Origin of the sequence: Streptomyces sp. NBC_00536 (assembly GCF_036346295.1) — a bacterium.
In the GTDB taxonomy this organism is placed as follows: Bacteria; Actinomycetota; Actinomycetes; order Streptomycetales; family Streptomycetaceae; genus Streptomyces.
In genome coordinates this window covers 4,801,100-4,857,879 of the sequence record NZ_CP107819.1, presented here as the reverse complement: position 1 = coordinate 4,857,879, position 56,780 = coordinate 4,801,100, and the positions used below count along the sequence as shown (strand labels likewise).

Annotated in this window: 50 protein-coding genes and 4 tRNA genes (1 of these 54 cut by a window edge); 19 read left to right on the top strand and 35 right to left on the bottom strand. The window is 69.7% G+C overall.

The window, feature by feature from the left end:
- Positions 1-301 precede the first annotated feature (301 nt).
- A complete protein-coding gene (locus tag OHS33_RS21480; RefSeq protein WP_330332028.1) occupies positions 302-1,546 on the bottom strand; it encodes a hypothetical protein in 1,245 nt (414 codons plus the stop codon).
- A gap of 155 nt (positions 1,547-1,701) precedes the next feature.
- Between OHS33_RS21480 and OHS33_RS21475 the strand changes: the two genes are divergently transcribed.
- From OHS33_RS21475 to OHS33_RS21455, 5 genes are all read left to right on the top strand, one after another.
- On the top strand, positions 1,702-2,325 hold the full coding sequence (locus OHS33_RS21475; RefSeq protein ID WP_330332027.1) for a hypothetical protein: 624 nt from the start codon (positions 1,702-1,704) through the stop codon (positions 2,323-2,325).
- Complete coding sequence (locus OHS33_RS21470) at positions 2,325-6,890, top strand: putative T7SS-secreted protein (RefSeq protein ID WP_330332026.1); 4,566 nt, start codon at positions 2,325-2,327, stop codon at positions 6,888-6,890. Before OHS33_RS21475 ends, OHS33_RS21470 begins: the two co-directional genes overlap by 1 nt.
- Complete coding sequence (locus tag OHS33_RS21465; protein ID WP_330332025.1) at positions 6,890-7,300, top strand: contact-dependent growth inhibition system immunity protein; 411 nt, start codon at positions 6,890-6,892, stop codon at positions 7,298-7,300. Before OHS33_RS21470 ends, OHS33_RS21465 begins: the two co-directional genes overlap by 1 nt.
- 151 nt (positions 7,301-7,451) lie before the next feature.
- Positions 7,452-8,063 carry a hypothetical protein gene (locus OHS33_RS21460; RefSeq protein ID WP_330332024.1) on the top strand — a complete coding sequence of 204 codons (612 nt, stop codon included), beginning with the start codon at positions 7,452-7,454 and terminating at the stop codon, positions 8,061-8,063.
- Between the two features lie 14 nt (positions 8,064-8,077).
- Positions 8,078-8,452 carry a hypothetical protein gene (locus OHS33_RS21455; protein ID WP_330332023.1) on the top strand — a complete coding sequence of 125 codons (375 nt, stop codon included), beginning with the start codon at positions 8,078-8,080 and terminating at the stop codon, positions 8,450-8,452.
- 35 nt (positions 8,453-8,487) lie between these two features.
- On the opposite strand, the gene OHS33_RS21450 is transcribed toward OHS33_RS21455, so the two are convergent.
- Genes OHS33_RS21450 through OHS33_RS21440 form a run of 3 tightly spaced genes read right to left on the bottom strand, consistent with a single transcriptional unit; the run spans position 8,488 to position 9,208 of the window.
- Entirely contained in the window at positions 8,488-8,823 is a 336-nt protein-coding gene (locus tag OHS33_RS21450; protein WP_330332022.1) for a hypothetical protein, read from the bottom strand.
- Positions 8,820-8,981 (bottom strand): hypothetical protein, encoded by a 162-nt coding sequence (locus tag OHS33_RS21445; protein ID WP_330332021.1) that lies wholly within the window; start codon positions 8,979-8,981, stop codon positions 8,820-8,822. The genes OHS33_RS21450 and OHS33_RS21445 overlap by 4 nt, the downstream gene beginning before the upstream one ends.
- Positions 8,978-9,208: a hypothetical protein gene (locus OHS33_RS21440; RefSeq protein ID WP_330332020.1), complete on the bottom strand. Its 231-nt coding sequence runs from the start codon at positions 9,206-9,208 to the stop codon at positions 8,978-8,980. Before OHS33_RS21440 ends, OHS33_RS21445 begins: the two co-directional genes overlap by 4 nt.
- 194 nt (positions 9,209-9,402) lie before the next feature.
- On the opposite strand from OHS33_RS21440, the gene OHS33_RS21435 reads away from it, so the two are divergent.
- The 4 genes from OHS33_RS21435 to OHS33_RS21420 all read left to right on the top strand — a co-directional run bounded on the left by OHS33_RS21435 (position 9,403) and on the right by OHS33_RS21420 (position 12,408).
- A complete protein-coding gene (locus OHS33_RS21435) occupies positions 9,403-9,660 on the top strand; it encodes a hypothetical protein (protein ID WP_330332019.1) in 258 nt (85 codons plus the stop codon).
- Positions 9,635-10,153: a DUF6879 family protein gene (locus OHS33_RS21430; RefSeq protein WP_330332018.1), complete on the top strand. Its 519-nt coding sequence runs from the start codon at positions 9,635-9,637 to the stop codon at positions 10,151-10,153. The genes OHS33_RS21435 and OHS33_RS21430 overlap by 26 nt, the downstream gene beginning before the upstream one ends.
- Positions 10,154-10,172: 19 nt before the next feature.
- The gene (locus OHS33_RS21425; protein WP_330332017.1) at positions 10,173-11,027 is read left to right on the top strand and encodes a helix-turn-helix domain-containing protein; all 855 of its coding nucleotides are present in this window, start codon (positions 10,173-10,175) and stop codon (positions 11,025-11,027) included.
- 487 nt (positions 11,028-11,514) lie between these two features.
- Positions 11,515-12,408, top strand: coding sequence for a helix-turn-helix domain-containing protein (locus OHS33_RS21420; RefSeq protein WP_330332016.1), 894 nt, complete (start codon positions 11,515-11,517; stop codon positions 12,406-12,408).
- A 297-nt stretch (positions 12,409-12,705) separates the two neighbouring features.
- Here the strand turns inward: OHS33_RS21420 and tuf are convergent, their stop codons facing one another.
- From tuf to rpsL, 4 genes are all read right to left on the bottom strand, one after another.
- Positions 12,706-13,899, bottom strand: a complete 1,194-nt coding sequence (gene tuf, locus OHS33_RS21415; protein ID WP_330332015.1) for an elongation factor Tu — start codon at positions 13,897-13,899, stop codon at positions 12,706-12,708.
- A 148-nt stretch (positions 13,900-14,047) separates the two neighbouring features.
- Positions 14,048-16,177, bottom strand: a complete 2,130-nt coding sequence (gene fusA, locus OHS33_RS21410; protein WP_330332014.1) for an elongation factor G — start codon at positions 16,175-16,177, stop codon at positions 14,048-14,050.
- 39 nt (positions 16,178-16,216) lie between these two features.
- Positions 16,217-16,687, bottom strand: a complete 471-nt coding sequence (gene rpsG / locus OHS33_RS21405) for a 30S ribosomal protein S7 (protein ID WP_330332013.1) — start codon at positions 16,685-16,687, stop codon at positions 16,217-16,219.
- Positions 16,688-16,689: 2 nt separating this feature from the next.
- Complete coding sequence (rpsL, locus tag OHS33_RS21400) at positions 16,690-17,061, bottom strand: 30S ribosomal protein S12 (RefSeq protein WP_007265893.1); 372 nt, start codon at positions 17,059-17,061, stop codon at positions 16,690-16,692.
- 380 nt (positions 17,062-17,441) lie between these two features.
- Between rpsL and OHS33_RS21395 the strand changes: the two genes are divergently transcribed.
- Positions 17,442-19,925, top strand: a complete 2,484-nt coding sequence (locus OHS33_RS21395; protein WP_330332012.1) for a YfhO family protein — start codon at positions 17,442-17,444, stop codon at positions 19,923-19,925.
- A gap of 83 nt (positions 19,926-20,008) precedes the next feature.
- Here the strand turns inward: OHS33_RS21395 and OHS33_RS21390 are convergent, their stop codons facing one another.
- The 9 genes from OHS33_RS21390 to OHS33_RS21350 form a co-directional block, all read right to left on the bottom strand.
- On the bottom strand, positions 20,009-23,908 hold the full coding sequence (locus OHS33_RS21390) for a DNA-directed RNA polymerase subunit beta' (protein WP_330332011.1): 3,900 nt from the start codon (positions 23,906-23,908) through the stop codon (positions 20,009-20,011).
- 97 nt (positions 23,909-24,005) lie between these two features.
- A complete protein-coding gene (gene rpoB, locus OHS33_RS21385) occupies positions 24,006-27,488 on the bottom strand; it encodes a DNA-directed RNA polymerase subunit beta (RefSeq protein ID WP_330332010.1) in 3,483 nt (1,160 codons plus the stop codon).
- Positions 27,489-28,040: 552 nt separating this feature from the next.
- The gene (gene rplL / locus OHS33_RS21380) at positions 28,041-28,421 is read right to left on the bottom strand and encodes a 50S ribosomal protein L7/L12 (protein ID WP_330332009.1); all 381 of its coding nucleotides are present in this window, start codon (positions 28,419-28,421) and stop codon (positions 28,041-28,043) included.
- Positions 28,422-28,530: 109 nt separating this feature from the next.
- A complete protein-coding gene (gene rplJ / locus OHS33_RS21375) occupies positions 28,531-29,061 on the bottom strand; it encodes a 50S ribosomal protein L10 (protein ID WP_330332008.1) in 531 nt (176 codons plus the stop codon).
- Between the two features lie 406 nt (positions 29,062-29,467).
- The gene (gene rplA, locus OHS33_RS21370; protein WP_330332007.1) at positions 29,468-30,196 is read right to left on the bottom strand and encodes a 50S ribosomal protein L1; all 729 of its coding nucleotides are present in this window, start codon (positions 30,194-30,196) and stop codon (positions 29,468-29,470) included.
- Between the two features lie 110 nt (positions 30,197-30,306).
- Positions 30,307-30,741 carry a 50S ribosomal protein L11 gene (gene rplK / locus OHS33_RS21365; RefSeq protein WP_283452383.1) on the bottom strand — a complete coding sequence of 145 codons (435 nt, stop codon included), beginning with the start codon at positions 30,739-30,741 and terminating at the stop codon, positions 30,307-30,309.
- Positions 30,742-30,948: 207 nt separating this feature from the next.
- A complete protein-coding gene (gene nusG, locus OHS33_RS21360; RefSeq protein ID WP_330332006.1) occupies positions 30,949-31,938 on the bottom strand; it encodes a transcription termination/antitermination protein NusG in 990 nt (329 codons plus the stop codon).
- Positions 31,939-32,022: 84 nt separating this feature from the next.
- Positions 32,023-32,304, bottom strand: coding sequence for a preprotein translocase subunit SecE (secE, locus tag OHS33_RS21355; RefSeq protein ID WP_330332005.1), 282 nt, complete (start codon positions 32,302-32,304; stop codon positions 32,023-32,025).
- A gap of 106 nt (positions 32,305-32,410) precedes the next feature.
- Positions 32,411-32,483 (bottom strand) — tRNA-Trp (locus tag OHS33_RS21350).
- A 192-nt stretch (positions 32,484-32,675) separates the two neighbouring features.
- Here OHS33_RS21350 and OHS33_RS21345 point away from each other — a divergent pair.
- Entirely contained in the window at positions 32,676-33,902 is a 1,227-nt protein-coding gene (locus OHS33_RS21345; protein WP_330332004.1) for a pyridoxal phosphate-dependent aminotransferase, read from the top strand.
- 304 nt (positions 33,903-34,206) lie between these two features.
- Positions 34,207-35,226 (top strand): adenosine deaminase, encoded by a 1,020-nt coding sequence (locus OHS33_RS21340; RefSeq protein WP_330332003.1) that lies wholly within the window; start codon positions 34,207-34,209, stop codon positions 35,224-35,226.
- Between the two features lie 9 nt (positions 35,227-35,235).
- Here OHS33_RS21340 and OHS33_RS21335 read toward each other — a convergent pair whose 3' ends face one another.
- From OHS33_RS21335 to OHS33_RS21295, 9 genes are all read right to left on the bottom strand, one after another.
- Entirely contained in the window at positions 35,236-35,652 is a 417-nt protein-coding gene (locus tag OHS33_RS21335; RefSeq protein WP_330332002.1) for a hypothetical protein, read from the bottom strand.
- A 16-nt stretch (positions 35,653-35,668) separates the two neighbouring features.
- Positions 35,669-36,724 carry a UDP-N-acetylmuramate dehydrogenase gene (locus OHS33_RS21330; RefSeq protein ID WP_330332001.1) on the bottom strand — a complete coding sequence of 352 codons (1,056 nt, stop codon included), beginning with the start codon at positions 36,722-36,724 and terminating at the stop codon, positions 35,669-35,671.
- A gap of 89 nt (positions 36,725-36,813) precedes the next feature.
- The gene (locus tag OHS33_RS21325; protein ID WP_330335141.1) at positions 36,814-38,286 is read right to left on the bottom strand and encodes a DHA2 family efflux MFS transporter permease subunit; all 1,473 of its coding nucleotides are present in this window, start codon (positions 38,284-38,286) and stop codon (positions 36,814-36,816) included.
- A 119-nt stretch (positions 38,287-38,405) separates the two neighbouring features.
- Entirely contained in the window at positions 38,406-39,011 is a 606-nt protein-coding gene (locus tag OHS33_RS21320) for a TetR/AcrR family transcriptional regulator (protein ID WP_330332000.1), read from the bottom strand.
- A 1,174-nt stretch (positions 39,012-40,185) separates the two neighbouring features.
- Positions 40,186-40,614 (bottom strand): MaoC family dehydratase, encoded by a 429-nt coding sequence (locus tag OHS33_RS21315; RefSeq protein ID WP_330331999.1) that lies wholly within the window; start codon positions 40,612-40,614, stop codon positions 40,186-40,188.
- A gap of 1 nt (position 40,615) precedes the next feature.
- Positions 40,616-41,092, bottom strand: coding sequence for a MaoC family dehydratase N-terminal domain-containing protein (locus tag OHS33_RS21310; RefSeq protein WP_330331998.1), 477 nt, complete (start codon positions 41,090-41,092; stop codon positions 40,616-40,618).
- Positions 41,093-41,235: 143 nt separating this feature from the next.
- The gene (rpmG, locus tag OHS33_RS21305) at positions 41,236-41,400 is read right to left on the bottom strand and encodes a 50S ribosomal protein L33 (RefSeq protein WP_006604855.1); all 165 of its coding nucleotides are present in this window, start codon (positions 41,398-41,400) and stop codon (positions 41,236-41,238) included.
- An 88-nt stretch (positions 41,401-41,488) separates the two neighbouring features.
- Positions 41,489-41,561 (bottom strand) — tRNA-Met (locus OHS33_RS21300).
- 52 nt (positions 41,562-41,613) lie between these two features.
- Positions 41,614-41,686 (bottom strand) — tRNA-Thr (locus OHS33_RS21295).
- Positions 41,687-41,968: 282 nt separating this feature from the next.
- Here OHS33_RS21295 and OHS33_RS21290 point away from each other — a divergent pair.
- Together OHS33_RS21290 and OHS33_RS21285 are read left to right on the top strand one after the other, a co-directional pair.
- Positions 41,969-43,258: an amidohydrolase family protein gene (locus tag OHS33_RS21290; protein ID WP_330331997.1), complete on the top strand. Its 1,290-nt coding sequence runs from the start codon at positions 41,969-41,971 to the stop codon at positions 43,256-43,258.
- 54 nt (positions 43,259-43,312) lie between these two features.
- Entirely contained in the window at positions 43,313-43,969 is a 657-nt protein-coding gene (locus tag OHS33_RS21285) for an SDR family oxidoreductase (RefSeq protein WP_330331996.1), read from the top strand.
- 41 nt (positions 43,970-44,010) lie between these two features.
- Here OHS33_RS21285 and OHS33_RS21280 read toward each other — a convergent pair whose 3' ends face one another.
- On the bottom strand, positions 44,011-44,448 hold the full coding sequence (locus tag OHS33_RS21280; RefSeq protein ID WP_330331995.1) for a DUF3574 domain-containing protein: 438 nt from the start codon (positions 44,446-44,448) through the stop codon (positions 44,011-44,013).
- A gap of 187 nt (positions 44,449-44,635) precedes the next feature.
- Between OHS33_RS21280 and OHS33_RS21275 the strand changes: the two genes are divergently transcribed.
- On the top strand, positions 44,636-44,860 hold the full coding sequence (locus tag OHS33_RS21275) for a hypothetical protein (RefSeq protein ID WP_330331994.1): 225 nt from the start codon (positions 44,636-44,638) through the stop codon (positions 44,858-44,860).
- An 84-nt stretch (positions 44,861-44,944) separates the two neighbouring features.
- On the opposite strand, the gene OHS33_RS21270 is transcribed toward OHS33_RS21275, so the two are convergent.
- A tRNA-Tyr gene (locus OHS33_RS21270) sits at positions 44,945-45,026 on the bottom strand.
- A 235-nt stretch (positions 45,027-45,261) separates the two neighbouring features.
- Between OHS33_RS21270 and OHS33_RS21265 the strand changes: the two genes are divergently transcribed.
- Positions 45,262-45,750 carry a YajQ family cyclic di-GMP-binding protein gene (locus OHS33_RS21265; protein ID WP_330331993.1) on the top strand — a complete coding sequence of 163 codons (489 nt, stop codon included), beginning with the start codon at positions 45,262-45,264 and terminating at the stop codon, positions 45,748-45,750.
- Between the two features lie 154 nt (positions 45,751-45,904).
- Here the strand turns inward: OHS33_RS21265 and OHS33_RS21260 are convergent, their stop codons facing one another.
- Complete coding sequence (locus OHS33_RS21260) at positions 45,905-47,173, bottom strand: helix-turn-helix domain-containing protein (protein WP_330331992.1); 1,269 nt, start codon at positions 47,171-47,173, stop codon at positions 45,905-45,907.
- A 184-nt stretch (positions 47,174-47,357) separates the two neighbouring features.
- On the opposite strand from OHS33_RS21260, the gene OHS33_RS21255 reads away from it, so the two are divergent.
- The 3 genes from OHS33_RS21255 (at position 47,358) to OHS33_RS21245 (ending at position 50,767) form a co-directional block, all read left to right on the top strand.
- On the top strand, positions 47,358-47,681 hold the full coding sequence (locus OHS33_RS21255; RefSeq protein WP_330331991.1) for a hypothetical protein: 324 nt from the start codon (positions 47,358-47,360) through the stop codon (positions 47,679-47,681).
- 262 nt (positions 47,682-47,943) lie between these two features.
- Positions 47,944-49,392 (top strand): SulP family inorganic anion transporter, encoded by a 1,449-nt coding sequence (locus OHS33_RS21250; protein WP_330331990.1) that lies wholly within the window; start codon positions 47,944-47,946, stop codon positions 49,390-49,392.
- 13 nt (positions 49,393-49,405) lie between these two features.
- The gene (locus tag OHS33_RS21245) at positions 49,406-50,767 is read left to right on the top strand and encodes an APC family permease (protein ID WP_330335140.1); all 1,362 of its coding nucleotides are present in this window, start codon (positions 49,406-49,408) and stop codon (positions 50,765-50,767) included.
- A gap of 29 nt (positions 50,768-50,796) precedes the next feature.
- Here the strand turns inward: OHS33_RS21245 and OHS33_RS21240 are convergent, their stop codons facing one another.
- From OHS33_RS21240 to OHS33_RS21215, 6 genes are all read right to left on the bottom strand, one after another.
- On the bottom strand, positions 50,797-51,768 hold the full coding sequence (locus OHS33_RS21240; protein WP_443065331.1) for a glycosyltransferase family 2 protein: 972 nt from the start codon (positions 51,766-51,768) through the stop codon (positions 50,797-50,799).
- Between the two features lie 187 nt (positions 51,769-51,955).
- Complete coding sequence (locus OHS33_RS21235) at positions 51,956-52,348, bottom strand: YccF domain-containing protein (RefSeq protein WP_330331988.1); 393 nt, start codon at positions 52,346-52,348, stop codon at positions 51,956-51,958.
- Positions 52,345-53,208, bottom strand: a complete 864-nt coding sequence (htpX, locus tag OHS33_RS21230; protein ID WP_330331987.1) for a zinc metalloprotease HtpX — start codon at positions 53,206-53,208, stop codon at positions 52,345-52,347. Before htpX ends, OHS33_RS21235 begins: the two co-directional genes overlap by 4 nt.
- 272 nt (positions 53,209-53,480) lie before the next feature.
- Positions 53,481-55,091, bottom strand: a complete 1,611-nt coding sequence (locus OHS33_RS21225) for an NADH-quinone oxidoreductase subunit N (RefSeq protein ID WP_330331986.1) — start codon at positions 55,089-55,091, stop codon at positions 53,481-53,483.
- Positions 55,088-56,653 (bottom strand): complex I subunit 4 family protein, encoded by a 1,566-nt coding sequence (locus tag OHS33_RS21220; protein WP_330335139.1) that lies wholly within the window; start codon positions 56,651-56,653, stop codon positions 55,088-55,090. Before OHS33_RS21220 ends, OHS33_RS21225 begins: the two co-directional genes overlap by 4 nt.
- Before the next feature lie 38 nt (positions 56,654-56,691).
- Positions 56,692-56,780 carry the 3' portion of an NADH-quinone oxidoreductase subunit 5 family protein gene (locus OHS33_RS21215; protein WP_330331985.1) on the bottom strand. The gene runs 1,912 nt beyond the window's last position, so only the last 89 of its 2,001 coding nucleotides appear in the window; its start codon lies off the right edge, out of view — the gene reads right to left on this strand; it ends in the stop codon at positions 56,692-56,694.

Sequence of the window (56,780 nt, the reverse complement as noted above, 5' to 3'; positions counted from 1 at the left end):
GAGAAACACCCACCGAGTGCCTGGCTGGCTCCGTGCTGACACTTCCCAGAAGATTCCCGTACGTCCGCCCCCAGTGCTGCCCCGAGGGGCAGGTAAGGGCGACGAGTACTGTGGGACTCGCTTCCGGTCCTCCCGGCGGGAGGCGCGCAGCATCGGCACTCAGCCGAGCAACTTGAGTAGTCTGCCATACGAGGCACGTACCTGGCCAATCGGGCGGAAGAGAATACCCCGCCACGCTGAGTGGTCAAACTGCACCACGCACCTCGCCCGGCGGGGCCCCTCGCGCTGGTCATCCCGCTGGTCAGGAGCGGGACACCGTCCCGCAGTCCTGCGGCAGGTCCGCGACGTCCCTGCTCCGGTCGTACGGGTCGGTGACCGGCCCCGACGGACTCGGCCCCGGCCGCTGGTCACTGGCGAACCGCGGGTGCAGGTACCCGGTGCCGTCCCGGGAGCAGTCGTCGTTGCCCGCGGTTTCCAGCCAGGCTCCGACGTGGAGCGTCCCCTTGGTCGCCTCCCATCGCTTCGGGTCGAGGTAGGCCGTCGTCACCGAGCGCCGGACCACCGTCCGCGCCACCTCGTCCGAGCCGCCCTTCGCCCGGACCACCGGGTATACGAAGGTGTAGTCGGCATGCACGAGCACCTCGCCTTCCCGGCCGCCCTCGAAGGTCATCCGGCCCCGCGTCTTGACCACTCCGCCGTGGAACCGGACCTCCGCCGGGTCGAACCGGCTGAACAGGAAGAGCGGGTTGTCGTCCTTGGACGGCTTGGCCAGGGCCCGCTCCATGAGGCCCCGGGCATCGTCCTGGAGCGGGTCCAGCAGTGCGAGCGCGGCGTCGGGCCGTCCCCCGCCCAGGACCGCCGGGTCCAGGTTCGAGGCGACCAGCAGGTCCCGGGTGCGGCCCAGCACGGCCGCGACGTCCTCCTGGGACACCCCGTTGACCGCGGTGGCGGCCGGGAGCTCGATGCCCGCGGCGCCATCGGCCCACTGGAGGGCCGGGGAGCCGCGGAAGGGCTCCTTCAGGGTCGGCTGGTCCGGGTCCAGTACCGCCGGGGGCGCGGTCGGGCGCGCGGTCTCCGCGGGCAGCGGAGGCGCGCTTCTGGCGGCGCTCCGCCGGTCCCCCGCCCTCTCCCCCTCCCCCGTGAGCTTGTCGATCAGCAGCTCCGGCCGTACGACGATCAGCGCGAGCCCCGCGACGAGGGCGATGCCCAGGGCGGCCTTGAGCCGCCGCTTGCCCTTGCCGCGCCCTTCCATCTCCTGCCAGGCGGGCCCGGTCCGCCAGCCCTCCGGCTGGTCGCGCCGGGGCCCGGATCCTCTGGACCCGCGCCCCCAGCGCCCCCGCGCGGCCGCGGCCCGCTGCTCGTCCTCGCGCCGCAGCCGCTCGGTCACCATCCGCGCCCGCGCGGACGGCTCCTTGGGCACGTCGGCCTTGCCCTGCCCGGCCTGCCCGGCCTGCCCGGCCTGCCCGGCCTGCTGGACGAACCGCGCCCATTCCTCGTCGGAGACGCGGGAGCCGTCGCCGCCGTCGCCGTCGTTCTTCGCAGCCATGTTCTTCCCCACCCCTGAGACGTTCGCGCGGAGCCTTTCATAGCCGCTGAGCAGGCAAAACACCGGGCCCCGAACGGGTGGCCGAATCCACACCAGCAAAGATCAAGCAGCCGTCCCCGCCTCCTACCCTGCTGCCGAGACCATGGGGGTGGGACGTGAGCGGTGACTCCGGCAAAGACCTGGCGGTGGACCCGAAGGCCGTCGAGGAGGTCGTGGGCGGCCTGAAGGCGACAACGGCCGAACTGGGCGAGATCGGCGGCCTCATGGCGTCCTCGGCGGGCGCTTCCTTCGGAGCGGGCTTCAGCGCCCTGGCCCTGACGGGCATGGAGGCGGGCCACCCCGCGGTCGCCTCGGTCTTCGAGGACTTCTGCGGGCGCTGGGAGTGGGGCGTACGGGCACTCGTCCAGGGCGTCGGCGGGCTGGCCCGGGATCTCGGCCTGTCGGCGGGCGCGCTGTGGGAGGAGGACCAGTACCTCCAGGGAGCCTTCAAGGTGGGCACGAACTCCCTCTACGGCAACCCCCACGCGAGTGAGGACGAGATCGAGGGCAGGTCCTGGGACGAGATCGTCCACGGCGACCCCTACAAGCCGGACTTCAGCCCGGAGGCCGACCGCCGCGCCGCCGAGGACTTCGAGCGGACCTGGGCCGAGGCCGGCCGGAAGGTCAGCACGGAGGGCTTCGGCGGGGCCGTGGTCGACCGCGTCACCGAGGTGGCCGGGGTGGACCCGGCCCTCATCGACCGGGCCCAGGCCGAAGCGGCCCGGGGTGACCAGGGCTGATGGGCCTCAAGGACTACCTGCCGGACTGGATGGACGGCGCCGCCGAGACCGTGGGCGAGGGCGTCGAGTGGGTCGGCGACAGGACCGCGGACACCCTGGAGGCGGCGGGCTGGCAGAAGGGCGCGAACGCCGTCCGTGAAACGGTGGACTCCGCCGCGAACTGGCTCGGCGCCGATGTCGCCGAGGTCCAGCTCGGCCAGAGCGACGACCCGACGAAGCTGGTCCACGGCAGCGCCGCCAAGCTCCGCTCCACCGCCGCCCACCTGAGTGACCTCCAGGCGGCCTGCGACCGTACCGGCGGCGGGCTGAAGCGCCTGGATTCCGCCGCGCTGAAGGGCGAGAGCGCCGATGCGTTCCGCGCCGCCCTCACCCGGCGCACCCCACCGTGGTTCAAGGCCGCGGACGCCTTCGCGAAGGCGTCGGGCGCGCTGACGCACTTCGCGGACACGGTGGAGTGGGCCCAGGGCCAGGCCCGGGAGGCGATCGCCGAGTACAAGAGCGCGGTCAAGACCTCCGAGACGGCGCGCTCCGCCTACAACCACCAGGTCGACTCCTACAACGCCGCGCTGGACGCCCGCGCGGACCCGCTCCCGGCCCGCCCCACGGGCTTCACCGATCCGGGCGCGGCGGGCGTCAGGGCGGCGCACGACAAGCTGGCCGAGGCGCGCCGCCAGCGCGACGACGCCTCCCGCACGGCGGTCACGGCCCTGGAGGCGGCGCGCGACGCGGCCCCGCCGATGCCGTCGTTCAAGGAACAGCAGATCAGCGCCATGGCGCTCACCACCCTCAATGCGGGGCACGTCGGCGGCGGCGTCATCAAGGGCACGGCGGGCCTGGTCACCTTCGTGCGCGGCCTGGACCCGCACGACCCGTACAACGCCACGCACCCGGCCGAATACCGGATGCGGCTGAACCAGATGGCCGCCGGGCTGCTCGTGTCGGCGAACGACCCCGTCGCCACCGGCAGGACCATGGTCGACGGTTTCCTGAAGGACCCGGGCGAGGGGATCGGCAAGCTCATCCCGGAGATCATCGCCACGAAGGGCATGGGCCGGGTCAGCGAGGCCCTGCGCGCGGGCCGCCTGGCCGAGGACCTGCGCCCGGGCGCGAAGGGAGGAGCGCAGGGGCACGGGCCCTCCGCCCGCGAGCCCTCCGCCCGCGATGAGCTGCGCGGCGCCGAGCACGACAAGGCCCGTGACCAGGCCTGCAAGACGTGCGAGGGCGACCCGGTCGATGTGGCGACGGGCCGCATGGTCCTGCCGCAGACCGACCTGGTCCTGCCCGGCTCACCACCGCTGATATTCAGCCGAACTTTCGAATCGTCGTACCGCTCGGGCCGCTGGTTCGGCCCCACCTGGGCATCCACGGTCGATCAGCGCCTGGAGATCGACGCCGAGGGCGTCGTCCTGGTCCGCGCGGACGGCAGCCTCCTCGCCTATCCGCACCCGGCTCCCGGAGTGCCCGTACTCCCCTCGCTCGGCCAGCGCTGGCCGCTGACCCGCGACCCCGACGGCGGGTACACGGTCACCGACCCGGAGAGCGGCGAGGTCCGCCACTTCTCCCCTGAGGGGCTGCTGACGCAGCAGGACGACCGCTCGGGCGCGTGGATCTCGTACACCTACGACGAGGAGACGGGCGCGCCCCTGCGGATCTCGCACAGCGGCGGCTACGAGGTGACCCTGACCTCGGCCGACGGCCGGATAACCGGCCTGAGCGCGGCCGGCACCACCGTCCTCCGCTACAGCTACACCGACGGCCACCTCACCGAGGTCACCAACTCCAGCGGCCGCCCGCTGCGCTTCGGCTACGACGAGCTGGGCCGGATCACCTCCTGGACCGACACCAACGACCGCCGCTTCGACTACGCGTACGACGACCGTCACCGCTGCGTCGCCCAGTCCGGCACCAATGGCCACCTCAACCTCCGCTTCGCCTACGCGGACGGCCTCACCACCCTCACGAACTCCCTGGGCCACCGCACGGTGTACGAGATCAACGACCGTGCCCAGATCATGTCGACGACCGACCCCACGGGCGCGACCACCCGCTTCACCCACGACCGCCACCACCGCCTCCTGTCCCGCACGGACCCCCTGGGCCACACCACCCGCTTCGAGTGGAGCGAGGAGGGCCACCTCGTCTCCGTCGCCCGCCCGGACGGCCGCGCGACGCGGGCGGAGTACGACGCCCAGGGCCTCCCGGTGCGGGTCCTGAACCCGGACGGCACGACGGTCCGCCAGACGTACGACGCCCAGGGCCGCCGCACCTCGGTCACCGGCCCGTCGGGCGCCACGACCCGCTTCACCCACGACACGCGGGGCCACCTGGCGAGCGTCACGGACGCGCTGGGCGCGGTGACGACGGTGCGCTCGAACCCCGCAGGCCTGGTCGTGTCGACCACGGACCCCCTGGGCGCGACCACGACGTACGAGCGCGACGCCTTCGGCCGCCCGACCGCGGTGACGGACCCACTGAACCGCACCACCCACCTCACGTGGAGCGTGGAAGGCCGCCTCCTGCACCGCACGTACGCGGACGGCACGACGGAATCCTGGACGTACGACGGCGAGGGCAACTGCCTCACCCACACGGACGCGTTGGGCGGGGTAACGGTCTCCGAGTACGGGGACTTCGACCTGCTGGTGGCCCGGACCGCCCCGGACGGCGCGCGCCACGCCTTCACGCACGACACGGAACTGCGCCTGACGGAAGTCACCAACCCCCAGCACCTGACCTGGAGTTACTCCTACGACTCAGCCGGTCGCCTCGCCTCGGAGACGGACTTCGACGCCCGCGTCCTGACGTACGCCCACGACCCGGCAGGCCGACTGACCACCCGTACGAACGCCCTGTCCGAGGTCACCCACTACGAACACAACGCCCTGGGCCAGGTCACCCGCAAGCAGACCGCGGCCGGCCCGACGGTGTACGAGTACGACGTCTCGGACCACCTGGCCTCGGTGTCGTCCCCGGATTCCACCATCACCTGGCTGCGCGACCGCGCGGGCCGGATCCGCGCGGAGACGGTCGACGGCCGCACGCTCACCCACGCCTACGACGCCCTGGGCCGCCGCACCACCCGCACGACCCCCAGTGGCGCGCGGTCGCACTGGACGTACGACGCGGCCGGGAACCGCTCCTCGCTAACCACGTCCGACCGCACCCTGACCTTCACGCACGACGCGGCGGGCCAGGAACTCGCGCGCACCATGGGCCCCGTATCCCTCACCCAGGAGTACGACGACCTGGGCCGCCCGACCACCCAGTCCCTCCTCACCCGGGACGGCCGCACCCTCCAGCGCCGGGGCTACAGCTACCGCGCCGACGGCCACCTGACCGGGATCGAGGACTCCCTCACCGGCCCCCGCACCTTCACCCTGGACGCGGCGGCGCGCGTGACCTCCGTAGAGGCCGACTCATGGTCGGAGCAGTACGCCTACGACGACGCGGGCAACCAGACCGCGGCCACCTGGCCCGACCGCCACCCGGGCACGGAAGCCCGCGGCGCCCGCAGCTACACGGGCACCCGTATCCGGCAGGCGGGCGCGGTCCGCTACGAGTACGACGCCCTGGGCCGCACCGTGCTGCGCCAGAAGACGCGCCTGTCCCGCAAGCCCGACACCTGTCGCTACGAATGGAACTCCGAGGACCAACTGGCGGCGGTCACCACCCCGGACGGCGCGCGCTGGACCTACACGTACGACCCCCTGGGCCGCCGCACCTCAAAGCGCGGCCCGTCGGAGGAAATCTTCTTCACCTGGGACGGCGCCACCCTCTGCGAACAGACCACGGGCCCGGTCACCCTCACCTGGACCCACCGCGGCCTGCACCCCCTGACCCAGACGGAACACCTGAACCAAGCGGACGTGGACGACCGCTTCTTCACGATCATCACGGACCTGATCGGCACCCCGACCCAGCTCATCGACGAGGCGGGCGAGACCGCCTGGCACACCCGCACCACCCTGTGGGGCACCACCACCTGGAACCGCGACGCCACCACCTACACCCCACTCCGCTTCCCGGGCCAGTACTACGACCCGGAGTCCGGCCTCCACCACAACGTCTTCCGCACCTACGACCCCGAAACCGCCCGCTACCTCACCCCAGACCCCCTGGGCCTCTCCCCCGCCCCCAACCCGGCCACGTACGTCCACAACCCCCACACCTGGTCCGACCCCCTGGGCCTGGCGGCTTGTACGGAACTCGGGCTCAGCAGCGACGCTCAACGAGCCATCGAGAAACTTGAGAACATTAAAATGGACCCGGTTGGGGAAATAAACTCACAACCAAATCACAACCACTACGATGCCGCTCGGCGCGAGGCAGGAGGAGAGGTGGTAGCCAGGAAACCAGATGGCACACCATTCGACCATATCCAGGACCTACAGCAGGCCAGAAGCGGACTGGACAATGTTCGCAGAGTCCTGGAACGCGAGACCCAGAATCTTCCAGATACGATCACAGACCGCGGATTGGAAGTACTCATCACCAAGCGCAAGGAAACCATCGAGACGCTGGATAGACTCAATGGATTCCTCCACTCGATTGGGCACAGAAAATAATGAGTTTCATTGACCGAAGCCGCTCCCTGGAAGAGCTCGACGGGCAACGGTGGCCAGACCCGCCAGCTGACGCGACTGGGCTGGTAAAAGCGATCCACGCCCTGCGAAAGCGGCCCATCAAAGACCTGAACCCCACCGAGGTACAGAGGCTGATCACACAAGACGTCGGCATCAGATGGCTACTCCCCATCGGCGTTGAGATCCTGCACGACACCGCACCAAACCAAGCCAGGGGAGGATTCTACGACGACGACCTCCTTTCAGCCGTGCTGAAATGCCAACCAAAAACCTGGACCACCTATCCGGAACTCGTCCCGAAAGTCAAGGAGATCCTGGAAACCCTTGTCGACATATCCCCATACATCGAAGATGACACAGAACGGTTCATGCGGTCCATCCCTCAAGAATGATCAGGCAACCCAGGACTGAGGAATGCGAACCAATCGAGTCCATAAGTTGGATGTCGAATTCGCCGTACGAGCCGGCCAGGGCGAGCCCAGCGGGTTCGACCTTGGGGACATGCTGTGGCGTGGGGAATTCTGGGAGGCAAACTCTGCCGGGATGTCTCCCGACCAGGGGATGATGATCCACATATCTGTCACTCAACTCCTGGACTGTCTCGCCGACTTGATGACGGGGCAGCGGAAGGCCGTGTCCTTCACCGGTGCCGACACCTCCTTCGAGCTGAGGTTCAGGTCGACCAAGAAGGGCGTCAAGGTGGCAGCCCGATCCGGGCCCGTGGCACTGGTCAGCCGCACCGAACTCGCACGGACCGTGCTGTCAGCAGCAGAGAGACACGCTGCGAGCCACCTCAGCTCCCTCCCCCGCGGCGAAGGCGTCGCGGACGACTACTCGGCCGCCCTCAAGAGGTTCCGTCCCCACGCGGGGAAGAGTCCGGCCGGGTCGGCGACCGGGCGGCAAATGGATCTCATGAGGCAACTGTCAGACGGGGCCATACGGCCGGAGGTCTTCGCGAAGGAATGGCTCGGGGCCCGACGGAAGGCCCTCGCCGACGGGGAACGCATGGGAGAGGGGTTGGAGCACCACCTCAACCAGGTCTTCTACGCGCTGGACGGGTATCCCATCGACCCTGCTCTCAGAGAAGAGGGCGACACCACCGAGGCGGAGTTGCTCGCTGCCGTGGAGCAGGCCCTCTCGCTCCTATCGGACTGAGAGGTGAGGGAGTAATGAACGTCCTGATCCAGAGGGTCTGGGAATCGCAAGACGGCCGCCACCTTGTTCATTTCGCGAGTCAGGCCGGTCACGCCTGGGGGGTTTGGGGCGGCGATGACGTTCCGCGTGCCGGAACGGAGAACGTCGAAGTCGACATCCCTGACGCAGTCCGTTCCTGGTCATCCACGGACAAACCCGACTCACTCATCGGAGAGCCAGGAGCCAGCCTGACGATTTGCGGCATGGTGGAGAGCTTTCACGAGGGTGTGGCGGCGATTCTGATCTCTTCAGCAGTGCTTCTTGTCGAGATCGAGGGCGCCTCCCCACGTCCGGGGCAGCGCATCACGTTCTCCGTCCCCGAGGTTCACCTTTTCCCCTATTCGCTCTAGCGCCCCGGCTGCACCGATGGGGGCAGCGGGTGGGCTCATCGAACCTGTTCTTGTTGCTGGCGTGCGCGGCGGCGAGCCTGGTGCCGGTCTTCTTCGGCGAGGAGGGAGTGGATCGCTTCGGCGAGGGCGATGGCCTTCGGCCAGCCGTCCGGGAGGCGGACCGAGATGTGCCACGCGGCCAGGGCGGCCGCGGCCTCCATGGTCCGGCGGCCCTCCGCCTGGAAGTGGAAGCACCGCACCCCGTGGGCTACGAGGCTGCCGCCGTCGCTCAGGTACGCCAGCCATTCCGCGGTGACAGCACCACCCGGCGGATGCTCCGCGTGGGCCAGTACATACCCCGCTTCCTGCGCGAGCCGTGACTCGCGGCTCACCGCGCGCCCGCCCGTACCGGCTTGCACGACGGGTCCCGGAGATCGTGCACCCAGTCCGACGGCCGCGCCCCGGACGCCGAGTGCCGGATGAACTCCCGCCCACCGGTCCGGATCGGGCGGTCGCACACGGCGCAGATCCGGCTGACTGCGGTACTCACAGCCCCACCAGGGTGTCCGGCGCCGCCGTGAACTCCAGGCCGTTGGCGGCGCGGACGTACGCGGTCCGGGTGTGCTTCGAGGTCCCGGCCACGTAGCCGATGCTCTCCTCGACCACCGCCATCAGTTCGCCCTCTCGGTCCGTCCGAGGGTCGCGTACCTGCTGGTTCAACAGGGGGTGGTGGACGTGCCCGAATGTCTCGTCAGGCCTGCTCTCGCGAACTTCCATCCCCGTGCTCCCTGCTGTCGTCAGCGGATGGCGACCATCAGCGTGACGGGGCGACGTGCAGGAAGGCCAGCATTGTGCAGAACTGTGCATCTGCCCTACAGACCACGGGGTTTGGCCATATCGACACCTTGTCAGTTCATGGTCCAGACGCGAGGCTCATGCACAGAGTGCACAGGCCGATACGGGAGGCTGGCATGCCGCTACTGTTCGTCGGGATCGACCCCAATACCGGAGACAAGCAGAGCCCAACCGTCTGGGCTGACCTGGAACATGAAGAGCTGGTGCTCCAGGGATGGAAGCCCGGGCCGGAGCTGGAGGCCGAGTGCGCGGCCACCGAAGTACCGGGCCACGCCGCAGGAATCCCCGAGGGAGAAGCCGTGATCCGTATCCCGGCCCGCATGCTGCACATGATCAGGGAGGCGTGTGATGCCCTCGAAGCCCACGTTCGATGAGCTGATGGCTGGCTGCACCACGGCAGTCCACCTGGAGATGCGCGACTCCTACGCCGTGGACTACGAGACCGGACCGTTCGCGGCCTGGCGTGCGGGCTACCGTCATGATCCGGCGAACCGGGCCGCCTGGTGGCGCCCGTGGCTGGTCTTGGTGGCAGACGCGGTTGGCCGCGGTGTCGTGATCCGCCGGGCCCGGATCGTCTCCGAACCGGTCAGCGAGTACACCCGTTTCCTGTACGACAACACCTTCACGAACGTCGTGGCGGGTGAGGACGTGCGCTGGCTGGGCCGCCGACGGGCCTCGGACATTGCGCTGCCGGGCAACGACTTCTGGCTGTTCGACGGTGAGTGGGTCCACTGGAACCACTTCACTGGCGACGGATCGTCCCTCGGCGAAGAGATCACCAGCGATCCGGCCTCGGCGAAGCTGTGCACGGAAGCCTTCGAGGCAGTCTGGGCGCGGGCCACGCCGCACGCCGAGTACAAGATCTGACAGGACGGTCCGACGCTCGATGCCCGTCTCCCCGTCGTCCTCTGCGCAGGCCGCCCGCGTGGCCGTGGCTGCACGGCTGCGCGACCTCCGCAAGGGCGCGGGGCTGACCGTGGCCGAGCTTGCCAGCCTGTGCGGTTGGCACCACTCCAAGACGTCCCGGATTGAGAACGCGCGCACCGCTCCCTCGGCGGGGGACATACGCCACTGGTGCCGGGCCTGCGGCCACCCGGGCGAGGCGCCGGATCTCGTCGTTCGGTCCCTGAACGCCGAGTCCATGTACAGCGAGTGGCGCCACCAGGTGCAAGAACTGAAGAAACTCCAGAATTCATGGCCTCAGGTCTTCGCAGAGACGACACTGTTCCGGATCTACTCCTCCACACTCGTGCCCGGCCTGCTCCAGACAGAGGGGTACGCGGGTGGCCTGCTCGGAACGATCGCCCGCTTCCGGGGGTACCCAGAGGAGGGCGACGAGGCCGCACGCGCGCGGGTCGACCGGTCCCGGATCATTCACGACCCGGGACGCCGCGCCGTCCTCGTGGTCGAGGAGGCGGCCCTCTACTACCGGATGGGCAACCCGGACGCGATGGCCGCACAACTGGGACACCTGCTAACTGCCGGGGCCCTGCCCGCGGTGTCCCTAGGGGTGATCCCGCGCACGGCGGAGCCGCGCACGGTGTGGCCGCTGGAGACGTTCCACGTCTACGACGACACTTTCGTCTCCGTGGAACTGCTCTCGGCAGAGGTGAACATCAGGCAGCCGTCCGAAGTCGCGCTCTACCTGACAGCGTTCGAACAACTACGGAGCATGGCCGTATACGGTGCCGCCGCCCGAGCCTTGGTCGTCAACGCGATCGAGGCCCTGGGCCAGGCTTGAACGACGAATGCTCACGCCTGATGCCAATGCCGGCGCCCAGCCAACCGAGAGGACCCGGCCCGGGATGACTGTGTCTTCAGGCCTCCGACCCCGAGATCGCCTCGTACCTGTAGGACGTCGCATCGTCCGTGCACCCCGCGGCCCTGAGGGAGTACGTGCGCGACCTGTTGGGCGGGGGATGACCCGCTCAGGGGGTCGCTCGAAAGCCGGGTGGTGGGAATCCGCGAAGCGGTGCGGTTAGACGTATTGGGTAGAAGTACCTGGGAAGCGAAAGGCCCCTGCCAAACCCCTCCAGCCTCCCGGGGAGCGGGGGCGTCAGGGTGGGGGCGGGGGGTCGCTCACATGGGTGAATTGGGCCAACTTGACTGGCTAACACGGGGGTTCGCTGGCATATGCTCGCCGCTACAACTCCAGACATACGTCGGCCCCCGGCGGGACTGCAATCCCGGTCCGAGGGCCTGACCAACGAGAAGGATCCAACTTCCCGATGGGTAATCAGCAGCTTAGCGCGCCCTCGCGCGCCTCGTCCCGGCATCACGATGCCGTCCCCCGATCCGGTGTCATCCACGTCAACGCGCGGCACACGCGGCGCTTCACCGTCGTCGGGAACCACCTCGCCCAGCACGCCGAGATGTCCCTCGTGGCCATCGGGCTCGCGCTGCACATCCAGTCGCTGCCGACCGGCGCGCACATCGGCATCAAGGACCTCGCACCGCGGTTCCCCGAGAGCGAGTACCGGATCGCCCGGGCGCTGCGGGAGCTGGAGGAGCACGGCTATCTGCGGCGCACGCGGGTGCGGCTGGACAACGGGCAGGTCGTCACCCGGACCGTTTCCTACAACCGTCCCGGGTGTGGAAGCGAAGACGGGCAGCCGGGGACGGAGGCCCCCGAGCTGGTGCCCGTGCCCGAGCCGGTGCCCGACGCCGCGCCCGACGCCGTCACCCCCGTCAAGGCCATCCCCCCGCTCCCCCGCCCCCGGGACCCCGACAGGCCCGCGCGTCGCGCTGCCGCCGAGCGGATCCTCGTAGAGCTGCGCGCGGTGGATTCGCGGCTGCTGCTCGGGGCGCGGGACGTCGAGCGGCTCGCGCCTGCCGTCGAGGCCTGGCTGGAGCGCGGGGCCACGCCGGAGGCCGTGATCGCGGCGCTCACCGACCGGCTGCCGCCGCGGCCGCGCAGCGCCGCCGGGCTGGTCGCCTACCGGCTCACCGAGCAGCTTCCGCCCGAACGGGTACGGGCGCCGGGCGCGCCGGGCGCCGGGGCCGCCGCCCTCGAACCGGGGCCCGAGCCGATGCAGAACTGCGAGTACTGCGACCGCGCCTACCGGGGGCCCGAGCCAGGGTGCTGCGACGGCTGCCGGACCAGCGTGCCGACGTACGCCTAGTGCTGTGGCCGGGAAGGTTTGCCGGGTCGCGGTGTTCGGTGCGGTGCATCGCAAGGCGGAGGGCCGCGACTCGTACTGGACGTACCGTCGTGGTCCGACAACGCGGCGAGGTGCCGTGCCGGGCGCCGTGACACGGTGAACCTTTCCGGTCACAGCACTAGTGCCGGCGTACGCCTTCGCCAGTCTCGTGAAACGGAAAACGCCGAGGGGCCCTTCCCTCGCCGCTTTCGCGACGGGGGAAGGGCCCCTCAGTGGCTGGCGCTCCGGAGACCGGAGAGCTACCAGGTCAGATCAAGATCAGGCGTTGATCTTGGTGACCTGGCCGGCGCCGACGGTCCGGCCACCCTCACGGATGGCGAACTTCAGGCCCTCTTCCATGGCGACCGGCTGGATCAGCGCGACGGTCATCTCGGTGTTGTCACCGGGCATGACCATCTCGGTGCCCTCGGGGAGGGTCACAACGCCCGTTACGTCCGTGGTACGGAAGTAGAACTGCGGGCGGTAGTTGTTGAAGAACGGGGTGTGACGGCCACCCTCGTCCTTCGACAGGATGTAGGCCTGAGCCTCGAACTCCTTGTGCGGGGTGACCGAGCCGGGCTTGATGATGACCTGGCCGCGCTCGACGTCCTCGCGCTTGATGCCACGGAGGAGCAGACCGACGTTCTCGCCCGCCTGGCCCTCGTCGAGCAGCTTGCGGAACATCTCGATACCGGTGACCGTGGTGGTGGTCTTGTCTTCCTTGATACCGATGATGTCGACGGTCTCGTTGACCTTCAGGACACCACGCTCGATACGGCCGGTGACGACGGTACCGCGACCGGTGATCGTGAAGACGTCCTCGACGGGCATGAGGAACGGCATCTCGGTGTCACGCGGCGGGGTCGGGATGGCCTCGTCGACGGCGTCCATGAGGCCGAGGAGCTTGTCGCCCCACTCCTTGTCGCCCTCGAGCGCCTTCAGCGCCGAGACCTGGACGACCGGCAGGTCGTCGCCCGGGAAGTCGTACTCGGAGAGCAGCTCGCGGACCTCGAGCTCGACGAGCTCCAGGATCTCCTCGTCGTCCACCATGTCGGCCTTGTTCAGGGCGACGACGATGTACGGAACGCCGACCTGGCGGGCCAGGAGCACGTGCTCCTTGGTCTGCGGCATCGGGCCGTCGGTGGCGGCGACCACGAGGATGGCACCGTCCATCTGCGCGGCACCGGTGATCATGTTCTTGATGTAGTCCGCGTGACCCGGGCAGTCGACGTGGGCGTAGTGACGCGCCTCGGTCTGGTACTCGACGTGCGCGATCGAGATGGTGATACCGCGCTGACGCTCTTCAGGAGCCTTGTCGATCTGATCGAAGGCCGAGGCCGCGTTCAGGTCCGGGTACTTGTCGTGCAGCACCTTGGTAATGGCGGCCGTGAGGGTCGTCTTACCGTGGTCAATGTGACCGATGGTGCCGATGTTGACGTGCGGCTTAGTCCGCTCGAACTTCGCCTTCGCCACGGGGTCCTCCTGGAGAGTGGTTCTGTACGCCTTACAGATTGGCGCCAGGTGATCTTTGCTGGAAAGCCGGTTCCACCGGGGCAACGGAGGGTTACTCCTGTTGCCCCAGAGGCTCCGGTGACAAGCCTAAAGCGTGTACTCGGAAGAGTTACTCGCCCTTGGCCTTCGCGATGATCTCCTCGGCGACGTTCCGGGGAACCTCGGCGTAGGAGTCGAACTGCATCGAGTAGCTGGCGCGACCCGAGGTCTTGCTGCGGAGGTCTCCGACGTAGCCGAACATCTCCGAGAGGGGCACGAGGCCCTTCACGAGGCGAGCACCGTGACGCTCCTCCATGGCCTGGATCTGGCCACGGCGGGAGTTGATGTCACCGATGACATCGCCCATGGACTCCTCGGGCGTGGTGACCTCAACGGACATCATCGGCTCAAGGAGCACGGGCGAAGCCTTGCGCGCGGCCTCCTTGAAGGCCTGCGAGCCGGCGATCTTGAAGGCGAGCTCCGAGGAGTCGACCTCGTGGTAGCCACCGTCGAGAAGGATGACGCGGACGCCAGTCATCTCGTAGCCCGCGAGGATGCCGAACTGCATGGCTTCCTGCGCACCCGCGTCGACCGAGGGGATGTACTCCCTCGGGATGCGGCCACCGGTGACCTTGTTCACGAACTCGTACGCCGGACCATCGGCTTCGAGGATCGGCTCGATCGCGATCTGCACCTTGGCGAACTGACCGGTACCACCGGTCTGCTTCTTGTGGGTGTAGTCGTGACGCTCGACGGTCTTGCGGATCGTCTCGCGGTAAGCGACCTGCGGCTTGCCGACGTTGGCCTCGACCTTGAACTCGCGCTTCATACGGTCGACCAGCACCTCAAGGTGCAGCTCGCCCATACCACCGAGGATGGTCTGGCCGGTCTCTTCGTCCGAGTGAACGTGGAAGGAGGGGTCCTCCTCCGCGAGAGACTGGATGGCGACACCCAGCTTCTCCTGGTCACCCTTGGACTTGGGCTCGATGGCGACCTGGATGACCGGAGCCGGGAAGTCCATGGACTCCAGGATCACGGGTGCCTTGTCGTCACACAGCGTCTCACCGGTGGTGGTCTGCTTCAGGCCCATGACGGCGACGATGTCACCGGCGCCCACCGCGGCGATCTCCTCACGCTTGTTCGCGTGCATGCGGTAGATCTTGCCGATGCGCTCCTTCTTGCCCTTGACGGAGTTCAGCACCGCAGTGCCGGCCTCCAGGCGGCCCGAGTAAACCCGGACGAAGGTGAGCTTGCCGAGGTGCGGGTCGCGCATGATCTTGAACGCGAGCGCCGAGAGGGGCTCATCGTCAGACGGCTTGCGCTTCACGACGACCTCGGCGTCCCTGACGTCGTGGCCTTCGATGGCCTCGATGTCCAGGGGCGACGGGAGGTAGCGGATGACGGCGTCGAGCAGGGGCTGAACGCCCTTGTTCTTGAACGCCGTGCCACAGAACACCGCGGTGATCGTGGCGCCGGTGCCCTTGCCGGAACCGATGATGATGCGACGCACAGCGGCGTGCAGCTGCTCGACCGAGGGCTCGACGCCCTCAAGGAACAGCTCCATGATCTGGTCGTCGTTCTCGGCGACCGTCTCGACCAGCTTGGCGTGCCACTCTTCAGCGGCTTCCTTGTGGGTGTCCGGGATGTCGACGATGTCGTACATCTCGCCCTTGGTCGCCTCGGCGGACCAGACGAACGCCTTCATGGTGACCAGGTCGACAACGCCCTGGAAGTCCATCTCGGAGCCGATGGGGAGCTGCATGACGATCGGAACCGCACCGAGGCGGTCCTTGATCATGTCGACACAGCGGTGGAACTCGGCGCCGGTGCGGTCCAGCTTGTTGACGAAGCAGATGCGGGGCACGCCGTAACGGTCGGCCTGACGCCACACCGTTTCCGACTGCGGCTCCACACCGGCGACACCGTCGAACACGGTGACGGCACCGTCGAGGACGCGGAGCGAACGCTCCACCTCGACGGTGAAGTCGACGTGACCCGGGGTGTCGATGATGTTGATGGTGTGGTCGACGTCTTCGAGCGGCCAGTGGCAGGTCGTCGCGGCAGACGTGATCGTGATGCCGCGCTCCTGCTCCTGCTCCATCCAGTCCATCGTGGCAGCGCCGTCGTGGACTTCACCGATCTTGTAAGACACACCGGTGTAGAACAGGATGCGCTCGGTGGTGGTCGTCTTACCCGCGTCGATGTGAGCCATGATGCCGATGTTGCGCACCTTGGCCAGGTCAAGCGAAGTGGTAGCCATATCGGCTCAGTCTTCTCTCGGTCTCGATGTGGGTTGGGACTACCAGCGGTAGTGCGCGAAGGCCTTGTTGGACTCGGCCATCTTGTGGGTGTCCTCGCGCTTCTTGACGGCAGCGCCAAGACCGTTGGAGGCGTCCAGCAGCTCGTTCATGAGGCGCTCGGTCATCGTCTTCTCGCGGCGGGCGCGGGAGTAACCCACGAGCCAGCGCAGCGCGAGGGTCGACTGACGACCCGGCTTGACCTCGATCGGCACCTGGTAGGTGGCGCCACCGACGCGGCGGGACTTGACCTCAAGAGACGGCTTGACGTTCTCGAGCGCGCGCTTCAGCGTGATGACCGGGTCGTTGCCGGTCTTCTCGCGGAGGCCTTCCATGGCGCCGTAAACGATGCGCTCAGCGGTGGAGCGCTTGCCGTTCAGGAGGATCTTGTTGATGAGCGACGTCACCAGGGGAGAACCGTAGACCGGGTCGATGATGACCGGGCGCTTCGGGGCGGGGCCCTTACGAGGCATTTCTACTTCTCCTTCTTGGCGCCGTAGCGGCTGCGGGCCTGCTTGCGGTTCTTGACAGCCTGGGTGTCAAGCGCACCGCGGATGATCTTGTAACGAACACCCGGCAGGTCCTTCACACGGCCACCACGCACGAGCACGATCGAGTGCTCCTGCAGGTTGTGTCCCTCACCCGGAATGTAGGCCGTGACCTCGATGCCGGAGGTCAGACGCACACGCGCGACCTTACGGAGCGCCGAGTTCGGCTTCTTCGGGGTGGTCGTGAACACACGCGTGCAGACGCCGCGACGCTGGGGCGAAGCCTCAAGCGCGGGGGTCTTTGTCTTCTCGACCTTGTCCTGCCGGCCCTTACGGACCAGCTGCTGGATCGTAGGCACTACTTCTCCGGTTTCTGTGTGCCGTGTAGTGAAGCTAACCTGGAACATTTGCCGACCCACGCGGTCGGGTGTGTCGTACCCGCTCAGTCCCCGCTCAGCGCGGAGACCCTACGGATAACGGTGGCCAATACGGGCTCGCATGCGGTTGATGGACACGCACGGGAGCCCAGGCACACCCCAGGCACAAGGTCTGAGCGTACCTACCGCATTCACTCCGGTCAAAACAAATGCCCCCGCCGGGCCGACGGCCCCCGGGGGCGCGGCCCGCGGCCGCTTAAACTACGCGAAACCAGCCATCATACCGATCATCGAACGGTGCACACGAACAGTGCCCCGGCGAGCACCGGGCCGGCACCGGACGAGCACCAGGAGACGAGACATTGGGCACCGTCGCATCGGAGCGGACAGCGGTCGGCGGCCCGCCCCCTGAGCCCGGCCGGTCCGCCCGACGCCGCCTGCGGCCGGCCCTGCGGCGGCTGTACGCGCCCCTGCTCGCCTTCCTCATCACCTCGGCCGCGTTCTGCACGGCCTGGGCGCTGCGCGGCACCTTCCCCTTCGGCAACACCGGGCGGGCCCTGAACGACCAGGCCAACCAGTACGTGCCCTTCCACCGCGCACTCTGGGACCTGGTCCACGGGCAGGCGGCCGGGGACCTGCTCTTCAGCTGGCGCGGCGGCTTGGGACAGCAGTTCCTGTCCGACTACTACACCTACCTCGGCAACCCGGTCTCCTGGCTGACCGTGCTGGTCCCGCGGGCCCACGTCGACCTCGCGGTCTTCCTGGTCACCCCGCTCACCATGGGGCTGGCGGCGGCCCTGATGGCCGTGTACCTCGGCAAGCTGGTCCCGGGTCCGTGGTGGCAGCGCGGGGTGCTGGGGGCCTGCTACGGCCTCTGCGGATGGGCGCTCAGCGACGCCTCGTACATCCCGATGTGGCTGTGGGGCCTGGTGGCGCTGCCCATGCTCGGGATCGCGGTCGAGTGGTGCCTGGAGGAACGCCGCTGGCCCGCGGTCGCCGTCCTCGTCGCCCTCGCCTGGTACGGCAACTTCTACACCGCGATGATGGCCACGATGGCGGCCTGCGTCCTCCTCGCCATCCGTCTCATCACCCGGGACATGGAGTCCGGTGCGCGGCTGCGGGCCGTGTGGCGCGCGGCCACCGCCGCCGCCGTCGGCATCATGCTCACCCTCCCGCTCCTGCTGCCGTCCTTCCTCTCCAGCGGCGCCGCGCAGCCCACCGACGCCGGGACCTTCCACCCGCAGCGCATCGAGGTCTTCCTCACCGGCATGCTGCCCGCGACCCACCTGTGGGGCGGCCGGCCCCGGCTCTACATCGCCTCGCTGGGCCTGATCCTGGCCGGGTCCTTCCTGCTCAACAGCGCCATCGCGAAGCGCACCCGGCTGGTCTGGGGCGCCGCGATCGTGCTGGTGGCGGCCTCCTTCCAGTTCCCGCCGACCCAGTACGTGTGGCACGGCCTGGCGGTCCCGAACGGCAACCCGTACCGCGAGGCCTTCGTCTTCAGCGGCATGCTGGTGATCCTGGCCTGGCTGGCGCTCGCGCACCGGCCGCGCCCGCTGCACCTGGCGCTCACCGCCGCGCTGCTGGTCGTGGCCACCTTCGTACTGCGCCACACCAATGACTTCGGCGGCTACACCTGGGCGGCCGTCCTCGGCGGCGGCGGCCTCTCCCTGCTCGCCCTGCTGCTCCTGGGCCTCGGCGAGAAGCGCCGCGTGCTCGTCCCCGTCGCGGCGGCCTTGATGATCGGCGTGGTCTTCGCCGAATCCACCCTGGCCGCGGTGAACGCCGACGAGCGCCGGGCCCGCGAGCGCTGGGCCACCCCGGCCCCGACCTCGAACCGGTCGATCACCCACCACTACGAGGCCGTCCGCCAGGTGGACGGCTGGCCCGCATACCGGACCGACTCGGGCGCGCCGCAGACCTCGTACAACGACGCGCTGGCGCTCCGGGCCGAAGGACCGCAGTACTACAGCAGCTACCTCCCCGAGGCGACGTACAAGGCCCTGGAACCGCTCGGCTACGGCTTCAAGAACGACGGCCGGACCTTCTTCGGCGCCGACAACCCGGTGCTCGACGCGATCTTCTCGATCGGCGCCCGCGTCCGTCCGGGTGACACCGCGAACAGCTGGACGGCCACCCGCTTCCCGGCCCCGCCCCTGGTCACCCTGCGCACCGCCCCGTACACCTCGCCGAACCCGCCCGCCAGCTTGTGGGCGCACCAGGAGGACGTCCTGGGCGCCACCGTCTACCAGGTCCCCGAGGTCACCCGGACCGGGACCGACACCGCACAGACGTACGCCGCCCAGTGCGCCCCCGGCTCCGAACTGTTCTGGTACTCCCCCGCCCTCTACGGCACGGTGGTCCACGACGGCGCCCGCCTCCCCATCGAGGACAAGGTCACCGGCGTCATGAACCTCGGCCCGGTCCCGGCCTCCGGCAAGGTGACAGTGACGGTCGAGACCCAGACCAAGGCCTTCGCCCCGCCCTCCCCCATCGGCTGCCTGGACCGCGCCAGGCTCACCGCGGCGGTGTCCCACCTGACCGCCACCGGCGCCACCAAGGTCACCGCGGGCGGCCACTCCATCGAAGCCACCCTCCCCAAGGGCGCCTCCGGCACCGCCGTCTTCGCCATGACCGACATCCCCGGCTGGCAGTGCACCGCGGGCGACCGCTCCACCACCCCGGCCTCCTTCCACGGCCTGGTCTCGCTCCCGGTCACCCCGGCCACGGGCAAGGTCTCGTGCACCTTCACCCCCCGCGGCCTCACCCCCGGCCTCGCCGCCGGCGCCCTCGCCCTCCTGGCCCTGATCTCCGTCACGGTCGCCTCCCGGCGCCGCAAGGTCTGACCGGACAGGCACAACGAAGAAGCCCCCCGCCGCTCCTCTCGGAGCGGCGGGGGGCTTCTCACTGCCTACTGCGCTGGTGCGACTCAGCCGTTGTACGGGCCGTAGTCGTAGTCCTCCAGCGGGACGGCCTGGCCGGAGCCGGTGCCGAAGGGCGAGTAGTCGATGTCGTCGTAACCGACGGCCGAGTACATCGCGGCCTTGGCTTCCTCGGTGGGCTCGACCCGGATGTTGCGGTAGCGGGACAGACCCGTACCGGCCGGGATGAGCTTACCGATGATGACGTTCTCCTTGAGGCCGATGAGGCTGTCGGACTTGGCGTTGATCGCCGCATCCGTCAGGACTCGGGTCGTCTCCTGGAAGGAGGCGGCCGACAGCCAGGATTCCGTCGCCAGCGAGGCCTTGGTGATACCCATCAGCTGCGGACGGCCGGAGGCGGGGTGACCGCCCTCGGTGACCACACGACGGTTCTCGGTCTCGAACTTCGACCGCTCGACCAGCTCGCCCGGAAGCAGCTCCGCGTCGCCGGACTCGATGATCGTCACGCGGCGCAGCATCTGCCGGATGATGATCTCGATGTGCTTGTCGTGGATCGACACGCCCTGCGAGTTGTAGACCTTCTGGACTTCGCCGACCAGGTGGACCTGGACCGCGCGCTGACCGAGGATGCGCAGCACGTCGTGCGGGTTGGTGGCACCCGCGGTGAGCTTCTGGCCCACCTCGACGTGGTCACCTTCGTGCACGAGGACCTTGGCGCGCTTGGAGATCGGGAACGCCGTCTCCTCGGCACCGTCGTCCGGCGTGATGACGATCTTCTTGGTCTTCTCGGTCTCCTCGATCCGCACGCGGCCGGCGGCCTCGGAGATCGGGGCGACACCCTTCGGGGTACGGGCCTCGAAGAGCTCGACGACACGCGGCAGACCCTGCGTGATGTCGTCACCGGCCACACCACCGGTGTGGAAGGTACGCATCGTCAGCTGGGTACCGGGCTCACCGATGGACTGGGCGGCGATGATGCCGACCGCCTCACCGATGTCGACCAGCTTGCCGGTGGCGAGCGAGCGTCCGTAGCAGAAGGCACAGGTGCCGACCGCGGACTCACAGGTCAGGACCGAGCGGGTCTTGACCTCCTCGACGCCGTTGGCGACCAGGGCGTCGATCAGGACGTCACCGAGGTCGACGTTCGCCGGCGCGATGACCTTGCCGTCGATGACGACGTCCTCGGCCAGCATGCGGGCGTAGATCGAGGTCTCGACGTCGTCGGCCTTGCGCAGGACACCGGTCTCGTCCCGAACGGCGATCTTGAGCTTCAGACCGCGCTCGGTACCGCAGTCCTCCTCGCGGATGATGACGTCCTGCGAGACGTCCACCAGACGACGGGTGAGGTAACCCGAGTCGGCGGTACGCAGGGCGGTGTCCGCCAGACCCTTACGGGCACCGTGCGTGGAGATGAAGTACTCCAGAACGGTGAGGCCCTCACGGAACGAGGCCTTGATGGGACGCGGGATGGTCTCGTTCTTCGCGTTCGACACCAGACCACGCATACCGGCGATCTGTCGCATCTGCATCATGTTTCCTCGGGCACCCGAGTCAACCATCATGAAGATGGGGTTCGTCTTGGGGAAGTTCGCGTTCATCGCCTCGGCAACCTCGTTGGTCGCCTTGGTCCAGATCGCGATGAGTTCCTGCGTGCGCTCGTCCTTGGTGATCAGGCCGCGCTCGTACTGCTTCTGGACCTTCTCGTCCTGCTCCTCGTAGCCCTTGACGATGGCCTTCTTGGCCTCGGGCACGACGACGTCGGAGATGGCCACGGTGACGCCCGAACGGGTCGCCCAGTGGAAGCCCGCCGCCTTCAGGTTGTCGAGCGTCGCCGCCACGATGACCTTGGGGTAGCGCTCGGCCAGGTCGTTGACGATCTCGGAGAGCTGCTTCTTGCCCACCGAGTAGTCGACGAACGGGTAGTCCTCGGGCAGCAGCTCGTTGAAGAGCGCGCGGCCCAGGGAGGTGCGCAGACGGAAGCTGTCGCCCGGCTGGAACTCCTGCTCGCCCTCTTCGGCGACCGGCGGCACCCAGCCGCGCGGCGGGATGGTGCCCACCGGGAAGCGGATGTCGACGGACGACTGGAGAGCCAGCTCGCCACCGTCGAACGCCATGGTCGCCTCGGCCGTGGAGCCGAACGCGCGGCCCTCGCCCTTGGTGTCACGGAGTTCACCGTCGGTGGTGAGGAAGAACAGACCCAGCACCATGTCCTGGGTCGGCATGGTGACGGGACGACCGTCTGCCGGCTTCAGGATGTTGTTCGAGGACAGCATCAGGATGCGGGCCTCGGCCTGCGCCTCTGCCGAAAGCGGCAGGTGCACGGCCATCTGGTCACCGTCGAAGTCCGCGTTGAACGCGGTGCAGACGAGCGGGTGGATCTGGATGGCCTTGCCTTCGACCAGCTGGGGCTCGAAGGCCTGGATGCCGAGGCGGTGCAGCGTGGGCGCACGGTTCAGGAGAACCGGGTGCTCGGCGATGACCTCTTCGAGCACGTCGTAGACGACCGTACGGCCGCGCTCGACCATGCGCTTCGCCGACTTGATGTTCTGCGCGTGGTTCAGGTCGACCAGGCGCTTCATCACGAACGGCTTGAAGAGCTCCAGCGCCATGGCCTTGGGCAGACCACACTGGTGCAGCTTCAGCTGCGGACCGACGACGATCACGGAACGCGCGGAGTAGTCCACGCGCTTGCCGAGGAGGTTCTGACGGAATCGACCCTGCTTGCCCTTGAGCATGTCGCTCAGGGACTTCAGCGGGCGGTTGCCGGGACCGGTCACCGGACGGCCACGACGGCCGTTGTCGAACAGCGCGTCGACGGCCTCCTGAAGCATGCGCTTCTCGTTGTTCACGATGATCTCGGGGGCACCGAGGTCAAGGAGACGCTTCAGACGGTTGTTGCGGTTGATCACGCGGCGGTACAGGTCGTTCAGGTCGGAGGTCGCGAAGCGGCCACCGTCCAGCTGCACCATCGGACGCAGGTCCGGCGGGATGACCGGCACGCAGTCCAGAACCATGCCCTTGGGCTTGTTGCTGGTCTGCAGGAACGCGGAGACGACCTTGAGGCGCTTGAGCGCACGGGTCTTCTTCTGGCCCTTGCCACTGCGGATGATCTCGCGGAGGCGCTCGGCCTCTTCGTCGAGGTCGAAGGACTCCAGGCGCTTCTGCAGCGCGGCGGCGCCCATGCAGCCGTCGAAGTACGTGCCGAAGCGGTCACGCAGCTCGCGGTAGAGGAGCTCGTCGCCCTCCAGGTCCTGGACCTTGAGGTTCTTGAAGCGGGCCCAGACCTCGTCGAGGCGGTCGATCTCGCGCTGGGCGCGGTCACGGAGCTGCTTCATCTCGCGCTCGGCACCTTCGCGCACCTTGCGGCGTACGTCGGCCTTCGCGCCCTCGGCCTCAAGCTCGGCGAGGTCGGTTTCGAGCTTCTTCGCGCGGCCTTCGAGGTCCGCGTCGCGGCGGTTCTCGATCTGCTGGCGCTCGACGGAGACGTGGGCCTCCAGCGACGGGAGGTCGCGGGTGCGGCGCTCGTCGTCCACGAACGTGATCATGTACGCGGCGAAGTAGATGACCTTTTCGAGGTCCTTCGGCGCGAGGTCCAGCAGGTAGCCAAGACGCGACGGAACGCCCTTGAAGTACCAGATGTGGGTGACGGGAGCGGCAAGCTCGATGTGGCCCATGCGCTCACGACGCACCTTGGCGCGCGTGACTTCGACGCCACAACGCTCACAGATGATGCCCTTGAAGCGGACACGCTTGTACTTGCCGCAGTAGCACTCCCAGTCCCGGGTCGGACCGAAGATCTTCTCGCAGAAGAGTCCGTCCTTCTCGGGCTTGAGGGTGCGGTAGTTGATGGTCTCCGGCTTCTTGACCTCGCCGTGGGACCAGGTTCGGATGTCGTCCGCGGTGGCAAGGCCGATCCGCAGCTCGTCGAAGAAGTTGACGTCGAGCACTGTGCGTCAATCCCTCTTTCGGGGTCGAGTCTCAATCATGGTCTGAACGGTCCCGGGGATGACGGGGGGCTCTTGAGCGAGCCCCCCGTCAGGCCCGTCAGACCTCTTCGACGCTGCTCGGCTCGCGCCGGGACAGGTCGATACCGAGCTCCTCCGCCGCGCGGAAGACGTCCTCGTCGGTGTCGCGCATCTCGATGGACATGCCGTCCGAGGACAGCACCTCCACGTTGAGGCAGAGCGACTGCATTTCCTTGATGAGCACCTTGAAGGACTCGGGAATGCCCGGCTCGGGGATGTTCTCGCCCTTGACGATGGCCTCGTAGACCTTCACGCGGCCGGTGACGTCATCGGACTTGATGGTCAGGAGCTCCTGGAGGGCGTAAGCGGCGCCATAAGCCTCAAGCGCCCACACCTCCATCTCACCGAAGCGCTGGCCACCGAACTGCGCCTTACCACCCAGCGGCTGCTGCGTGATCATCGAGTACGGACCGGTCGACCGAGCGTGGAGCTTGTCATCGACCAGGTGGTGGAGCTTCAGGATGTACATGTAGCCGATCGAGACCGGCTCCGGGAACGGCTCGCCGGAGCGGCCGTCGAACAGGTGCGCCTTACCGGAAGGCAGGACCAGGCGGTCACCGTCACGGTTCGGGATGGTGTGCTCGAACAGGCCGGTGAGCTCGTCCTCGCGGGCGCCGTCGAACACCGGGGTGGCGACGTTGGTGCCGGGCTCGACGCGGTCGGCGCCGATGGCCTTCAGCCGCTCGGCCCACTCCTCGCCGAGGGTGGAGACGTCCCAGCCGCGGCTGGCGAGCCAGCCGAGGTGGATCTCCAGGACCTGTCCCGGGTTCATTCGGGACGGGACACCCAGGGGGTTCAGGATGATGTCGACCGGCGTGCCGTCTTCAAGGAAGGGCATGTCCTCGATCGGAAGGATCTTGGAGATGACACCCTTGTTGCCGTGGCGGCCGGCGAGCTTGTCACCGTCGGTGATCTTGCGCTTCTGGGCCACGTAGACGCGGACCAGCTGGTTGACGCCCGGGGGAAGCTCGTCGCCCTCTTCGCGGTCGAAGACGCGGACGCCGATGACCTTGCCGATCTCACCGTGAGGAACCTTGAGCGAGGTGTCACGCACCTCGCGGGCCTTCTCACCGAAGATCGCGCGGAGCAGGCGCTCTTCCGGGGTCAGCTCGGTCTCACCCTTGGGCGTGACCTTGCCGACCAGGATGTCGCCCGCGACGACGTCCGCACCGATGCGGATGATGCCGCGCTCGTCGAGGTCCGCGAGGACCTCCTCGGAGACGTTCGGGATGTCCCGGGTGATCTCCTCGGGGCCCAGCTTGGTGTCACGGGCGTCGACCTCGTGCTCCTCGATGTGGATCGAGGAGAGGACGTCGTCCTGTACGAGGCGCTGCGACAGGATGATCGCGTCCTCGTAGTTGTGACCTTCCCAGGGCATGAACGCCACGAGCAGGTTCTTGCCGAGGGCCATTTCGCCCTCTTCGGTCGCCGGACCATCGGCGAGGACCTGGGATTCAACGATCCGGTCGCCCTCGTTGACGATGACCTTCTGGTTGACCGAGGTGCCCTGGTTCGAGCGGGAGAACTTCGCGACGCGGTACGTGGTGTACGTACCGTCGTCGTTCGCGACGGTGATGTAGTCGGCCGAAACCTCCTGGACCACACCGTCCTTCTCCGCACGGATCGAGTCACCGGCGTCGACGGCGCAGCGGTACTCCATGCCGGTGCCGACGAGCGGCGCTTCCGCCTTGATGAGCGGAACGGCCTGGCGCATCATGTTCGCGCCCATGAGGGCGCGGTTGGCGTCGTCGTGCTCCAGGAAGGGGATCATCGCGGTCGCGACGGACACCATCTGGCGCGGGGAGACGTCCATGTAGTCGACGTCGTCGCCGGCGATGTAGTCGATCTCGCCACCACGACGGCGAACCAGCACGCGGTTCTCGGTGAAGCGCATCTCGTCGTTCAGGCCGGCGTTGGCCTGGGCGATGACGAAGCGGTCTTCCTCGTCGGCGGTCAGGTAGTCGACGTCGTCGGTGACGACGCCCTCGATGACCTTGCGGTACGGGGTCTCGACGAAACCGAACGCGTTGACGCGGCCGTAGGACGCGAGCGAACCGATCAGACCGATGTTCGGGCCTTCAGGGGTTTCGATCGGGCACATGCGGCCGTAGTGCGACGGGTGAACGTCTCGGACCTCGAAGCCGGCCCGCTCACGGGACAGACCACCCGGGCCAAGCGCCGACAGGCGGCGCTTGTGGGTGAGACCCGACAGCGGGTTGTTCTGGTCCATGAACTGCGACAGCTGGCTGGTGCCGAAGAACTCCTTGATGGAGGCGACGACCGGCCGGATGTTGATCAGGGTCTGCGGCGTGATCGCCTCGACGTCCTGGGTCGTCATCCGCTCGCGGACGACGCGCTCCATACGAGCCAGACCCGTGCGGACCTGGTTCTGGATGAGCTCGCCGACGTTGCGCAGACGACGGTTGCCGAAGTGGTCGATGTCGTCGGTCTCGACGACGATCGAACGGCCGGACTCACCGGTGGTCTCGGTCTCGCCGGCGTGCAGCTTGACCAGGTACTTGATCGTCGCGATGACGTCGTCGGTGGTGAGCACACCGGCGTCGAGCGGTTCGTCGGCGCCGAGCTTCTTGTTCACCTTGTAGCGGCCGACCTTCGCGAGGTCGTAGCGCTTCGGGTTGAAGTAGAGGTTCTCGAGCAGCGTCTGAGCGGCCTCGCGGGTCGGCGGTTCGCCCGGGCGCAGCTTGCGGTAGATGTCGAGCAGCGCGTCGTCCTGGCCCTGGGTGTGGTCCTTCTCCAGGGTGGCGCGCATGGACTCGTACTCGCCGAACTCTTCCAGGATCTGCTCGGTGGTCCAGCCGAGAGCCTTGAGGAGGACGGTGACGGACTGCTTGCGCTTGCGGTCGATGCGGACACCGACCATGTCGCGCTTGTCGATCTCCATCTCCAGCCAGGCACCCCGGGACGGGATGATCTTGGCGGAGAAGATGTCCTTGTCGGACGTCTTGTCGATGGAGGAGTCGAAGTAGACACCGGGGGAACGGACCAGCTGCGACACCACGACACGCTCGGTGCCGTTGATGACGAAGGTGCCCTTGTTGGTCATGAGCGGGAAATCGCCCATGAAGACCGTCTGGGACTTGATCTCGCCGGTCTCGTTGTTGGTGAACTCGGCCGTGACGAACAGCGGCGCCGCGAACGTGAAGTCGCGGTCCTTGCACTCGTCGACGGAGTTCTTCGCAGGCTCGAAACGGTGGTCGCGGAAGGTCAGCGACATCGACCCGGAGAAGTCCTCGATCGGCGAGATCTCCTCGAAGATCTCTTCCAGACCGGACTTGGTGGGGACGTCCTGTCCGCTCTCCAAAGCCGACTCGACGCGAGACTTCCAGGCGGCATTACCGAGCAGCCAGTCAAAGCTTTCGGTCTGCAGCGCCAGGAGGTTCGGAACCTCGAGAGGCTCCTTGATCTTTGCAAAGGAGATGCGCAGCGGGGCGGTGCTGGCACCGTTGTTCGTATTGGTCGAGGCGTTGCGCGAGGCGGCCAAGAGGGGGTCCTTCCGAGGGCTCGGACTCACTACGCGCGTACCGGTCCCAGCCGACACAGAAGACAAACTTCCCCCATCCGGTCCAAAGAACCAGGTCAGGGCAATCAGTCAGGTGTGGTCCAGCGTGGGTATGCCCCGGGCGACGGGCAGGGGGCAGCTAACAGGCAGCGCAAAGGGTCAGTGTAGCCACTTGGCTCACTGATGTCCAGACCAGCTTTCTGGAGTCCGGCAACCCGGCCTTCCCTGTTGTTGAACGCTGCGGCCCTCGCACACAGAGCGCGTATCAGTACTGCCCTCTTTGTAACCGATCCATGCCTCGGGATCCGGATCGGCTGGTCCAAGCTGGCAACGGCTCTGAGAATTGCGCGCCGCGTGCCGTTCGTCAAGGCCCCCTGCTCCGTGCGGATCATCACCGGGCCCTGTCACGGAGCAACGAAGATCACCCTACTCCCCAACGAGAGCAGGGCAAGTCAGGCACTGCGGGTACGCCAAAGGGCGACCACCCTTACGGGTGATCGCCCTTGGAGAGGCCCTGTGGGGGCCTCAGAGGTGTTACTTGACCTCGACGCCGGCGCCGGCAGCCTTGAGGGACTCGGCAGCCTTGTCAGCGGCCTCCTTGGCGACCTTCTCGAGGACGGGCTTCGGGGCGCCGTCCACGAGGTCCTTGGCCTCCTTGAGGCCCAGGGAGGTGAGCTCGCGCACGACCTTGATGACCTGGATCTTCTTGTCACCGGCAGAGGTCAGGATGACGTCGAACTCGTCCTGCTCCTCGACGGCCTCGACGACGCCCGGGCCGGCCGGACCGGCAACGGCGACGGCCGCGGCGGCGGTGACGTCGAACTTCTCCTCGAACGCCTTCACGAACTCGGAGAGCTCGATGAGGGTGAGCTCCTCGAACTGAGCGAGCAGGTCTTCCTGGCTGAGCTTCGCCATGATGGGCGATCCTTCCACTAATTCGGCAGATGCCGGATGTATTGGGGGCGGGCGTAACGGCCCGCTACGACCCACGCACTAGGCGGCGTGGATCAATGCGCGAGCCGAATTACTCGGCACCGCCCTGCTCGGCGAGCTTGACGCGAAGCGCTTCCGCGGTGCGGACGAACTTCGACGGCAGCGCCTGGAAGAGCGAGGCAGCCTGAGACTGCTTGCCCTTGAACGCGCCGGCCAGCTTGCTGAGCAGAACCTCGCGGGACTCGAGGTCCGCGAGCTTCTTGATCTCATCGGCGGTGAGCGCCTTACCATCAAGGACACCCGCCTTGATGATGAGGTTCGGGTTGTCCTTGGCGAAGTCACGCAGGCTCTTCGCCGACTCCACCGGGTCACCGGTGATGAAGGCGACCGCGGTGGGACCAGCGAAGTGCTCGTCCAGCGCGGTGATCCCGGCCTGGTTGGCCGCAATCTTGGTCAGCGTGTTCTTCACCACGGCGTACTGGGCGTTCTCACCGAGCGAACGACGCAGCGTCTTGAGCTGCGCCACGGTGAGACCCCGGTACTCGGTCAGCACGGCGGCGTTCGAGTCGCGGAACTGGTCCGTGAGCTCGGCTACCGCGGCAGCCTTGTTGGGCGTCGGCATAGTGCGTCGGCCTCCTTCCGGGTGATGAGGACCGCTCAGAAGGGGCTAAAAAGAAAACGCCCCGGCGCAAGCGCTCGGGGCACGGCTCAACCGGAACGAATTCCGGGAACCTTCCACTGAACACCTGCGCAGGTCGTTCGCAGCTAGCGAATCCTTCGGTCGCCGTCCTCTTGCGAGCACGGCAACGACCAGCGGTCTTTGGCTTCTCCGGAAGCGTACGCGAACATCCCGGCCCGGAGCAAATCGCCCCCCCTGCGGACCCTCACGGCCCCGTGCGGGCCGCTGGGAGCCCCGCTACGGGCCCGGGCCCCCGGGGAAACGAAACGGGCCCCCCGCCTCCCGTGAGGGAGACGGAGGGCCCGCCGAGGTACTGCCGGTGAGCCCGCGAGGCGCGGGCCCGTCCGGATCAGACCGCGGCCGGGTCTTCCTCGACGAGGAGGTTCCGGGTGCGGTTCTGGTCCAGGATGATGCCGGGGCCCATCGTGGTGCTCAGGGCGGCCTTCTTGATGTAGCGGCCCTTCGCGGCGGACGGCTTCAGACGAAGGATCTCGTCCAGGGCCGCGCCGTAGTTCTCGACGAGCTGCTCATCGGTGAAGGAGACCTTGCCGATGATGAAGTGCAGGTTCGAGTGCTTGTCGACGCGGAACTCGATCTTGCCACCCTTGATCTCGGTGACAGCCTTGGCGACGTCCATCGTGACGGTGCCGGTCTTCGGGTTCGGCATGAGGCCACGGGGACCGAGCACGCGGCCGAGGCGGCCGACCTTGCCCATGAGGTCCGGGGTGGCGACAACGGCGTCGAACTCGTTGAGGCGGTTGCCCTTCGCGATCTCGTCGATCAGCTCGTCGTTGCCGACAATGTCGGCGCCGGCGGCTTCCGCGGCCGCTGCACGGTCACCGGTCGCGAAGACCAGGACCCGGGCGGTCTTGCCGGTGCCGTGCGGGAGGTTCACGGTGCCACGGACCATCTGGTCGGCCTTGCGCGGGTCGACACCCAGGCGGAAGGCGACCTCGACGGTGCTGTCGAACTTGGTCGCGGAGGTCTCCTTGGCGAGACGGACGGCCTCGAGCGGGGCGTAGAGCTTGTCCCGGTCGACCTTGGCGTCCGCAGCGCGGAGAGTCTTGCTGCGCTTCACTTCTGCTCCTGTTTGCAGATACACCATGCGGCTTCCGCCGCGTGGCAGGGTGTGGAGTCGTGGTGCGGACCAGCGCTGGTCCTACCACTGGGGGCGTGCGAGGGGCTGGATCAGCCCTCGACCGTGATGCCCATCGAACGGGCGGTGCCGGCGATGATCTTCTCGGCGGCGGCCAGGTCGTTGGCGTTCAGGTCGGGCATCTTCAGCGTGGCGATCTCGCGGACCTGGGCGCCGGTGAGCTTGGCGACCTTGGTCTTGTGCGGCTCGCCCGAGCCCTTCTCCACACCCGCGTGCTTGAGGATGAGGCGCGCGGCCGGGGGGGTCTTCGTCACGAAGGTGAAGGAGCGGTCGTCGTAGACCGTGATCTCCACCGGCACGACCATGCCACGCTGCGACTCGGTCGCGGCGTTGTAGGCCTTGCAGAACTCCATGATGTTGACGCCGTGCTGACCGAGCGCGGGGCCGACCGGCGGCGCCGGGTTGGCCGCACCGGCCTTGATCTGGAGCTTGATGAGCCCCGTGATCTTCTTCTTCTTGGGAGGCATTGCTCTCTCCGGGTCCTGTGAGAGTTTTTCGCCGCCAACCGGTCATCCGGATGGAGGCATACCGCACCACGATAACGGGTATCAGGGCGGGGCTGAAAACCCAGCAGGTCAGACCGCCCTTTTCGGGGCGATCTGACCTGACTGGAAGCCTGTGTTCAGAAGGACTGGATCAGTACTTTTCGATCAGTACTGGATCAGTACTTTCGATCAGTTCTTCTGGATCTGGTCGAAGCTCAGCTCGACCGGGGTCTCGCGGCCGAAGATCTCGACGAGACCCTTGACCTTCTTCGAGTCCGGGTTGATCTCGTTGATGGTCGCCTGGAGCGTGGCGAACGGGCCGTCGGTGACGGTGACCGAGTCGCCGACCTCGAAGTCCAGGACCTCGATGGTGCGCTTGACGGCGGGCGCGGGCAGGCCGGCCTCTTCCGCGGCCAGCTTGGCGGCCTTCTCCTGCGCCTCGGGGGCGAGCATCTTGACGATCTCGTCGAGGGTCAGCGGGTACGGGTCGTAGGCGTTGCCCACGAAGCCGGTGACGCCGGGGGTGTTGCGGACGACGCCCCAGGACTCGTTCGTCAGATCCATGCGGACGAGAACGTAACCGGGCAGCTTGTTCTGCCGGACGTTCTTGCGCTCGCCGTTCTTGATCTGGACGATCTCTTCCTCGGGCACCTCGGCCTGGTAGATGAACTCCTCGACGTTCAGCGAGACGGCGCGCTGCTCCAGGTTGGCCTTCACGCGCTTCTCGTAGCCCGCGTAGGTGTGGATCACGTACCACTCGCCGGGCAGCAGACGGAGTTCGTCGCGCAGCGCCTGGATCGGGTCGACGGGCTCGGCGTCCTCGACGGGGGCGGCCTCTTCGGCCTCCTCCTCGTCCGCGTCCGCGTCGGCCTCTTCGTCAGCAGCGTCCTCGTCGTCGCCGGCCTCGGCGTCTTCGTCGGCCTCAGCCTCGACGTCGGCGTCGGTGTCGTCGCCCTCGTCCGTGGACGCGTCGTCCGCGGACTCGTCGTCCTCGTCGGCCTCAGCCTCGACGTGCGCGGGCTCGATGTGCATCGCGGCGCTCTCGGCGGCGATACCGGCCTGGGCTTCGTCGGCGAGCTCGACTTCGTCGCGGTCCGCGTCCGCCGCCTCGACGATGTCGAGCGCGTCCTCGACGGACTCGACGGAGTCGGGGCTCGCGTTCAGGTTCGGGTCAGACACGGTGGCTGCTTCTTCCTGGATACAAAATGGGGTGGAACATGCGAAAACGGGCGGCACCCATCAAGGTGCCGCCCCCCGCGGGGACTAGCCGAAGACGAACTTGATGGCCGCGTTGAACCCATAGTCAATCACGGTAACGAGACCGATCATGATGACCACGAACACGATGACCACGGTGGTGTAGGTGGTCAGCTGGTTGCGAGTCGGCCAAACAACCTTGCGGAGTTCCGCGACGATCTGCCGGTAGAAGAGCGCGAGACGGCCCAGAGGGCCCTTCTTTCCGCGCTTGCCGCCCTTTCGGGCCTTCTTCTCGCGGGTGTCATCCTCGGCGTCAGGCATGTCGATGGAGCCCACGGCGTCCGTCACGTCTCTCACCTGAATCCGGGTCATGGCCGTGCCGCGCCCCGGTTGAGCCGCACGGCGGTGCATAGATGTACGTACCTGCGCACACATCCGGCGAAGGAGTGTGGAGCAGGGCCGGAGGGACTCGAACCCCCAACCGCTGGTTTTGGAGACCAGTGCTCTACCAATTGAGCTACGACCCTTTGTGTCCCCCAACCTACCGCATCCAACCGAGTGCACGGAGTGCACGCGTTTGAGGCGCCCTGGTGGGGTCCAACGACAGGTGAGCATACGTGGTCGCGGCGCCGACGTCGAACAGAAGCCGCCGGGGGCTGCTCCGTCCGGTACCTGAAACGGTGTGCGGCGGCAGTTTGCAGTCTGGGACGATTGGCCGCATGACCTCTGCAACGCCTTCTTCCGAGCGCCGGGTGTCCGCCCGTATCGGCGCCATCTCCGAGTCCGCCACCCTCGCCGTCGACGCCAAGGCCAAGGCCCTCAAGGCCGCGGGCCGTCCGGTGATCGGCTTCGGTGCCGGTGAGCCCGACTTCCCGACCCCCGACTACATCGTCGAGGCGGCGGTCGAGGCCTGCCGCAACCCGAAGTACCACCGCTACACGCCGGCCGGCGGCCTGCCGGAGCTGAAGAAGGCCATCGCGGAGAAGACGCTGCGCGACTCGGGCTACGCCGTCGACCCGGCGCAGATCCTCGTCACCAACGGCGGCAAGCAGGCCATCTACGAGGCCTTCGCCGCGATCCTCGACCCGGGCGACGAGGTCATCGTCCCGGCCCCGTACTGGACCACCTACCCGGAGTCGATCCGCCTCGCGGGCGGTGTCCCGGTCGACGTCGTCGCCGACGAGACCACCGGTTACCGGGTCTCCGTCGAGCAGCTGGAAGCGGCGCGCACCGACCGTACGAAGGTCGTCCTCTTCGTTTCCCCGTCGAACCCGACCGGCTCCGTCTACTCCGAGGCCGACGCCCGCGCCATCGGCGAGTGGGCCGCCGAGCACGGCCTGTGGGTGCTGACGGACGAGATCTACGAGCACCTGGTCTACGGCGACGCGACCTTCACCTCGCTGCCGGTGCTGGTGCCCGCGCTCACCGACCGCTGCATCGTCGTCAACGGCGTGGCCAAGACGTACGCCATGACCGGCTGGCGCGTCGGGTGGGTCATCGGCCCGAAGGACGTCATCAAGGCCGCGACGAACCTCCAGTCGCACGCCACCTCCAACGTCTCCAACGTGGCGCAGGTCGCCGCGCTGGCCGCGGTGTCCGGGAACCTGGACGCGGTCGCCGAGATGCGGAAGGCCTTCGACCGCCGCCGCCAGACCATGGTCAAGATGCTGAACGAGATCGACGGCGTCTTCTGCCCGACCCCGGAGGGCGCGTTCTACGCGTACCCCTCGGTCAAGGAACTGCTCGGCAAGGAGATCCGCGGCCGGCGCCCGCAGACCTCGGTCGAGCTGGCGGCCCTGATCCTGGACGAGGCCGAGGTCGCGGTCGTCCCGGGCGAGGCCTTCGGCACCCCGGGCTACCTGCGCCTGTCGTACGCCCTCGGTGACGAGGACCTGGTGGAGGGCGTGACCCGGATCCAGAACCTGCTGGCGGAGGCCAAGGCCTAGCCCTAGGGCGGGCGGCAGCCAGGTCCGAGCGGCGGTTCCCCTCGGGGAGCCGCCGCTCGGGCGTTTCCTGCCCGGACCCGGGCCTGCCGCTGCGCGGGGCTTGTCCCCTACCCGCCCTTCCACCGTTCCCCGGGCTCTGCCCGGACCCGCGCCTCAGACGCCGGCGGGGCTGGATTTTTCAGCCCGTCCGGCGTTTGAGGACCGGGTCCGGGCAGAGCCCGGGAGGCCCCGCGCGCGCGTTCGGGCAAGCCCCCGATCGGTAAACCCTCTCCCGCCGAGCGCCGCGGTGAGGCAGGATCACCGGATGGAGCACGTACGCGATCTCACGCTTCTGCCGAAAGCCCATCTCCACCTGCACTTCACGGGGTCCATGCGCCCGTCGACCCTGCTGGAGCTGGCCGACAAGTACGGCGTGCGGCTGCCCGACGCGCTGACCGGCGGGGAGCCACCCCGGCTCCGCGCCACCGACGAGCGGGGCTGGTTCCGTTTCCAGCGGCTCTACGACGCAGCCCGCTCCTGCCTGCGCGAGCCCGACGACATCCGGCGCCTCGTCCGGGAGGCCGCCGAGGAGGACGTCCGGGACGGCAGCGGGTGGCTGGAGATCCAGGTGGATCCGACCTCCTACGCCCCGCTGCTCGGCGGGATGATCCCGGCCGTCGAGATCATCCTGGACGCCGTGGACGCGGCCTCGCGCGAGACCGGTCTCGGGATGCGCGTGGTCATCGCCGCCAACCGGATGAAGCACCCTCTGGACGCCCGCACCCTGGCGCGGCTCGCGGTCCGCTACGCCGACCGCGGGATCGTCGGCTTCGGGCTCTCCAACGACGAGCGCCGCGGCATGGCCCGCGATTTCGACCGGGCCTTCGCCATCGCGCGGGAGGGCGGTCTGCTCGCGGCCCCGCACGGCGGTGAGCTGAGCGGCCCCGCCTCCGTCCGGGACTGCCTGGACGATCTGCGCGCCTCCCGCATCGGGCACGGCGTCCGGGCCGCCGAGGACCCTCGGCTGCTGAAGCGGCTGGCCGACCGCCAGATCACCTGTGAGGTCTGTCCGGCGTCCAATGTGGCACTGGGGGTCTACGAGCGCCCCGAGGACGTCCCGCTGCGGACCCTCTTCGAGGCCGGGGTGCCGATGGCGCTGGGCGCCGACGACCCGCTGCTCTTCGGGTCCCGGCTGGCGGCGCAGTACGAGATCGCCCGCCGTCACCACGCCTTCACGGACGCGGAGCTGGCCGAGCTGGCCCGCCAGTCGGTGCGCGGTTCGGCCGCGCCCGAGGACGTACAGGCCAAGCTGCTGGCCGGGATCGACCACTGGCTGACGTCGTAGCGTCGTAACTCAGCGGGTGAGGCGCAGGTCGCCCTCGTGGCAGTCGGCCCGGACCCGGTCGCCGTCGGCGAAGCCGATCTCCAGGTGGGTCCGGCCCTGTTCGGGCACGGCGAATTCGGCCACGGTCGCGACGGTCTCGCCGAGGTGGCGCAGGAAGGGGTGGTCGCCGAGGTCGTCACCGACCTCGATGCGGCCCCACTCCCCCATGTCGTAGGGCTCGTGGGGCCGGGCGGATTCGACGATGAGGCACCAGTCCGAGCCGGTGGTGATCCGGGTGCACTCGCCCTCGCTGTCGGTCAGCCAGACGTCGAGCGGGGCCTCGGAGCGTTCGCCCTCGTAGACGTGCCAGGACGCGACGACGCTGCTGATCGCGCGCCCCACGAGCCGGGTGGGGTCGGTACCGGCCCCGTGCAGGGGACAGAGCATGGGCGGCCGGGACCTCTCAGATGCTGACGCCGACCGTCACCGGTTCGTTGACCAGGGTGACGCCGAAGGCCGCGTGGACGCCCGCGACGACCTCGCGGGCCAGGGCGAGGAGGTCCTCGGTGGTGGCCTCGCCGCGGTTGGTGAGCGCGAGGGTGTGCTTGGTGGAGATCCGGGCGGGGCCGGTGCCGTAGCCCTTGGTGAAGCCCGCCTTGTCGATCAGCCAGGCGGCGCTGGTCTTCGTACCTCCGTCGGCGGCCGGGTAGGCCGGCGGCACGGTGTCCGGGCCGAGCCGGTCGTGGACGCGGGCGAGGAAGTCGGCGTAGGCCGCTTCGGTCAGGACCGGGTTGGTGAAGAAGGAGCCGGCCGACCAGGTGTCGTGGTCGGCGGGGTCGAGCACCATGCCCTTGCTCGCGCGCAGCCGCAGGACGGTCTCGCGGGCGGTGGCGGCCGGGACCCGGTCGCCCGCCTCGACGCCGAGGGCGCGGGCGGTCTCGGGGTACTTGATCGGCGCGGAGAGCCCGCCGGCCTCCTCCAGGGCGAAGCGGACGCGCAGGACGACGTAGCGCTCCGGGTGCTCCTTGAAGGTGCTGTGGCGGTACGAGAACGCGCACTCGGCGTTGGAGAGGGTGACCGTTTCGCCGAGCGTACGGTCGTAGGCGACGACCTCGGTGATGGTGCTGGAGACCTCCTGGCCGTACGCCCCGACGTTCTGGACCGGGGTGGCGCCCGCGGAGCCGGGGATTCCGGCGAGGCACTCGATGCCCGCGAGGCCCGCTTCGACGGTGCGGGCGACGGCCTCGCTCCAGTTCTCCCCGGCGGCGAGTTCGAGGGTGGTGCCGTCGAGGGTGAAGCCGGTGGTCGCGATGCGCAGGGCGGTGCCGTCGAAGCCGCGGTCGCCGATGACCAGGTTGCTGCCGCCGCCGATGAGCAGCAGCGGCGTACCGCTCTCGTCGGCCGCGCGCACGGCGGCGGTGACCTCGGCGTCGGTGGTCGCGGTGACCAGCCGGGTCGCCGGGCCGCCGAGGCGGAAGGTGGTCAGCGGGGCGAGGGGGGCATCGTGGAGTTCCTGCACGTGGACAAGAGTACGGTCCGTGCCCCCCTGTCGATGCGGGGCCACGGACCGTAGGGGCGTGATGCGCTGTGTGATGCTCGGTGCGACGCTCAGTTGGCGGGGACCTTGACCCGGGGTGCGGAGGCCGGGGTTCCGGCCGGGCTCGCGCCCTGGCCGGCCACCGGGTTCCCGGCCTGCAGGCGCTGCTTGGCCCGGCTGGGGAGCAGCAGGGCCATCACGGCGGCCAGGGCGACGGCGCCCGCGCCGATCCACAGGGCGGGGACGGTGCCGTCGGTGAAGGACTGGGGCGTCTCGTAGCCGCCCTGGGCGGAGAAGACCGAGGCCAGGACCGCGACGCCGAGGGCGCCGCCCAGCTCGCGCAGGGCGTTGTTGGCGCCGGAGGCCTTGCCCTGGTCGGCGGGGCCGACGGTGGACATCAGGACGTTGGCGGCGGGGGCGAAGTACAGGGCCATGCCGATGCCGCTGAGGATCAGCGCGGGGAGCTGGGCGGCGTAGGACACGTCCGAGGTGAGCACCAGCGCGAACCAGCCGAGGCCCAGGGCCTGGAAGGCGAGGCCCGTGGCGACGACCGGGCGGCCGCCGATCCGGTCGGAGAGGATCCCGGCGATCGGGGCGACGATCATCGGCATGCCGGTCCAGGGCAGCATGCGCAGGCCGGCCTCGGTGGGCGAGTAACCGGCGACGCCCTGGAGGAACTGGCTGAGCAGGAAGATCGAGCCGAACATCCCGAGGAACATCAGCAGGCTGGCCAGGTTGATGCCGAGGAAGCCGCGGTTGCGGAAGAGGCGCATCGGGAGCATCGCGTTGGCGTTGTTCGAGCCGTGGTAAACGAAGGCGGCGACGAGCGCGCCGCCGACGATCAGGCCGGTCAGGACCGGGGTGCTGGTCCAGCCGTCGGCGTTGGCGTTGACCAGGGCGTAGACGATGCCGAAGAGGCCGCCGCTGATGAGGAGGGTGCCGGGGATGTCGAGGCGGGAGCCGGGGGCGGTGGACTCGGCGAGGCGCAGGCGGGCGAGCGGGATCAGGGCGAGGCCGATCGGCACGTTCAGCCAGAAGATCCACTGCCAGGAGATGTGCTCGGTGAGGCTGCCGCCGATGAGCGGGCCGCTGGCGACGGCGAGGCCGGTGACGGCGCCGTAGATGCCGAGGGCCATGCCGCGGCGGGCGGCCGGGACGGCGGCGGTCAGCAGGGTGAGGGTGAGCGGCATCATGATCGCGGCGCCCACGCCCTGGACGGCGCGGGCGGCGATGAGGGCGTCGATGCCGGGCGAGAGGGCGGCCGCGGCGGAGGCGCCGGTGAAGACGGTGAGGCCCGCGATGAAGAGCTTGCGGCGGCCGAAGCGGTCGCCGAGGGCGGAGCCGAACATGAGGAGGACGGCGAAGGTGAGGGTGTAGGCGTTCACCGTCCATTCGAGGTCCTCCAGCGCGCCGCCGAGATCCGTGCGGATGGCGGGGAGGGCGGTGGTGACGACGAGGTTGTCGAGGGCGGCCATGAAGCTGGCGACGCCGGTGAGGATGAGGGCCCAGACGGCGGGGCCGCGCAGGCGGGTGTCGGTGGTGATGGTCGGCGGCGCTTCTGTGTTCGCGTTCACGGTTCCCCCTGGAACGTTAGTTATCAATTACTAACTTTCGTGCCCAAAAAAATAAAGACGCGCGGGTGCGGGGCGCGCGCCCCCCGGCCTCACCCCTCGGGGTGCTGCTCGGTGTCCTGCTCGGCTGGCAGCTCGGCGTGCCGCTCGGAGTTGAAGGACGGGTAGCAGCCCTCCCAGACGCGGTGGTCGCGCGGAAAGCCCATGGCGGAGAGGGTGTTGATCAACATCCCGCAGGCCATGAAGTTCGTGACCCCGTCCGTACCTTCGCCCAGCGGCGCCTCGACGGTGTCCCACAGCTCCATCCAGCCGCGGCGGACCATCTCCCCGAAGGCCGGCTCCCCGGCGGCCTCCGCGGCGGCGACGGTCACATAGACCTGCAGCTGCATCTGGAGCTTGTCGGGGTGCTCCGCGATCAGCCGCATGTAGGCCTCGGCCATCGCGTCGAGGGCCTCGTCGCCGTGGAGACCCTTGGAGGACTCTGCGAAGACGGTGCGCATGTCCTCGACGCAGCGGTTCGCGGCGGCGAGGAAGATGGCCTGCTTGTTGGGGAAGAGGCGGAAGAGGTACGGCTGGGAGACGCCGACGCGCTTGGCGATAGCCTCGGTGGAGGTCCCGTAGTAACCGCCGCGGGCGAACTCGTGCGTCGCCGCGCGGATGACGCTCTCGCGTCGTTCGTCTGCGCTCATCCTGGCCATGCCCTTAAGTTAGTGGCCAATCACTAACTAAGTCAACCGGGCGGGGCGGGGTCGGGGGGGGGCGGGCGGCGGGCGGGCGGGCCGGGGTCGAGGTCGGAAGCGGGGTCCCGGTCCCCGGCGCCCGCGCCTCAATCGCCGGCGAGGCTGAGGCTGCCCGGGCGGGGCGGGGCCGCATCGGCAGGCGCCGTACCCCGGCGGGACTGGGGTTGCCCGGGCGGGGCGGGGCTGCATCGACAGGCGCCGTACCCCGGCGGGGCTTGGGTCGCCCGGGCGCGGCGGGGCCGCATCGGCAGGCGCCGTACCCCGGCGGGGCGGGGTCGGGGTGGCTGACCGGGGTCGCCGGGGGCGGTGCCCGGGCTGGGCGGGGTCGGGGTGGGGGCGGGGGAGCGCGGGGGTGTGGGGTGTCTCCTCGGCTCGCAGAACCCTCCCGGGGTCGGAAAGCAACCCGGCACTGGTTCTGCTCGGCCTGCGGGGACACCCCACACCCCCCACACTCCCCCACCCGGCCCAGCACCCCCACGAAACCCCCGGCCCCGGAATGCACCACCCCCGGCCCCGGCCCGGCCACTCCGAGGGTCCGGACCAGGACATTCCCAGCCCAGCCCAGCCACTCCCAGGCTCCGGACCAGGGCATTCCCAGCCCCGCCGGCGTTTGAGGCGCAGGCACGCGGCCCACACCGCCGACACCGCCGACACCGCCGACACCGCCACACGGCACCCCCAGCCCGGCCCGGCCACGCCGAGGCCCCGGACCAGGACATTCCCAGCCCCGCCGGCGATTGAGGCGCGGGCACGCGGCCCGCACCGCCGACACCGCCACCGGGCACCCCAGCTACGACCCGGCACCCCCAGGCCACCGGCCACCGGCCACCGGCCACCGGCCACCGGCATCCTCAGCCCGCAGCCCCAGCACAGGGGCACACCACGGCCCAGCGGAACACCCAGCCCCGCCGGCGTTTGAGGCGCGGGCATGCGGCCCGGTCCGCCGACCCGGGAGCGGAGGTCCGGGGCCTCGGGCGGGCAGGCGCGAGCACGGGCACGGGCACGGGTCACACCAGGGGCGGGGTGAGGGTCGAGGTCACGGCGGGACCGGCGCCAAGGCCGGGGCAACGGCTGGGCCGGGGACCGGGGGCGGGGACCCGGTCGACGCCAGGCCAGGGGCCCGGCGCGCGGGTCAGGGGAGGTGGACCACCGCGCGGGACATGCCCAGGACCTTCAGGCCCGCGCTCGTCGCCGTCAGGTCCACGCGGACCCGGTTGTCGTCCAGCTTCGCCGCGACCTTGGCCGTGACCTCGATCACCGCGCCCGCGTCGTCGTTCGGAACCACGACCGGCTTCGTGAAGCGCACCCCGTACTCGACCACCGCACCCGGGTCGCCCGCCCAGTCCGTGACCACGCGGATCGCCTCGGCCATCGTGAACATGCCGTGCGCGATCACGTCCGGCAGCCCGACCTCCTTGGCGAACTTCTCGTTCCAGTGGATCGGGTTGAAGTCACCCGACGCCCCCGCGTAGCGGACGAGCGTCGCCCGCTGGACGGGGAAGGTCCCGGCCGGCAGCTCGGTGCCGACCTCCACGTCCGCGTACCGGATCTGCGCAGCCATGTCAGGCCTCCTCAGTGGCGGGGGCGGTGGCGGGCTCGGGCGCCCGGGACACGAGCTTGGTCCAGGCCGTCACCACGTGCTCGCCGGTCTCGTCGTGGACCTCACCGCGGATGTCGATGATGTCGTTGCCCGCGAGGGACTTCACGGCCTCGATGGTGGACGTCACCAGCAGCCGGTCGCCCGCGCGCACGGGCCGGGTGTAGGCGAACTTCTGGTCGCCGTGCACGACCCGGCTGTAGTCCAGGCCCAGCTGGGGGTCGGCGATGACCTGCCCCGCCGCCTTGAAGGTGATCGCGAACACGAAGGTCGGGGGCGCGATCACGTCCAGGTGACCCAGCGCCTTGGCCGCCTCGGGGTCGGTGTAGGCGGGATTGGCGTCGCCCACCGCCTCCGCGAATTCGCGGATCTTCTCCCGGCCGACCTCGTACGGATCGGTGGGCGGGTAGCTCCGCCCCACGAAGGACTGGTCGAGCGCCATGGCTCACTACCTCCTGCTGTTGGGTACGACACATGAAACGTCATGCGCAAAAGACGTACGGAGACGTGCGGAAACGACACAAGGCCGCCCCCCTTGCAGGGGACGACCTTATGACGGAGCCTGTATTCGAGAAACCGCTGGGGTCAGCGGGTCTCGCGGTGCGCGGTGTGCGAGTTGCAGCGCGGGCAGTGCTTCTTCATCTCAAGACGGTCCGGGTCATTACGCCGGTTCTTCTTGGTGATGTAGTTCCGCTCCTTGCACTCCACGCAGGCCAGCGTGATCTTCGGGCGGACGTCGGTGGCAGCCACGTGAGTGCTCCTTGACGGAAATTGGGACGGATGAACGCATACAAGAGTAGCCGACCGGGAGACCGACCCCGCAATCGGCTACTGTGTGTAGCGGCGACCGGACTTGAACCGGTGACACAGCGATTATGAGCCGCTTGCTCTACCGACTGAGCTACGCCGCTTTGGTGTGATTGCTCCCCTACCTTAAAGCAGGTAGGGGACCTTTCTCACCAGAGCCCCAATGCGGAATCGAACCGCAGACCTTCTCCTTACCATGGAGACGCTCTACCGACTGAGCTATTGGGGCGAGCGATGAAGACATTACACGGTTGCCCGCCGATCGCCCAAATCCTTTGCGGCAGCTGGCTTCCGGCCCTGATCCGGCCATGATCCGACGAGCGTGGAGAGCGGCTCCCGCAAGATCCGGCCACCCCGGCCCCACCGGCCCCGGGCACCACACCGGTACGACTATTGCGCTCTTCCGTGAAGCGGGCCGCACCGCGCCCTAGGCTCTGAGCACGCTGCGTGATCTTGGGCCGCGGGCCGCGGCCACGGGCCCATGACCGCCCGAGCCCCCCGCAGGAGCGCGATGTCCGACAGCCAGCCGCCGCAGCCGTCCCACTCCCCGCGCGGCGGCCGCGGCGAAGGCGGCGGCCACGGCCCCGCTCCCGCCTCCGCCGACGCCACCACGCTGCTGCTCGCCGGAGCCCGCCTGACCGACGGCCGTACGGTCGACGTACGGCTCGGCGGCGGCCGCATCCAGGCCGTCGGAACGGCCGGGAGCCTGCCCGCCCCCGCCCCCTCCCGGGTCGACCTGAGCGGCTACCTGCTGCTCCCCGCGCCCGCCGAACCGCACGCCCACGGGGACACCGCGCTCACCGCCGACGGCGAAGGACCCGTGTCCCACACGGCCGACGAGGTCCAGCGCCGGGCCACCGAGGCCGCGCTGCTCCAGCTCGGCCACGGCGCCACCGCCATCCGTTCGCACGTCCGGATCGCCGACGTGCACGGCCTCGGCCCGATGGAGGCGGTGCTCCAGGCGCGCCGCTCGCTGCGCGGGCTCGCCGACCTCACGGCGGTCGCCGTGCCCCGGCTGCTGACCGGGGTCGCGGGCGCCGAGGGCCTGGCGATGCTGCGCGACGCGGTCAAGATGGGCGCGGCCGTCGTCGGCGGCTGCCCCGACCTCGACCCCGACCCGACCGGCTTCGTCGAGGCCGTCCTGGAGCTGGCCGGCGAGCACGGCTGCCCCGTGGACCTGCACACGGACGGTGACGATCCCGCCCGGCTCGCCCGGCTCGCGGCCATGGCCGGCGGGCTGCGCCCCGGGGTCACCATCGGCCCCTGCGGCGGCCTGTCCCGGCTCCCGCTGGACGTCGCGGCGCGGGCCGCGGACCAGCTGGCCGCGGCGGGCGTACGGGTCACCTGCCTGCCCCAGGGCGATTGCGCGGCCCTGGAGCGGCGCGGGCTGCGCACGGCGCCCGTACGGCTGCTGCGGTCCGCCGGGGTGCGGGTCGCGGCGGGCAGCGGGGCGCTGCGGGACGCCGGGAACCCGGTGGGCCGCGGGGACCCCCTGGAGGCTGCCTACCTGCTGGCCTCGCAGGGCGGGCTGCGGGCCGCCGAGGCCTACCACGCGGTGAGCACGGCGGCCCGGGAGGCGATGGGCCTGCCGGAGGTGCGGGTGGAGGCCGGGTTCCCGGCGGAGCTGCTCGCCGTGCGCGGGGACCGGATCGCGGGGGTGCTGTCCCTCGCGTACAGCCGGATCGTGATCCACCGCGGCCGGGTGGTGGCCCGGACGAGCGCCGTACGGGAGTACTGCGATTCGGCGGTGGCGGTCGCCCTCGACCTGCCCCGACAGGGCCGTATGGAGCCCGGTCCCTGAGCGTCGGCGCCGCGTTCGGGCGCGGGGGCGCGCGGGTCGACGTACGGTCGGAGCATGCGCATTGTCATCGCTGGTGGACACGGTCAGATCGCGCTGCGGCTGGAGCGCCTGCTCGCCGCGCGCGGGTACGAGGTCGCCGGGATCATCCGTGATCCGGCACAGGGCGACGATCTCCGGGCGGCCGGTGCCGAACCGGTGCTCTGCGACCTGGAGTCGGCGACGGTCGAGCACGTCGCCGGGATCCTGCAGGGCGCCCAGGTCGCGGTGTTCGCGGCCGGGGCGGGCCCGGGCAGCGGCGCCGGGCGCAAGGACACCGTGGACCGGGGCGCGGCCGTGCTGTTCGCCGATGCGGCCGAACGGGCGCGCGTACCGCGGTTCCTGATGCTGTCTTCGATCCGGGCGGACGCGAACCATCCGGGTGACGACGTCTTCGACGTCTACCTGCGCGCCAAGGGCGAGGCCGACGACCACGTACGGACCCGGCTGGGCCTGGAGTGGACCGTCCTGCGCCCCGGCGCGCTCACCGACGAGGAGGGCACGGGCCTGGTCCGCCTGGAGGCCACCACGGGCCGTGGGCCGGTCCCCCGCGACGACGTGGCGGCGGTGCTGGCCGAGCTGGTGGAGACCCCGGCGACGGCCGGTCTGACGCTGGAGCTGGTGTCGGGCACGAAGCCGGTGGCGGTGGCCGTCAAGGACGTCGCGGGCAACTGACGCGACCGACGCGACTGACCGTCAGGAAACGTCGGGAACCGTCAGAAATCTGCGTTCACCTGGTCGTCGGAGCGCAGGACGGAGTCCTGCGCGAACTCCTTGTCGTACGCCCGGCGGATCCGTTCGATGCGCACGCCGCGCTCGTCGGCGCCCTTCTCCGGATAGAGCAGGACGACCTCGTAGGAGGTCTCGCGGACGATCCGCCCGTCCGGTCCGCGCCATTGGCCGTGTCCCGGCTGCACGGTCAGCCCTTCGGGGAAGGCGGGGGTGACCTCCCGGTCCAGGAAGCGGTCGAACTCCCGCTCCGTGACCGGGGGCGCCCCGCGGGGGCGCTCGGTGCCGAAGTAGAGCCGGGTCTCGTGGTAGGGATCGCCGGTGTGCCCGTGCAGCGCGGCCCCGACCAGGGCCGGGATCCCCGCTCCGAGCAGGGCGAGCAGTACCCCGCCGCCGACCTTTCCGCGGGTGTCAGTAGTCCACATCACTCCGGGTGAACGACGGACGGCCCGCGACGTTGCGGCCGGTACGCCTTCCGGTCGGCACGGACCCCCCTACCCGACCCCAGCACCCCCCTGAACCACCCCGATAAACCGCCCAAATCTATCCAGGGCACCACGTCTGTCGCTACGTTCGCTTCGTTCTCAACCCCTCTCACATTGGAGCAAATTGATGCGACGTCGCCTGGTCACCCTCGCCATGCTGGGATCGGCACTCACCATGGGCCTGGGCGCTGCCGGCACCGGAGTCGCCTCCGCCAGCACCCCCACCGCCGCCCCGGTCGGCATTCAGTACGTGAGCCCTGAGAAGTGCACCGGCAGTGGCGGCAAGATCGTCTTCCACTACATCTTCCTCGGCTGCTCGGGCGGCACGTACGACGGCTACCGCATCGGCTGACATCCACATCCGGTGAACCAGCCGGTAAACGAAGAAGTCCCCCTCGTCTGCGTTTCCGCAGATGAGGGGGACTTCTTTACCACGTGGCGGCGCCAGGATTCGAACCTGGGTAGGCTAAGCCGACGGATTTACAGTCCGTTCCCATTGGCCACTCGGGCACACCGCCATGGGAGGCCGCCTTCGATCTCCGCCTTGCGGCGGTGCTCTCTGGCAACGACGTAAACGATACCTGATGGAGCGGGGTGCTTCGCCACCTCATTGATCCGGCATGGATCGGACACGGAGCCCCGGGCTCTCCGGACCGATCCGGGAGACAGGGCCTAGGCTTGACGGCGCGGCCGGGGAATGTCCGGCGCGTGCCCCTGTGGGCCATCACAGCCGACTTCAAGGAGCCACAGCACATGGCCGACTCCAGTTTCGACATCGTCTCGAAGGTCGAGCGGCAGGAGGTCGACAACGCCCTCAACCAGACCGCCAAGGAACTCTCGCAGCGCTACGACTTCAAGGGCACCGGCGCCACGATCGCCTGGTCCGGCGAGAAGATCGTCATGGAGGCGAACTCCGAGGACCGCGTGAAGGCCGTCCTGGACGTGTTCGAGACCAAGCTGGTCAAGCGCGGCATCTCGCTGAAGGCGCTCGACGCCGGCGAGCCGCAGCTGTCCGGCAAGGAGTACAAGATCTTCGCCACGATCGAGGAGGGCATCTCCCAGGAGAACGCCAAGAAGGTCGCGAAGATCATCCGGGACGAGGGCCCCAAGGCCGTCAAGGCCCAGGTCCAGGGCGAGGAGCTGCGCGTCACCTCGAAGAGCCGTGACGACCTCCAGGAGGTGCAGGCCCTGCTCAAGGGCAAGGACCTGGACTTCGCGATCCAGTTCGTGAACTACCGGTAGCAGACCGGGTCGACCCGCTGAGGCGCCGGCCTTTCGGCCGGGGAGCGCACATCGGGCCACGTCGAGGGCACATCGAGGGCGCGCTGCTGTCAGCCACGACGCTGACGGCGTCGGTCGCCGCCCTCGTTGTGTCCTCCCCGTCCGGCCACGGGCATCACACGGGTGGTGCGGAGGGTCCGGAAGGGGCGAAGGCCACGGCTGCGGCCATCCACTGGTGGTCGCAGGTGCCGGCGGCCGCGTAGGCGCCGGTGGCGGCGACCGTCTTGTAGCCGGTGGCCAGTTGGTCGTGGGAGACGGACAGCGTGGGCAGGGCGGTGAATCCGCTCGCCCAGGTCGCCGCCGCGCCGCCCTGAACGCCCGCGACGCCGAAGACCAGCTCGGAGCCGGCGGTGGTGGTCGGCGTAGGCCCGGAGGTGAAATCGGTGCCCGCAGCCCCGGTCGCGGCGGCGTGCCGGTCGACCGCCTTGACGTTCGTCAGCTCGTCCACGGCCAGGTGCTGCTCGCCGGTCGACGGATAGCCGAGGGCGATCGTGTCCGAGGTCGACAGTGCCTTGACCGCGATCGCGGTGAGAACGAGGGTGCGGTCGCCGGCACCGTCGTCGGCCTGGTCCGCTGCCGGGGTGTAGGTGTTGCCCTGGCTGTCGGTCGCGCTGACCGTCCCCGTGTGGGTGTTGGTCAGCATCATCGCCACCACGAGGGTGTCGCCCGCGGCGACCGCGTGCGTGACCGGCAGTCGCGTCGATGTCGCGTACGTGGTCCCGGTCGCCGAGGCGATGCGGGCGACGTAGCCGGGCGCACCCGGTGCCGGGGCGGTGACCGTGCCCGTCCCCTTGGCCGGGCCGGTGACCGTGACCGTCCCCTTGTGCGTGGCGAGCACCGTGCCGGCCCCGATCGCGGCGCCGACCATCAGCACGACCACATATGTGAGGACACGGAAGCGCCGCGGCGAGCCGGCGCCGATGAGTGCGCCCACCGCCCGAGTCGGCGGACGCCTCCATAAGCGGCCCCTGCGCGCCGTGTGTCCGGACACGGCCGGCTGGTCCTGTCCCGGCTCGGGTGAGGTGCCGGCCGCGTCAGGGGGCACGGCGGGGAGCCCGGTGGGGCGCTGGTCGACCCCTGCTCGTACACCGGCCGGCTCCGGAACCGACGCGGCCTTCGCGGCCGCCACCCAACGCTGGTGCCACTCGGTCTCGCAGCCGCCGCAGGCCTGGACGTAGATCCTGGTGGTGGGCCAGGACGGCAGCCGGGAACCCGACGCCGCCTCGTGCAGCGTGGTGTGGGATATCACCCCCGTGGCTCCGGCCATCGCCCGGAACGAGGGCTTGCCCGCTTCCACGCGCAGTTGGCGAAGAGCGGTGGCGAAGTCCGCTACCGCTGCCCGGCGTTCCGCCATGGCCGCGGCACCCGGATCGGTCGTACTCACTGCTGTCCCCCTCTGTTCGATGTTGTCAGACCCTGTCAGGGGCTACCGAACACGTGCCGCATCCCCATCACTTGGACCTGGCATTCCCGAAGGCGGGCCCGGATTGGTCCAGGCCGCGCCCTCCATGCCCCATCACCGCACGACGCGGCGTGAGCAGTCCCCCATACGGAAGAAGAGGTAGACCGTGTTCCGAAAGACGATCACCGCCCTGACCCTTGCCGCCGCCACCGTGGCCGGCGTGGTGATAGCGGCCCCGGCCCAGGCGGCCACCGGTTGCTCCGCGTGGCACGGCAGCGAGCGCCTCTGCGTCAACCGCTACAGCTACACCGGGAACTACTACACCTCGGTCAACTTCACGATCTGGGGGCCCGACACCGACTACCGGATCACCGCGGGCTCTTCCACCTATCTCTACACCCCCGGAACCAGCTCGATCGGCGTGGACGGGCACTACACCGGGAAGGTCTGCATCTCCGAGGCCACCACCCACTGGAGTGTCTGCGTGTAAGTCCCACCGCCACCCGCGCCTGACCGACACCCGCACCTGATGGACGGGCTGGGGCCCACCCACTGGGCCCCAGCCCTTCTCGCTGCTCGCGGCCGGACCCGGACAGACGTTCGGGGTGTAGCGCGTGGGGTGGGCGCCCGGCGGGGTGTGCGCGGAGCGCGTGCGGCGCGCGGGCCCCGTGGGGCTTCGGTGCGGACTGGGCCCGGCGCGATGCGCCCCACCACCCTGGGTGCATCCATCACCGCGTGGGCAGGGGGCTCGGATGGCAGGGGACGGCACTTTCCGTGAGGACTTGGGAGCGTCCGTCGTGGTCGCACTGGTGGCGCTGCCCCTGTGCGTCGGGGTGGCGGTGGCCTCCGGGGTCCCCGCCGAGCTGGGGATCGTCACCGGGGTGGTGGGCGGGCTCGTCACCGGCTGGTTCCGCGGGAGTTCGCTCCAGGTCAGCGGTCCGGCGGCGGGGCTCACCGTGCTGGTCTACGAGGCGGTGCGGACGTACGGCGTGGCCGCGCTCGGGGTGCTGGTCCTCGCGGCCGGGCTGCTCCAGCTCGCGATGGGCGCGCTGCGCCTCGGGCGGTGGTTCCGGGCGATCTCGGTGGCCGTCGTCCAGGGGATGCTGGCCGGGATCGGGCTCGTGCTGATCGCCGGGCAGTTGTACGCCGTGGCCGGGGTGGGGGCGCCCGGGCCGACCCTGGAGAAGTTCGGCGGGCTGGCCCGGCTGCTGGTGGAGGCCGACTGGGCAGGGATCGCGCTCGGGGCCGCGACCGTGCTGGTGATGGCGGGCTGGCGCAAGCTCCCGGAACCGGTCCAGGTGGTGCCGGGGGCGCTCGTCGCGGTCGCGGCGGCGACCGGGGCCACCGTGCTGCTGCGGCTGCCGGTGGCGAAGGTCGAGGTCACCGGGGTGCTGGACGCCGTATCGGTGCCGGGCTGGGACCGGTTCGCCGTACTGGGCTCCGCCGGGGCCGTGGGGACCGTCGTCGCCTTCGCGCTGATCGCCTCCGCCGAGACCCTCTTCAGCGCGGCCGCCGTGGACCGCATGCACCACGGCCCGCGCACCGACTACGACCGCGAACTCATCGCCCAGGGCGCCGGGAACGCGGTGTGCGGGCTGCTCGGCGCGCTCCCGATGACCGCCGTGATCGTGCGCAGCGCGGCCAACGTCGAGGCGGGGGCGCGCACCCGGGCCTCCCGGGTGCTGCACGGCGCCTGGCTGCTGCTGTTCGCCGTCCTGCTGCCGCACGCGCTGGCCGTCGTACCGCTGGCCGCGCTGGCGGGCGTACTGCTGCACGCGGGCTGGAAGCTGCTGCCGGTGCGCGGGGTGGCGGCGCTGTGGCGCTCGCACCGCGGGGAGGCGGTGGTGCTGGTGGCGACGGCGGGGGCGATCGTGGCGACCAACCTGTTCGAGGGGGTGCTGGTGGGGCTGGCCCTCGCGGTCGCGAAGGCGGCCTGGGAGACCTCCAGCATGCACCTGGAGGAGGTGTGGGAGGGGGACGTGCTGTGCCTGCGGGTGGCGGGCAACGCCAGCTTCCTGCGGCTGCCGCGGCTGCTCGACGTCCTCGACGCGCTGCCCGGCGACCGCGCCGTGCGCTTCGACCTGAGCGGGGTGCGCCACCTCGACCACGCGTGCCTGACCGCGCTGGACGGGTGGCAGGAGCAGCGGGCGGAGCGCGACGCTTCCGCTCCCGGTCACGGGGGCGTCACCGGGGCGGGCTAGTGTCCCGGCCGTGATGACCAACCAGGTGAGCGGTACGGCGGGTGGCGAGCGGGGCGGCGGGCCGGGTGGCGGGCCGGATGGCGGGCTGAGGCGCAGCCTCGGGGTGGGCGACGCGGTCGTCGTCGGGCTCGGCGCGATGGTCGGCGCGGGCATCTTCGCCGCGCTGGCCCCCGCGGCCCGGGCGGCGGGCGGCGCCCTGCTCGCCGCGCTCGCCGTGGCCGGGGTGGTGGCGTACTGCAACGCGTGGTCCACGGCCCGGCTGGCCGCCCGCCATCCGTCGTCCGGAGGGACGTACGTGTACGGGCGCGAGTGCCTCGGGCCGTTCTGGGGATACCTGGCGGGCTGGGGCTTCGTCATCGGCAAGACCGCCTCGTGCGCGGCGATGGCGCTGACGGTGGGCGCGTACCTGTGGCCCGGGCGGGAACACGTGGTGGCCGTCGTCGCGGTGGTGGCGCTGACCGCCGCGGGGTACGGGGGCGTGCAGAAGTCGGCCCGGATCGCCCGGGTGATCGTGGCGGCCGTACTGGCCGTGCTCGCCGGGGTCGTGACGGTCTGCCTGACCTCCGAAGCCTCCGGGGGCGGTACCTCGTGGGGCGGCGGGTCGCGGGGCCTGCGGGGGCTGCTGGAGGCGGCGGGGCTGCTGTTCTTCGCCTTCGCCGGGTACGCGCGGATCGCCACGCTGGGCGAGGAGGTCCGGGATCCGGAGCGGACCATCCCGCGCGCCGTCCCGCTGGCGCTCGGCATCGCGCTGGCCGTCTACGCGGCGGTGACGGTGGCCGTGCTGTCGGTGCTGGGGGCGGACGGGCTGGCCGGGTCCACGGCCCCGCTGTCCGACGCGGTCCGGGCGGCGGGGTGGGCCGGGCTGACCCCGGTCGTGCGGGCCGGGGCGGTACTGGCGGCCCTGGGCTCGCTGCTGGCCCTGGTTCTGGGGGTGTCGCGGACCACCCTGGCGATGGCCCGGGACGGCCATCTGCCGCGCGCGCTGGCGTCCGTACACCCGCGCCGTGGGGTGCCGCACCGGGCGGAGCTGGCGGTGGGGGCGGTGGTCGCGGTGCTGGCCGCGACCGTGGACCTGCGGGGGGCGATCGGGTTCTCGTCCTTCGGGGTGCTGGTGTACTACGCGATCGCCAACGCCGCGGCGTGGACGCTCGGCGGGGGCTCCGGGGCGGGGCGCGGGGCGGGGACCGGGGGGTTCCGCGGGCGACTGGTCGCGGCGGTGGGGCTGGCCGGGTGCGTGGTGCTGGCGTGCGCGCTGCCGCTCGCGTCGGCGCTGGCGGGCGCGGGGGTGCTGGCGCTGGGCGCGCTGCTGTACGGCGTACGGCACGCGGTACGCCGCCGGCCCGGGCCCCGTGCGGGGTCCGGGCCGGCGGCGTAGCGGCTGAGCAGCGGGAGGGGCTGGGGGCGTCAGACGCCCGCGTTCTCCCGGCCCTTGGCGGGGGCGCCCTTGTCGCCCTTATCGCCCTTCTCGCCCTTGTCCGCGTTATCGGAGTCGTAGCCGATGAAGAACGTGGGGCGGCGCTGCACGGCGGTGTAGATGCGCCCGATGTACTCGCCGAGCAGTCCGACGCATATCAACTGCACGCCGCCGAGGAAGAGCATCGCCACGAAGAGCGAGGTCCAGCCCGGGACGGTGTGCCCGATGAGCCAGATGACGAAGGTCACGGCCATCAGCACGAAGCAGGAGAAGAAGCTGAACACGCCGAGCCAGGTCGCCAGGCGCAGCGGGGCGGCGGAGAAGTTGGTGATGCTGTCGACCGCGAGCCGGATCATCTTGCTCAGCGGGTACTTGGTCTCGCCCGCCACCCGCTCGTCGCGGTGGTAGGTGACCTGGCCGCTGGGGAAGCCGAGCCACGGCACGAGCAGGCGGTACACCTGGTGCTGGTCCGGGAGGGACTTGAGCGCCTCGACGGCCTCGCGGCTGAGCAGGCGGAAGTCACCGGCCTGCGAGGGCACCTGCTTGCCGACGATGCGGCGCATCAGCCAGTAGTAGAGGCCCGCGGTGCGGCGCTTGAAGCCGGTGTCGGTGCTGCGGTCGGTGCGGACGCCGTAGACGATGTCGAGGCCTTCGGCGACGGCCAGGTCGAGCATCTCCGGGATCTTCTCCGGCGGGTCCTGGAGGTCGGCGTCGATGCTCGCGACGTACGCGCCCTTGGAGCTGTGCAGACCGGCGGTCAGGGCGGCCTGGTGACCGGAGTTGCCGCGCAGCTTGACGATGCGCAGCTCGGGCCAGGTCTGCCGGAACTCCTCCAGCAGCTCGGCGGTCCGGTCGGCGCTGCCGTCGTCGACGGCGATGACCTCATAGCTGACACCGGTACCGTCGAGCGCGGGCCGCAGGCGTTCCACCAGCGCGGGGAGGGCTTCCTCCTCGTTGTACATGGGAACAACGACCGACAGAGTTGTCGTGGAGGACGCTGCCGACATTGGTTTTCCTGCCCGTGGTTTCGACCTGAAGATGCTTGGGTATCAGGAACGAATCATAGTACAAGGGACCCTCTCGCTTTGCCCTGCCCTGCGCCCGGTGAGCGGCTCGCGGACGGCCTCGCGGACCGCCTCACGAGCGGCCTCAGCGTGAGGCGAAGGGGGCGTCGGTCGGGACGATCTCGCGGCCCAGGGGGAGCAGGGCCAGCGGGACCATCTTGAAGTTCGCGATGCCGAACGGGATGCCGATGATCGTGACGCACAGCGCGAGGCCGGTGACGATGTGGCCCAGGGCCAGCCACCAGCCCGCGAGGACCAGCCACAGGACGTTGCCAACGCAGGAGGGCGCGCCCGCGTCGCGGCGCTCGACGGTGGTGTAGCCGAAGGGCCACAGGGCATAGACGGCGATCCGGAACGCCGCTATGCCGAAGGGGATGCCGATGATCGTGATGCAGAGGAGCAGGCCCGCCAGGGCGTAGCCCATGCAGAGCCAGAAGCCGCTCAGCACGAGCCAGATGATGTTCAGGATGGTTTTCACTGCTGACGGCCTGCCATCTGTTCGAGCCGGGCGATCCGCTCGGCCATCGGGGGGTGGGTCGAGAACATTCTGGACATCCCCTCGCCCGGACGGAAGGGGTTCGCGATCATCATGTGGCTCGCGGTCTCCAGCCGGGGCTCGGGGGGCAGCGGGAGCTGCTTGGTGCCCGCGTCGAGTTTGCGCAGGGCGCTCGCGAGGGCCAGCGGATCGCCGGTGAGCTGGGCTCCGGAGGCGTCCGCCTCGTACTCGCGGGAGCGGCTGATGGCCAGCTGGATCACGGACGCGGCGACCGGGCCGAGGATCATGATCAGCAGCATGCCGAAGAGGCCCGGGCCCTCGTTGTCGTTGGACCGGCCGACCGGGATCAGCCAGGCGAAGTTCACCAGGAACATGATCACGGAGGCGAGGGCTCCGGCGACCGAGGAGATCAGGATGTCCCGGTTGTAGACGTGGCTCAGCTCGTGGCCGATGACCCCGCGCAGCTCGCGTTCGTCGAGGATGCGCAGGATGCCCTCGGTGCAGCACACGGCGGCGTTGCGCGGGTTGCGGCCGGTGGCGAAGGCGTTGGGGGCCTCGGTCGGGGAGATGTAGAGGCGCGGCATCGGCTGGCGCGCGGAGGTCGAGAGCTCCCGCACCATCCGGTACAGCTCGGGGGCTTCGAACTCGCTGACCGGGCGGGCGCGCATCGCGCGTAGAGCCAGCTTGTCGCTGTTCCAGTACGCGTAGGCATTGGTCCCGAGGGCGACGAGGACGGCCACGACGAGACCGGTCCTGCCGAAGAAACTGCCGATGACGATGATGAGTGCCGACAGCCCGCCGAGGAGTACGGCGGTCTTCAGCCCGTTGTGCCGGCGGTGCACGGTACGCCCTCCAAGTGGTGCGGCAGGGGGACCCCGTCCAGGATCTGTGGATCGGTGGATCTGGCGGATCGGGTGATCTGTGGATCGGCGGATCCTCGGATCGGAGGGTCTTGTCGTCCAGTGGACCCTCGCTTCCTGGTCAACGCCAGGCGGGCACGCCGGGTTCCCGCCGCCGTCCCCGCCGCCGTCCCGGGGCGGCGGCGGGTGGCCGCCGGGCCGGGGCCGGGACGGGGTGAGGGGCGGGGTGAGGGGCGGGCGTTACTCCGTACGGGTTACTGCGGGAACAGGGCGGTGGATGCGAAACGTAGTACCAGCTGAGGGGCGCCCGACAACACAACAGCGATGACAGCGGTGAGGGCGATGGCCGCCACGACGGGCAGCGGGGCCTTGGGGCGGGATGCCGCCGGGGTCGCCGCGGCGTCCGCGACCCGGTCCCCGGTTCCGTCCGCGGCCGGGGTGCGGAAGAGCAGCGCCGTCCACTGGAGGTAGTAGTAGAGCGCCACGACGACGTTCACCGCCATGACGGCCGCGAGCCAGCCCAGCCCGGCGTCCACGGCGGAGCGGAAGACGGTGACCTTGGCGAAGAGGCCGATGATGCCCGGGGGCAGGCCCGCCAGGCAGAGCAGGAAGAAGGCCAGCGAGAGGGCCGCGAAGGGCCGCGTCGCGTAGAGGCCCCGGTAGTCGCTGATCCGGCCCAGCGGGTGCGTACGGGCCACCAGGGCGGCGACGGAGAAGGCGCCCAGGTTCACCGCGGCGTACATGAGGGCGTAGGCGACGGTGGAGCCGATCTGCTCCCGGCCGGCGTAGGCGGCCGCCGCGATCGGGACCAGCAGGTAGCCGGCCTGGCCGACGGAGGACCAGGCCAGGAGGCGGACGGCGCCGTGGGCGCGGTCCTTGGCCTGGCGCAGCGCGGCGGCGTTGCCCAGGGTCATGGTGAGCGCGGCCAGCACCGCCAGGGCCGGGCCCCAGATGTCGGAGAACGACGGGAAGGCGATCACGGTGACGAGGATGAGGCCGGTGAAGCCGACCGCCTTGCCGATGACGGAGAGGTAGGCGGCGATGGGCAGCGGGGCGCCGACGTAGGTGTCGGGGACCCAGAAGTGGAAGGGGACGGCGGCCGTCTTGAAGGCGAAGCCGACGAGGGTGAGCGCGACACCCGCCATGGCCAGGGTGTCGAGCTGACCGGGGACGTGCCGCAGGCCTTCGGCGACCCGGGTGAGGTGCAGGCTGCCCGTGGCGGCGTAGACGAAGCTGACGCCGAGCAGGGAGACGGCGGTGGCCGTCACCGAGGACAGGAAGAACTTGAGGGCGGCCTCGGAGGAGAGCCGGTCGCCCCGGCGCAGGCCGACCAGCGCGAAGGCGGGCAGCGAGGCGACCTCCAGGGCGACGATCAGCGTCGCGAGGTCGCGGGCGGCGGGCAGCAGGGCGGCGCCCGCGGCGGAGGACAGGAGCAGGAACCAGAACTCGCCCGCGGGCAGCCTGCTCTCCTCGACGGTGGTGACCGACAGCAGGGCGGTGACCAGCGCGCCGCCGAGCACCAGGAACTGCACGACCAGCGCGAAGTGGTCGGCGGTGTAGCTGCAGGCGCCCGCGTCGCCGGTGAGGCAGAAGGTGGCGCGGTCCCCCGCGCGCAGCGGCAGCAGGGAGAGGGTGGCGACGGCCAGGCCCGCGACGGCGGTCCAGCCGAGGAGGGTCTTCTTCCGCTCGGGCACGAAGAGGTCGGCGACCAGGATGACCAGGCCGACGGCGGCCGCGATGACCACGGGTGCGATGGCGAGCCAGTCGACGGACTGGACCAGGCTGGCCGCGCCCGGCTGCGGGGCGGCGGCCGCCGCGGTGGCGGCCGTGGCGGCGGTCGCGGTGGCCGCGTACAGGGCCGTCATGAGTTGCCTCCTGCGAGGAGCTTCTGGACGGCCGGGTCGGTGAGGCCGAGGAGGACCGCGGGCCACAGGCCGGCGAGGACGGTGAGGGCGGCGAGCGGGGTCCAGGCCGCGAACTCGTAGCGCTGGATGTCGGCGACGGCGAGCGGGGCCTGGTCCGCGGGGCGGGCCTGTGGGTCGCCCATGCAGATGCGCCGTACGACGACCAGCATGTAGGCGGCGGTGAGCAGCGTGCCGAAGGCGCCGATCGCCATGAAGGTGAGGAAGGCGGGCCGGGACAGGCCCGCGGCCGGGTCGAAGGCCCCGAAGAGGGTCAGCATCTCGCCCCAGAAGCCCGCGAGTCCGGGCAGCCCGAGGGAGGCCACGGCGGCGAAGGCGAGGAGCGCGCCGAAGCGGGGGGCACGGCCGTAGAGGGCCGCGCCGGTGGCTCCGGCGAGGGTGTCGAGGTCGCTGGTGCCGTAGCGGTCCTTGAGCGCGCCGACGAGGAAGAAGAGGAGGCCGGTGATCAGGCCGTGGGCGATGTTGGCGAAGAGCGCGCCGTTGACTCCGGTCGGGGTCATCGTCGCGATGCCGAGGAGCACGAAGCCCATGTGGCCGACGGAGGAGTAGGCGATCAGGCGCTTGAGGTCGCCCTGGGCGCCCTTGCGGGCCAGCGCGAGGCAGGCGAGGGATCCGTAGACGATCCCGACGACGGCGAAGGCGGCCAGGTAGGGCGCGAAGGTGTGCATGCCGTCGGGGGCGACGGGCAGCAGGATGCGGACGAACCCGTAGGTGCCCATCTTCAGCATGACGCCGGCCAGCAGCACGGAGCCGACGGTCGGGGCGGCCGTGTGGGCGTCCGGGAGCCAGCTGTGCAGCGGCCACATCGGGGTCTTCACGGCGAGGCCGAGCCCGATGGTGAGGACGGCGAGCAACTGGGTGGTGTGGGACAGTCCGCGGCCGTTGTCAGTGGCCAGTGCCACCATGTCGAAGGTGCCGCTGTCGAGCCCGATCAGCAGCAGCCCGAGGAGCATGACCACGGAACCGAGCAGCGTGTAGAGGATGAACTTCCAGGCGGCGGCCTGCCGCTGGGCACCGCCCCAGCGGGCGATGAGGAAGTACATCGGGATGAGGACCATCTCGAAGGCTAGGAAGAACAGCAGCAGGTCGAGGACGGCGAAGGTGGCGAGGGTGCCGGACTCCAGGACGAGCAGGAGGGCGACGAAGGCCTTCGGGGAGGGGCCCGCGGGGAGCTTGAAGTAGCTGTAGAGCGCGCAGAGGAAGAACAGCAGCGCGGTCATCAGGACGAGGGGGAGCGAGATGCCGTCGATGCCGAGGTGGATCCGGACGTTCAGCGCCTGGATCCAGCTGATGTCCGTCGTCGCCTGGAAGCGGGACGGGGCGTCGTGGTCGAAGCCCAGGGTGAGGGCGATCGCCGCGGCGAGGAGGACGCCGGTCACGGTCACGCCGTGGCGCAGCACGGCCTGTTCGGGGCTGCGGCCCTTCAGCCCGGGCGGGGCCGGGAGTAGGGCCGCCACGGCGCCGAGGAGCGGTCCGGCCACGATGAACGCCAGAAGGAACTGCATCACGGATGCGCTGATATCAATCACGGCTGACTCACGGCTCACGATCCGGCGTTGACGTTGGCGAGGACGGCGGTGGCGAGCGCCAGGACCACGGCGCCGGCGAGCAGGGCGCTCAGGTAGCTCTGCA

What these genes read in the sequence shown, in the direction of transcription:
- OHS33_RS21455 (WP_330332023.1), top strand. Translation starts at nt 8,078, where the DNA reads ATGAACGTCCTGATCCAGAGGGTCTGGGAATCGCAAGACGGCCGCCAC.
- OHS33_RS21220 (WP_330335139.1), bottom strand. Translation starts at nt 56,653, where the DNA reads ATGCAGTTCCTTCTGGCGTTCATCGTGGCCGGACCGCTCCTCGGCGCC.
- OHS33_RS21290 (WP_330331997.1), top strand. Translation starts at nt 41,969, where the DNA reads ATGTCCGACAGCCAGCCGCCGCAGCCGTCCCACTCCCCGCGCGGCGGC.
- rplL (WP_330332009.1), bottom strand. Translation starts at nt 28,421, where the DNA reads ATGGCGAAGCTCAGCCAGGAAGACCTGCTCGCTCAGTTCGAGGAGCTC.
- OHS33_RS21430 (WP_330332018.1), top strand. Translation starts at nt 9,635, where the DNA reads ATGCCCTCGAAGCCCACGTTCGATGAGCTGATGGCTGGCTGCACCACG.
- OHS33_RS21335 (WP_330332002.1), bottom strand. Translation starts at nt 35,652, where the DNA reads ATGCTCTGTCCCCTGCACGGGGCCGGTACCGACCCCACCCGGCTCGTG.
- OHS33_RS21440 (WP_330332020.1), bottom strand. Translation starts at nt 9,208, where the DNA reads ATGGAAGTTCGCGAGAGCAGGCCTGACGAGACATTCGGGCACGTCCAC.
- OHS33_RS21320 (WP_330332000.1), bottom strand. Translation starts at nt 39,011, where the DNA reads ATGGCCAGGATGAGCGCAGACGAACGACGCGAGAGCGTCATCCGCGCG.
- rplK (WP_283452383.1), bottom strand. Translation starts at nt 30,741, where the DNA reads ATGCCTCCCAAGAAGAAGAAGATCACGGGGCTCATCAAGCTCCAGATC.
- OHS33_RS21315 (WP_330331999.1), bottom strand. Translation starts at nt 40,614, where the DNA reads ATGGCTGCGCAGATCCGGTACGCGGACGTGGAGGTCGGCACCGAGCTG.
- rpsG (WP_330332013.1), bottom strand. Translation starts at nt 16,687, where the DNA reads ATGCCTCGTAAGGGCCCCGCCCCGAAGCGCCCGGTCATCATCGACCCG.
- OHS33_RS21480 (WP_330332028.1), bottom strand. Translation starts at nt 1,546, where the DNA reads ATGGCTGCGAAGAACGACGGCGACGGCGGCGACGGCTCCCGCGTCTCC.
- OHS33_RS21460 (WP_330332024.1), top strand. Translation starts at nt 7,452, where the DNA reads ATGTCTCCCGACCAGGGGATGATGATCCACATATCTGTCACTCAACTC.
- OHS33_RS21470 (WP_330332026.1), top strand. Translation starts at nt 2,325, where the DNA reads ATGGGCCTCAAGGACTACCTGCCGGACTGGATGGACGGCGCCGCCGAG.
- OHS33_RS21420 (WP_330332016.1), top strand. Translation starts at nt 11,515, where the DNA reads ATGGGTAATCAGCAGCTTAGCGCGCCCTCGCGCGCCTCGTCCCGGCAT.
- OHS33_RS21250 (WP_330331990.1), top strand. Translation starts at nt 47,944, where the DNA reads ATGGCAGGGGACGGCACTTTCCGTGAGGACTTGGGAGCGTCCGTCGTG.
- OHS33_RS21225 (WP_330331986.1), bottom strand. Translation starts at nt 55,091, where the DNA reads ATGACGGCCCTGTACGCGGCCACCGCGACCGCCGCCACGGCCGCCACC.
- OHS33_RS21435 (WP_330332019.1), top strand. Translation starts at nt 9,403, where the DNA reads ATGCCGCTACTGTTCGTCGGGATCGACCCCAATACCGGAGACAAGCAG.
- OHS33_RS21240 (WP_443065331.1), bottom strand. Translation starts at nt 51,768, where the DNA reads ATGTACAACGAGGAGGAAGCCCTCCCCGCGCTGGTGGAACGCCTGCGG.
- OHS33_RS21465 (WP_330332025.1), top strand. Translation starts at nt 6,890, where the DNA reads ATGAGTTTCATTGACCGAAGCCGCTCCCTGGAAGAGCTCGACGGGCAA.
- OHS33_RS21285 (WP_330331996.1), top strand. Translation starts at nt 43,313, where the DNA reads ATGCGCATTGTCATCGCTGGTGGACACGGTCAGATCGCGCTGCGGCTG.
- OHS33_RS21280 (WP_330331995.1), bottom strand. Translation starts at nt 44,448, where the DNA reads ATGTGGACTACTGACACCCGCGGAAAGGTCGGCGGCGGGGTACTGCTC.
- OHS33_RS21265 (WP_330331993.1), top strand. Translation starts at nt 45,262, where the DNA reads ATGGCCGACTCCAGTTTCGACATCGTCTCGAAGGTCGAGCGGCAGGAG.
- OHS33_RS21345 (WP_330332004.1), top strand. Translation starts at nt 32,676, where the DNA reads ATGACCTCTGCAACGCCTTCTTCCGAGCGCCGGGTGTCCGCCCGTATC.
- OHS33_RS21310 (WP_330331998.1), bottom strand. Translation starts at nt 41,092, where the DNA reads ATGGCGCTCGACCAGTCCTTCGTGGGGCGGAGCTACCCGCCCACCGAT.
- OHS33_RS21275 (WP_330331994.1), top strand. Translation starts at nt 44,636, where the DNA reads ATGCGACGTCGCCTGGTCACCCTCGCCATGCTGGGATCGGCACTCACC.
- fusA (WP_330332014.1), bottom strand. Translation starts at nt 16,177, where the DNA reads ATGGCTACCACTTCGCTTGACCTGGCCAAGGTGCGCAACATCGGCATC.
- rplJ (WP_330332008.1), bottom strand. Translation starts at nt 29,061, where the DNA reads ATGCCGACGCCCAACAAGGCTGCCGCGGTAGCCGAGCTCACGGACCAG.
- OHS33_RS21245 (WP_330335140.1), top strand. Translation starts at nt 49,406, where the DNA reads ATGACCAACCAGGTGAGCGGTACGGCGGGTGGCGAGCGGGGCGGCGGG.
- OHS33_RS21425 (WP_330332017.1), top strand. Translation starts at nt 10,173, where the DNA reads ATGCCCGTCTCCCCGTCGTCCTCTGCGCAGGCCGCCCGCGTGGCCGTG.
- OHS33_RS21340 (WP_330332003.1), top strand. Translation starts at nt 34,207, where the DNA reads ATGGAGCACGTACGCGATCTCACGCTTCTGCCGAAAGCCCATCTCCAC.